This window comes from Streptomyces sp. NPDC107500, from assembly GCF_055582785.1.
On the sequence record NZ_JBVJPF010000002.1, the window covers coordinates 1,081,965 to 1,138,871 of the forward strand.

At 72.4% G+C, this 56,907-nt stretch carries 50 protein-coding genes (1 of these 50 cut by a window edge); 21 read left to right on the plus strand and 29 right to left on the minus strand.

Going from position 1 to position 56,907, the window contains the following annotated elements:
• Window positions 1-141: 141 nt before the first annotated feature.
• From ACZ67M_RS10875 to ACZ67M_RS10910, 8 genes are all read right to left on the minus strand, one after another.
• On the minus strand, window positions 142-936 hold the full coding sequence (locus ACZ67M_RS10875; protein ID WP_361365571.1) for a DUF3159 domain-containing protein: 795 nt from the start codon (window positions 934-936) through the stop codon (window positions 142-144).
• 3 nt (window positions 937-939) lie between these two features.
• Entirely contained in the window at window positions 940-1,338 is a 399-nt protein-coding gene (locus tag ACZ67M_RS10880) for an OB-fold nucleic acid binding domain-containing protein (RefSeq protein ID WP_114529494.1), read from the minus strand.
• Window positions 1,339-1,399: 61 nt separating this feature from the next.
• A complete protein-coding gene (locus ACZ67M_RS10885; RefSeq protein ID WP_469850571.1) occupies window positions 1,400-2,083 on the minus strand; it encodes a response regulator in 684 nt (227 codons plus the stop codon).
• On the minus strand, window positions 2,080-4,626 hold the full coding sequence (locus ACZ67M_RS10890; protein WP_469850573.1) for an ATP-binding protein: 2,547 nt from the start codon (window positions 4,624-4,626) through the stop codon (window positions 2,080-2,082). Before ACZ67M_RS10890 ends, ACZ67M_RS10885 begins: the two co-directional genes overlap by 4 nt.
• A 120-nt stretch (window positions 4,627-4,746) precedes the next feature.
• Window positions 4,747-5,442: an ABC transporter ATP-binding protein gene (locus tag ACZ67M_RS10895; RefSeq protein WP_385798850.1), complete on the minus strand. Its 696-nt coding sequence runs from the start codon at window positions 5,440-5,442 to the stop codon at window positions 4,747-4,749.
• A gap of 171 nt (window positions 5,443-5,613) precedes the next feature.
• Window positions 5,614-6,366: a DUF3710 domain-containing protein gene (locus tag ACZ67M_RS10900; protein WP_361365582.1), complete on the minus strand. Its 753-nt coding sequence runs from the start codon at window positions 6,364-6,366 to the stop codon at window positions 5,614-5,616.
• Window position 6,367: 1 nt separating this feature from the next.
• The gene (dut, locus tag ACZ67M_RS10905) at window positions 6,368-6,919 is read right to left on the minus strand and encodes a dUTP diphosphatase (RefSeq protein WP_361365585.1); all 552 of its coding nucleotides are present in this window, start codon (window positions 6,917-6,919) and stop codon (window positions 6,368-6,370) included.
• Window positions 6,916-7,500, minus strand: a complete 585-nt coding sequence (locus tag ACZ67M_RS10910; RefSeq protein ID WP_064730235.1) for a PaaI family thioesterase — start codon at window positions 7,498-7,500, stop codon at window positions 6,916-6,918. The genes dut and ACZ67M_RS10910 overlap by 4 nt, the downstream gene beginning before the upstream one ends.
• A 57-nt stretch (window positions 7,501-7,557) precedes the next feature.
• Here ACZ67M_RS10910 and ACZ67M_RS10915 point away from each other — a divergent pair, with 57 nt between their 5' ends.
• Window positions 7,558-8,019 carry a DUF3093 domain-containing protein gene (locus ACZ67M_RS10915; protein ID WP_469850575.1) on the plus strand — a complete coding sequence of 154 codons (462 nt, stop codon included), beginning with the start codon at window positions 7,558-7,560 and terminating at the stop codon, window positions 8,017-8,019.
• Window positions 8,020-8,050: 31 nt separating this feature from the next.
• Here the strand turns inward: ACZ67M_RS10915 and ACZ67M_RS10920 are convergent, their stop codons facing one another.
• The 4 genes from ACZ67M_RS10920 to ACZ67M_RS10935 form a co-directional block, all read right to left on the minus strand.
• Complete coding sequence (locus ACZ67M_RS10920; RefSeq protein WP_467320376.1) at window positions 8,051-8,974, minus strand: hypothetical protein; 924 nt, start codon at window positions 8,972-8,974, stop codon at window positions 8,051-8,053.
• 13 nt (window positions 8,975-8,987) lie between these two features.
• A complete protein-coding gene (locus ACZ67M_RS10925; RefSeq protein ID WP_003993510.1) occupies window positions 8,988-9,284 on the minus strand; it encodes a DUF4193 domain-containing protein in 297 nt (98 codons plus the stop codon).
• Window positions 9,285-9,689: 405 nt separating this feature from the next.
• A complete protein-coding gene (locus ACZ67M_RS10930) occupies window positions 9,690-10,934 on the minus strand; it encodes an ATP-binding protein (RefSeq protein WP_161330202.1) in 1,245 nt (414 codons plus the stop codon).
• 6 nt (window positions 10,935-10,940) lie between these two features.
• Entirely contained in the window at window positions 10,941-11,594 is a 654-nt protein-coding gene (locus ACZ67M_RS10935) for a response regulator transcription factor (RefSeq protein WP_003993508.1), read from the minus strand.
• A gap of 415 nt (window positions 11,595-12,009) precedes the next feature.
• Between ACZ67M_RS10935 and ACZ67M_RS10940 the strand changes: the two genes are divergently transcribed.
• Complete coding sequence (locus ACZ67M_RS10940; protein WP_361365591.1) at window positions 12,010-12,183, plus strand: hypothetical protein; 174 nt, start codon at window positions 12,010-12,012, stop codon at window positions 12,181-12,183.
• Window positions 12,184-12,658: 475 nt separating this feature from the next.
• Here ACZ67M_RS10940 and ACZ67M_RS10945 read toward each other — a convergent pair whose 3' ends face one another.
• Together ACZ67M_RS10945 and ACZ67M_RS10950 are read right to left on the minus strand one after the other, a co-directional pair.
• The gene (locus ACZ67M_RS10945) at window positions 12,659-13,477 is read right to left on the minus strand and encodes an inositol monophosphatase family protein (RefSeq protein ID WP_361365594.1); all 819 of its coding nucleotides are present in this window, start codon (window positions 13,475-13,477) and stop codon (window positions 12,659-12,661) included.
• An 8-nt stretch (window positions 13,478-13,485) separates the two neighbouring features.
• Window positions 13,486-14,613, minus strand: a complete 1,128-nt coding sequence (locus ACZ67M_RS10950; RefSeq protein ID WP_453441446.1) for a ferrochelatase — start codon at window positions 14,611-14,613, stop codon at window positions 13,486-13,488.
• A 164-nt stretch (window positions 14,614-14,777) separates the two neighbouring features.
• On the opposite strand from ACZ67M_RS10950, the gene ACZ67M_RS10955 reads away from it, so the two are divergent.
• Together ACZ67M_RS10955 and ACZ67M_RS10960 are read left to right on the plus strand one after the other, a co-directional pair.
• Entirely contained in the window at window positions 14,778-16,034 is a 1,257-nt protein-coding gene (locus tag ACZ67M_RS10955) for an MFS transporter (protein ID WP_385798858.1), read from the plus strand.
• On the plus strand, window positions 15,976-17,313 hold the full coding sequence (locus ACZ67M_RS10960) for a D-arabinono-1,4-lactone oxidase (RefSeq protein ID WP_469850579.1): 1,338 nt from the start codon (window positions 15,976-15,978) through the stop codon (window positions 17,311-17,313). Before ACZ67M_RS10955 ends, ACZ67M_RS10960 begins: the two co-directional genes overlap by 59 nt.
• Here ACZ67M_RS10960 and ACZ67M_RS10965 read toward each other — a convergent pair.
• The gene (locus ACZ67M_RS10965; RefSeq protein WP_469850581.1) at window positions 17,237-18,091 is read right to left on the minus strand and encodes a hypothetical protein; all 855 of its coding nucleotides are present in this window, start codon (window positions 18,089-18,091) and stop codon (window positions 17,237-17,239) included. The two genes, ACZ67M_RS10960 and ACZ67M_RS10965, sit on opposite strands and share 77 nt — an antisense overlap.
• 472 nt (window positions 18,092-18,563) lie before the next feature.
• Between ACZ67M_RS10965 and sepH the strand changes: the two genes are divergently transcribed.
• On the plus strand, window positions 18,564-19,625 hold the full coding sequence (sepH, locus tag ACZ67M_RS10970; protein ID WP_469850583.1) for a septation protein SepH: 1,062 nt from the start codon (window positions 18,564-18,566) through the stop codon (window positions 19,623-19,625).
• A gap of 200 nt (window positions 19,626-19,825) precedes the next feature.
• Here the strand turns inward: sepH and ACZ67M_RS10975 are convergent, their stop codons facing one another.
• Window positions 19,826-20,677 (minus strand): sulfurtransferase, encoded by an 852-nt coding sequence (locus tag ACZ67M_RS10975; protein WP_469850584.1) that lies wholly within the window; start codon window positions 20,675-20,677, stop codon window positions 19,826-19,828.
• A gap of 237 nt (window positions 20,678-20,914) precedes the next feature.
• On the opposite strand from ACZ67M_RS10975, the gene ACZ67M_RS10980 reads away from it, so the two are divergent.
• Complete coding sequence (locus tag ACZ67M_RS10980; protein WP_469850585.1) at window positions 20,915-21,718, plus strand: VOC family protein; 804 nt, start codon at window positions 20,915-20,917, stop codon at window positions 21,716-21,718.
• Between the two features lie 51 nt (window positions 21,719-21,769).
• Here the strand turns inward: ACZ67M_RS10980 and ACZ67M_RS10985 are convergent, their stop codons facing one another.
• A complete protein-coding gene (locus tag ACZ67M_RS10985; protein ID WP_469850586.1) occupies window positions 21,770-23,392 on the minus strand; it encodes a long-chain-fatty-acid--CoA ligase in 1,623 nt (540 codons plus the stop codon).
• A gap of 177 nt (window positions 23,393-23,569) precedes the next feature.
• Here ACZ67M_RS10985 and hemA point away from each other — a divergent pair, with 177 nt between their 5' ends.
• A complete protein-coding gene (gene hemA / locus ACZ67M_RS10990; protein WP_361365617.1) occupies window positions 23,570-24,778 on the plus strand; it encodes a 5-aminolevulinate synthase in 1,209 nt (402 codons plus the stop codon).
• 24 nt (window positions 24,779-24,802) lie between these two features.
• Here hemA and ACZ67M_RS10995 read toward each other — a convergent pair whose 3' ends face one another.
• Window positions 24,803-26,608 carry an ATP-binding cassette domain-containing protein gene (locus tag ACZ67M_RS10995; protein ID WP_469850588.1) on the minus strand — a complete coding sequence of 602 codons (1,806 nt, stop codon included), beginning with the start codon at window positions 26,606-26,608 and terminating at the stop codon, window positions 24,803-24,805.
• A gap of 11 nt (window positions 26,609-26,619) precedes the next feature.
• Window positions 26,620-28,347 (minus strand): ABC transporter ATP-binding protein, encoded by a 1,728-nt coding sequence (locus ACZ67M_RS11000; protein ID WP_469850590.1) that lies wholly within the window; start codon window positions 28,345-28,347, stop codon window positions 26,620-26,622.
• A 353-nt stretch (window positions 28,348-28,700) separates the two neighbouring features.
• Between ACZ67M_RS11000 and ACZ67M_RS11005 the strand changes: the two genes are divergently transcribed.
• From ACZ67M_RS11005 to ACZ67M_RS11035, 7 genes are read left to right on the plus strand one after another with little or no spacing between them, the layout of a single operon-like run.
• Window positions 28,701-29,723, plus strand: coding sequence for an NAD-dependent epimerase/dehydratase family protein (locus ACZ67M_RS11005; protein WP_469850591.1), 1,023 nt, complete (start codon window positions 28,701-28,703; stop codon window positions 29,721-29,723).
• A 4-nt stretch (window positions 29,724-29,727) separates the two neighbouring features.
• Window positions 29,728-31,677, plus strand: a complete 1,950-nt coding sequence (gene asnB / locus ACZ67M_RS11010; protein ID WP_469850592.1) for an asparagine synthase (glutamine-hydrolyzing) — start codon at window positions 29,728-29,730, stop codon at window positions 31,675-31,677.
• Window positions 31,667-32,878 carry a glycosyltransferase family protein gene (locus ACZ67M_RS11015; protein ID WP_469850594.1) on the plus strand — a complete coding sequence of 404 codons (1,212 nt, stop codon included), beginning with the start codon at window positions 31,667-31,669 and terminating at the stop codon, window positions 32,876-32,878. Before asnB ends, ACZ67M_RS11015 begins: the two co-directional genes overlap by 11 nt.
• The gene (locus tag ACZ67M_RS11020) at window positions 32,875-34,383 is read left to right on the plus strand and encodes an asparagine synthetase B family protein (protein ID WP_469850595.1); all 1,509 of its coding nucleotides are present in this window, start codon (window positions 32,875-32,877) and stop codon (window positions 34,381-34,383) included. Before ACZ67M_RS11015 ends, ACZ67M_RS11020 begins: the two co-directional genes overlap by 4 nt.
• Window positions 34,384-34,430: 47 nt before the next feature.
• Window positions 34,431-35,948, plus strand: a complete 1,518-nt coding sequence (locus ACZ67M_RS11025) for a B12-binding domain-containing radical SAM protein (protein ID WP_382806746.1) — start codon at window positions 34,431-34,433, stop codon at window positions 35,946-35,948.
• On the plus strand, window positions 35,938-37,203 hold the full coding sequence (locus tag ACZ67M_RS11030; RefSeq protein WP_392012621.1) for a hypothetical protein: 1,266 nt from the start codon (window positions 35,938-35,940) through the stop codon (window positions 37,201-37,203). The genes ACZ67M_RS11025 and ACZ67M_RS11030 overlap by 11 nt, the downstream gene beginning before the upstream one ends.
• The gene (locus ACZ67M_RS11035) at window positions 37,203-38,795 is read left to right on the plus strand and encodes a carbamoyltransferase C-terminal domain-containing protein (protein ID WP_469850598.1); all 1,593 of its coding nucleotides are present in this window, start codon (window positions 37,203-37,205) and stop codon (window positions 38,793-38,795) included. Before ACZ67M_RS11030 ends, ACZ67M_RS11035 begins: the two co-directional genes overlap by 1 nt.
• A gap of 15 nt (window positions 38,796-38,810) precedes the next feature.
• Here ACZ67M_RS11035 and ACZ67M_RS11040 read toward each other — a convergent pair whose 3' ends face one another.
• From ACZ67M_RS11040 to ACZ67M_RS11060, 5 genes are all read right to left on the minus strand, one after another.
• Window positions 38,811-39,629 carry a Moenomycin biosynthesis protein MoeN5 gene (locus ACZ67M_RS11040; RefSeq protein ID WP_469850599.1) on the minus strand — a complete coding sequence of 273 codons (819 nt, stop codon included), beginning with the start codon at window positions 39,627-39,629 and terminating at the stop codon, window positions 38,811-38,813.
• Entirely contained in the window at window positions 39,626-40,432 is an 807-nt protein-coding gene (locus ACZ67M_RS11045) for a geranylgeranylglyceryl/heptaprenylglyceryl phosphate synthase (RefSeq protein WP_392101272.1), read from the minus strand. Before ACZ67M_RS11045 ends, ACZ67M_RS11040 begins: the two co-directional genes overlap by 4 nt.
• A 43-nt stretch (window positions 40,433-40,475) precedes the next feature.
• The gene (locus tag ACZ67M_RS11050) at window positions 40,476-41,555 is read right to left on the minus strand and encodes a hypothetical protein (RefSeq protein ID WP_469850600.1); all 1,080 of its coding nucleotides are present in this window, start codon (window positions 41,553-41,555) and stop codon (window positions 40,476-40,478) included.
• A 197-nt stretch (window positions 41,556-41,752) separates the two neighbouring features.
• Window positions 41,753-42,433, minus strand: coding sequence for a hypothetical protein (locus ACZ67M_RS11055; protein ID WP_469850602.1), 681 nt, complete (start codon window positions 42,431-42,433; stop codon window positions 41,753-41,755).
• Window positions 42,430-43,104 carry an ABC transporter ATP-binding protein gene (locus ACZ67M_RS11060; RefSeq protein WP_392012635.1) on the minus strand — a complete coding sequence of 225 codons (675 nt, stop codon included), beginning with the start codon at window positions 43,102-43,104 and terminating at the stop codon, window positions 42,430-42,432. Before ACZ67M_RS11060 ends, ACZ67M_RS11055 begins: the two co-directional genes overlap by 4 nt.
• Between ACZ67M_RS11060 and ACZ67M_RS11065 the strand changes: the two genes are divergently transcribed.
• From ACZ67M_RS11065 to ACZ67M_RS11080, 4 genes are all read left to right on the plus strand, one after another.
• Window positions 43,103-43,273, plus strand: a complete 171-nt coding sequence (locus ACZ67M_RS11065) for a hypothetical protein (RefSeq protein WP_392101275.1) — start codon at window positions 43,103-43,105, stop codon at window positions 43,271-43,273. The genes ACZ67M_RS11060 and ACZ67M_RS11065 overlap by 2 nt on opposite strands.
• A gap of 307 nt (window positions 43,274-43,580) precedes the next feature.
• Window positions 43,581-44,735, plus strand: coding sequence for a glycosyltransferase family 2 protein (locus ACZ67M_RS11070; protein ID WP_469850604.1), 1,155 nt, complete (start codon window positions 43,581-43,583; stop codon window positions 44,733-44,735).
• Window positions 44,736-44,818: 83 nt separating this feature from the next.
• A complete protein-coding gene (locus ACZ67M_RS11075; protein WP_385798896.1) occupies window positions 44,819-45,640 on the plus strand; it encodes a glycosyltransferase family 2 protein in 822 nt (273 codons plus the stop codon).
• Window positions 45,637-47,094 carry a glycosyltransferase family 2 protein gene (locus ACZ67M_RS11080; RefSeq protein WP_469850605.1) on the plus strand — a complete coding sequence of 486 codons (1,458 nt, stop codon included), beginning with the start codon at window positions 45,637-45,639 and terminating at the stop codon, window positions 47,092-47,094. Before ACZ67M_RS11075 ends, ACZ67M_RS11080 begins: the two co-directional genes overlap by 4 nt.
• An 18-nt stretch (window positions 47,095-47,112) precedes the next feature.
• Here the strand turns inward: ACZ67M_RS11080 and ACZ67M_RS11085 are convergent, their stop codons facing one another.
• From ACZ67M_RS11085 to ACZ67M_RS11100, 4 genes are all read right to left on the minus strand, one after another.
• Entirely contained in the window at window positions 47,113-47,763 is a 651-nt protein-coding gene (locus ACZ67M_RS11085) for a thymidine kinase (RefSeq protein ID WP_361365672.1), read from the minus strand.
• 48 nt (window positions 47,764-47,811) lie between these two features.
• Complete coding sequence (locus ACZ67M_RS11090) at window positions 47,812-49,005, minus strand: alkaline phosphatase family protein (protein ID WP_467320388.1); 1,194 nt, start codon at window positions 49,003-49,005, stop codon at window positions 47,812-47,814.
• On the minus strand, window positions 49,005-49,601 hold the full coding sequence (locus tag ACZ67M_RS11095) for a DUF5998 family protein (protein WP_361365677.1): 597 nt from the start codon (window positions 49,599-49,601) through the stop codon (window positions 49,005-49,007). Before ACZ67M_RS11095 ends, ACZ67M_RS11090 begins: the two co-directional genes overlap by 1 nt.
• 61 nt (window positions 49,602-49,662) lie before the next feature.
• Window positions 49,663-52,509: a bifunctional acetate--CoA ligase family protein/GNAT family N-acetyltransferase gene (locus ACZ67M_RS11100; RefSeq protein ID WP_469850606.1), complete on the minus strand. Its 2,847-nt coding sequence runs from the start codon at window positions 52,507-52,509 to the stop codon at window positions 49,663-49,665.
• A 210-nt stretch (window positions 52,510-52,719) separates the two neighbouring features.
• On the opposite strand from ACZ67M_RS11100, the gene ACZ67M_RS11105 reads away from it, so the two are divergent.
• The 3 genes from ACZ67M_RS11105 to ACZ67M_RS11115 all read left to right on the plus strand — a co-directional run bounded on the left by ACZ67M_RS11105 (window position 52,720) and on the right by ACZ67M_RS11115 (window position 56,058).
• On the plus strand, window positions 52,720-53,001 hold the full coding sequence (locus ACZ67M_RS11105; RefSeq protein ID WP_122618470.1) for an HPr family phosphocarrier protein: 282 nt from the start codon (window positions 52,720-52,722) through the stop codon (window positions 52,999-53,001).
• Window positions 53,002-53,470: 469 nt separating this feature from the next.
• Complete coding sequence (locus ACZ67M_RS11110) at window positions 53,471-54,868, plus strand: MFS transporter (protein ID WP_469850607.1); 1,398 nt, start codon at window positions 53,471-53,473, stop codon at window positions 54,866-54,868.
• Window positions 54,865-56,058, plus strand: coding sequence for an FAD-dependent monooxygenase (locus ACZ67M_RS11115; RefSeq protein WP_469850609.1), 1,194 nt, complete (start codon window positions 54,865-54,867; stop codon window positions 56,056-56,058). The genes ACZ67M_RS11110 and ACZ67M_RS11115 overlap by 4 nt, the downstream gene beginning before the upstream one ends.
• Before the next feature lie 177 nt (window positions 56,059-56,235).
• On the opposite strand, the gene ACZ67M_RS11120 is transcribed toward ACZ67M_RS11115, so the two are convergent.
• Window positions 56,236-56,907 carry the 3' portion of a GntR family transcriptional regulator gene (locus tag ACZ67M_RS11120; RefSeq protein ID WP_307015492.1) on the minus strand. Its footprint extends 24 nt past the window's final position, so only the last 672 of its 696 coding nucleotides appear in the window; its start codon lies off the right edge, out of view; its stop codon occupies window positions 56,236-56,238.

Below are 56,907 nucleotides of genomic sequence, written 5' to 3' on the forward strand. Positions count from 1 at the left end.
GAGTGTTTGGGAACGCCTGTGGTGGGTCGGAAGCGGGAGAGGGTTCGCGGGAGGTGGAGGGTGGGAAGAGGGGGGGGGGCCGCGGAGTTCCCGGGCCCCCCCCACCGTCGTACCGCCGCAGGTGTGGACGGCGCCGGCAAGTCAGCTCTTGCGGTGTCTGCCGCCGTGCGTGTCGGCGGGGTCGCCGTCGGCGTCCGCGGGCTGCCACACGGCGGCCTTCTCGCGCTCCGCCCGCTCCTTCTCGGCCTTCTCCGCCTCCTCGGCGGCCTCCATCTCGGCGAAGACGTCGATCGGGGCCGGCGCCTTGGCCAGGAAGACCCAGGTCAGCCAGACGGCGAGCAGGAAGGGCGGGATCTTCAGGGTGACCAGGACCCAGCCGAGCTGCTCGGTGTCCGCCCACCAGTACAGCGGGAAGAGGATCGCGGATTTGGCCAGCAGGATGAGGCCCCAGGCGTAGCTGGCCTTGGTGTAGGCCTTCTTGCGGCCCGGGTTGCGGGTGCGCCAGGAGAGGTTCTCCTTGAAGACCGGGCCGAGGATCAGGCCGATCAGCGGCACTCCGGCCAGCGAGGTGACGATGTACGCCGTGGCCAGGCCGAGGGTGTAGAGCATGCCCGGCAGATAGAAGTTCTTGGCGTTGTCGGTCATCATCGCGAAGACCACACCGAAGGCGACGCCGAAGACGCCGCTGAAGGCGTGCTTCACGGTGTCCTTCATCACCAGCCGCACCACGACCAGGATCAGCGACACGGCAAGCGCCGCGATCGCCGACATGTGCAGGTCGTTGTTGAGCGTGAAGATGGTGACGAAGAGGAGGCCCGGCAGCACCGTCTCGACCATGCCCCGCACGCCGCCGAACGCCTCGAACAGCGCGGCCTCGGTCACCGCCCGGGAGTCGTCCGCCTCTTTCTCTTCGGTCGGCTTGTCGAGCGACGTCACCGGCTACTCCCGTCCGAGGGGTCTCAGTTCGTATTTCGGGTTGAAGAGCACCCGGCGGCCCCGGCTCATCGAGATCCGGCCCGATGCGATGAGCTTGCGCCCCGGCTCTATGCCCACGATGGAGCGTCTGCCCAGCCACACCACGTCCAGGGCCGCGGAACCGTCGAACAGCTCGGCCTCCAGGGCCGGAACGCCCGCACGCGGTCGCAGGGTGACCGTGCGCAAGGTACCAGTAACCGACACGACCTGCCGGTCCTGACAGTCTCCGATGCGGGTGCAGCCGGCGGTGTCGGCGTCCTCGCGCAGTTCCTCCGACTCCAGGTCCTCCTGCGAGGAGGAGAGCCGGTCGAACATGCGCCGGAACCGGCCCACCGGCTTGTCGGAACGCGGAGCAGCACTCATATGTGAAGCGTACCGGGGCCCGCCGACAGGCACGCACCCTCCGGGGAAGGGATGGCGAGGCTCACTTCTCGAAGCGGTACCCCATGCCGGGCTCGGTGATGAAGTGCCGCGGGTGCGCGGGGTCCGCCTCCAGTTTGCGGCGCAGCTGGGCCATGTAGACGCGCAGGTAGTTGGTCTCCGTCCCGTACGACGGCCCCCACACCTCCTGGAGCAGCTGTTTCTGGCTGACCAGGCGCCCCGTGTTGCGCACCAGCACCTCCAGCAGGTGCCACTCGGTGGGCGTCAGGCGTACGTCCCTCCCGTCCCGGTGGACCTTCTTCGCGGCCAGGTCGACGGTGAACCGCTCGGTCTCCACGATCACGCCGTCCCCGTCGCCGGGGACCGGTTCGGCGCGGCGTACGGCCGCCCGCAGCCGGGCCAGCAGCTCGTCCATGCCGAACGGCTTGGTGACGTAGTCGTCGGCGCCCGCGTCCAGCGCCTCGACCTTCTCGTCGGAGGAGTGCCGGGCGGACAGCACCAGGATCGGTACCCGGGTCCAGCCGCGCAGGCCCTTGATCACCTCGACGCCGTCCATGTCGGGCAGGCCCAGGTCGAGGACGACCACGTCGGGGTGGCGGGCGGCGGCCAGCTGGAGGGCGCCCGCCCCGTCGTGGGCGGCGTCGACCTCGTAGTGGCGCGCCTTGAGGTTGATGACGAGGGCCCGCACGATCTGCGGTTCGTCGTCGATCACGAGCACCCGGGTCATCGGGCGGCCTGCCTTTCTGCCGGCGTGGTGCGCGGGGGCGCCGCGGGGGCGCCCGCCGCGCGGAGGGTGAGAACCATGGTGAGACCGCCGCCGGGGGTGTCCTCCGCGTTCAGGGTGCCGCCCATCGACTCGGCGAAGCCCCTGGCCACGGCGAGCCCCAGCCCGACCCCGGCGCCGCGCGGGGCGTCGCCGTAGCGCTGGAAGGGCTCGAAGATGCGTTCCTTGGCCTCGTCCGGCACCCCGGGCCCCCGGTCGACTATCCGTACCTCGACGCGGTCCCCGAGGGCGCTGGCGGCGACCAGGACGCCCCGGCCGTCCGGGCTGTACTTGACGGCGTTCTCCACCAGGTTGGCCAGCGCCCGCTCCAGGAGCCCGGCGTCCACGGCCACCATGGGCAGCGTCTCCGGGATGTCCAGCTCCGCGCTCCCCTCGGGCACCCCGCCGAGCGCCATCGGCGCGACCTCGTCCACGTCGATCTCACGGATCAGCGGGGTCACCGTCCCGGTCTGGAGGCGGGACATGTCGAGCAGGTTGCCGACGAGGTGGTCGAGGCGGTCGGCGCCCGCCTCGATGCCCTCCAGCAGCTCCGCCTGATCCTCCTCGGACCAGGCGACGTCGTCGGACCTGAGGCTGGTGACCGCGGCCTTGATCCCGGCCAGCGGGGTGCGCAGGTCGTGGCTGACGGCGGCCAGCAGCGCGGTGCGGATGCGGTTTCCCTCGGCCAGCGCCCTGGACCGGTCGGCCTCCTCGCGCAGCCGACGCCGGTCCAGGACGACGGCGGCCTGGGAGGCGAAGGCGGCCAGCACGCGGCGGTCCTCGGCGGGCAGCACGCGGCCGGTCAGCGCGAGCGCCATGTGGTCCCCGACCGGCATGTCCACGTCCGCGTCCTCCGGGCGCTCCACCGGGGGCCCCGACCCGGCACGCCCGGCGCAGGTCCAGGGCGCCACTTCGCTCTCCCGTTCCAGCAGCGCGGCCGACTCCATGCCGAAGGTCTCGCGCACCCGCTCCAGGAGCGTCTCCAGGCTGGTCTCGCCGCGCAGGACGTCGCCGGCCAGGAAGGAGAGGATCTCGGACTCGGCGCGCAGCCGGGCGGCCTGGTGGGTGCGGCGGGCCGCGAGGTCGACGACCGAGGCGACGGAGAGGGCGACGCCGACGAATATGGCGAGCGCAAGGATGTTCCTGGGGTCGGCGATCGTGATCCGGTTGACGGGCGGTGTGAAGAACCAGTTCAGCAGCACCGAGCCGACCGCGGCCGAGGCCAGCGCCGGGTACAGCCCGCCGAGCAGCGCGGCGGCCACCGTCAGCGCGAGGTAGAGCAGCACGTCGTTGGCGAGCCCCAGGTTGACGGCGTTGAGCAGCAGGGTCAGCAGCACCGGGCCGGCCAGGCCCACGAACCAGCCCCAGACGCTCCGGGAGCGCCCCAGGCGCGCGCCCCTGGCCACCGGCAGTCCACGGCCCTTGGCGACCTCCTCGTGGGTCACGATGTGGACGTCCAGGTCGGGGCCGGACTCGCGGGCGACCGTGGCGCCGACGCCGGGGCCGAAGACGTACTGCCACGTCTTGCGGCGCGAGGAGCCGAGGACGATCTGGGTGGCGTTGACGCCGCGCGCGAAGTCGAGGAGGGCGGCGGGTATGTCGTCGCCCAGGACGTGGTGGAAGGTGCCGCCGACGTCCTCGACGAGGGTGCGCTGGAGCGCCAGCTCCTTCGGGGACGCCGAGGTCAGCCCGTCGCTGCGGGCTATGTACACGGCCAGCACCTCGCCGCCGGCGCCCTTCTCCGCGAGGCGGGCGGCCCGGCGTATCAGCGTGCGGCCCTCGGGGCCGCCGGTCAGGCCGACCACGATGCGCTCGCGCGAACCCCAGATCTTCGAGACGCGGTGCTCGCTGCGGTACTGCTGGAGGTACTCGTCGGCCCGGTCGGCCACCCAGAGCAGGGCCAGTTCCCGCAGGGCGGTGAGGTTGCCGGGGCGGAAGTAGTTGGACAGGGCCGCGTCGACCTTGTCGGGCTGGTAGATGTTGCCGTGCGCCATGCGCCTGCGCAGCGCCTGGGGCGACATGTCGACCAGCTCGGTCTGGTCCGCGCGCCGCACCACCTCGTCCGGCACGGTCTCCCGCTGCCGTACGCCGGTGATCGACTCCACGACGTCGCCGAGTGACTCCAGGTGCTGGATGTTGACGGTCGAGACCACGTCGATCCCGGCGGCCAGCAGTTCCTCGACGTCCTGCCAGCGCTTGGCGTTGCGCACGCCGGGGACGTTGGTGTGCGCGAGTTCGTCCACCAGGGCGACCTGCGGCTTCCGGGCCAGTACGGCGTCCAGGTCCAGCTCCGTGAAGGTCCCGCCGCGGTACTCCAGCTCCCGGCGCGGCACCTGCTCCAGGCCGCGCAGCATCACCTCGGTGCGGGCCCTGCCGTGGTGCTCGACGAAGGCGACCACGCAGTCCGTGCCCCGCTCGACGCGGCGGTGTGCCTCGGCGAGCATCGCGTACGTCTTTCCGACGCCCGGGGCCGCCCCCAGGTAGATCCGAAGCTTGCCGCGTCCCATGGCCTCATTGTCTTCCGGTCACCGCTGATTGCGCAGCGTCGACCTTACGACCCGCAAACGTGACATAACGGGACGGGGTGCGGTTGCGGGCCGTCTTTGACGGAACCCTGACGCCCGGCGTCACTGCTCGACGATCTCACCGTCCCGCAGTTCGAGGACCCGGTCGGCGAGGTCGAGGAGGGTGGCGTCGTGGGTGGCGACCAGGGCGGTGACCCCTTCGCTGCGTACGACGGCCCGCAGCAGCTCCATCACGGCGTGCCCGGTCTCGGCGTCCAGCTGGCCGGTGGGCTCGTCGGCGATCAGCAGGGCGGGGTTGTTGGCGAGGGCGCGGGCGATGGCGACCCGCTGCTGCTGCCCGCCGGACAGTTCGCCGGGCCGCTGGGCCGCGTGGTCGGCGAGGCCCACGAGGGCGAGCAGGAGGGCGACGCGCTCCTCGCGCTCCCGGGCCGCGGCCCGGCGCAGCCGCATCGGGACGCCCACGTTCTCGGCGGCCGTGAGGATCGGGATGAGCCCGAAGGACTGGAAGACGAAGCCGACACGGTCCCGGCGCAGGGCGAGCAGCCCGTCCTCGTCCAGGTCCGCCAGGTCACGGCCGTCGACCTCGACCCGTCCGGCGTCCGGTGCGTCGAGTCCGCCGACGATGTTGAGCAGCGTGGTCTTCCCCGACCCCGACCGCCCCTTGAGGGCGACCAGCTCGCCGCGCGGCACCTCGAAGGAGACGCCGCGCAGGGCGTGCACGACGGCGGTCCCCCGGGTGTACGACTTGCGTACGTCCTCGACCCGCACCATGGTCTCGGTGACCACCACCTGGCTCATGAGCCCCTCCCCCGCCGGACGACCGGGCGCCAGTATCGCCAGCGGAGGCCGCCGGATTCAACGGCCCGGCACCACGGCCCCGCCGGGCGGGCGGGCAGCACGAAGGGCCGCGTCCCCCTGGGGAAGCGGCCCTGGTGGCGCGCGTACGGAGAAACCGCACGAAGTTTTTACCTAACGGACCTCGGTGATCTCCGGTCCGCGCTGGAGCTGGCCCATGCCTCCGGAGAAGCGGGAGCCCTCGTCCTGCTGGACACCCTCGGGGACCATCTGCGCGTCGTTCGGCAGCGTGAGGACGATCGGGTCGCGGGGGGCCATGGGGCCGTCGCCACGGACCACGACCGTGTCCCGGAAGATCTGCTCCAGCAGACCCGCGGCCTGCGGCTGCACCGCGCCCTGGCCCGAGATCACGCCCCGCAGGAACCAGCGGGGGCCGTCCACGCCGACGAACCGCACGACCTGGAAGCCGCCCGTGCCGTCCGGCAGCTGCACCGGCACCTGGGCCCGCAGCTCCCAGCCCAGCGGACCCTCGACCTCGTCGATGATGCCGCCCTGCTGGGTGATGCCGGCGCCGATCTCCTCGCGCACCTCGCCCCAGATGCCCTCGCGCTTGGGCGCGGCGAATCCCTGGAGCTGGATGGCGCTGTCGCGCAGCACGACGGTCGCGGCGACGATCGCGTCTCCGGCGACCTCCACCCGCAGTTCCATGCCCTCCACCCCGGGGATGAACATGCCGCCCAGGTCCACACGCCCCTCGGCGGGGTCGCGGACCTCGGTGCTGTCCCAGGGACCGTCGGGCCGGGGCTCGGGGTCGAGCCGCACGCGTTCGCGCTCTTCGTCCGCCTCGGTGCCGACGCTGTCGACGACCTGCTCGGTCTCGCCGGCCGCGTCCTCGGCGGCATCCCTCTTCTTGCGACGTCCGAACACGTCACTGTCCTTCCCGGTCGGATACGACCGAAGCGTATCGATTCCCACCCGTCGGGCCGCCCTCGGCGACCTGACCGCTTGTGCCGCTTGCACGGTCCGTCCCGGCGTGGCCGCCGGTGGACCCGAAGCCCCCCTCGGCCCGCGCCGAGCCGGGAAGCTCCGCGACCTGCCGGAAGCGGACCTTCTCGACCTGCTGGACGACCAGTTGGGCAATCCGGTCGAAGCGCTCGAACCGCACCGTCTCGCGCGGGTCGAGATTCACCACGATCACCTTGATCTCCCCACGGTACCCGGCATCAATCGTCCCCGGGGCATTCACGAGGGCGACACCGCAGCGCGCGGCCAGTCCGGAACGTGGGTGCACGAACCCCGCGTACCCCTCCGGGAGCGACACAGACACGCCGGTGGGCAGTACGGCGCGCTCACCGGGGGCCAGCGCGCAGTCGACGGTGGTGCGCAGGTCGGCGCCCGCGTCACCGGGCTGCGCGTACGCCGGAAGCGGTACGTCGGGGTCGACGCGGCGGATCAGCACCTCGAGTTCGGCGCGGGTCACGGGTTCACCTCGAAGGCACGGGTGCGGCGGATCTGGTCGGGGTCGTCCATGGCCGCGCGGATCTCCTCCTCGCGGCCGTGGTTCACGAAGTGGTCGACCTTGACCTCGATGAACAGGGCGTCGGCACGGACGGCCACGGGCCCGTCCGGCCCGCCGATCCGGCCGGTGGCGGTGGAGTAGATCTTCCGGCCGGCCACCGCGGTCACCTCGGCCTCCAGGTACAGCGTGGTGTCCACGGGCACCGGCCGCCGGAAGTCGGTCTCCAGCCGTCCGGTCACCGCGATCGTCCGCAGCAGCCAGTTCAGCGAGCCCAGGGTCTCGTCCAGGGCGGTGGCCAGCACGCCGCCGTGCGCCAGACCGGGCGCGCCCTGGTGGGCGGGCCGGACCAGGAACTCGGCGGTGATCGACACGCCCTCGCCGGCCCGCGCCTGGAGGTGCAGTCCGTGGGGCTGGTCGCCGCCGCAGCCGAAGCACTGGCCGTAGTGGGCGCCGAGCAGCTCGCCGGGGGCGGGCGCGTCGGGGTGCCGTACGGGTTTCACGGCGTCGGCGGGAGGCTGAAGACCTGGGGAAGTACCACTCACAGGCGCAGACCTTACCCGCGCGTCGGCCGAACACCGCCACCGTGCCAAGCTTGTTGCATGCAGCCCTCCCCCGCCCCGTACGAAGAACGCCTCACCGCGCCCCGCTCCTGGTGGCTGGTCTCCTTCCTGGTGGGGCTCGCGTTCGCGCTGATCCTGCTGCCGTTCGGCACGCTGCCGATGCTGGGCGGCCTCGCCGGCGGCACCGCGGTGGCGGCGGTGGCGGCCAGCTCGTACGGCGCGGTCCGTATCCGTGTCGTGGGCGACTCGTTGATCGCGGGCGAGGCGCGGGTGCCGGTCTCGGCGCTGGGCGAGGCGGAGGTCCTCGATCCGGAGGAGGCCCGCGCCTGGCGCACGCACAAGGCCGACACCCGGGCGTTCCTGCTGCTGCGCGCCTACATCCCGAGGGCCGTGCGGGTGGTGGTCACGGACCCGCAGGACCCGACTCCGTACCTGTACCTGTCGACGCGCGAGCCGGAGCGGCTGATCGAGGCCCTCACGGCGGCGAAGGCGGCCGCGTAGCCGGACCGCACGCGCGCGGGGGCGCGCGTGGTCAGTGGTCCGGCCGGCCGACGGGTCCGCTGCCCAGCTCGCCCATCTCAAGGGCGTCCTCGGGCCGTTCCAGGGCCGGGAGGTCGCCGAGGGCGCTCCAGGGGACCTGGCGCTTGCGCAGGTCGTTGCGGATCTTGTCGGCGAGCTTTCTGGTGTCACGGCGGTTCATGACGGCTCCCACGGCCGCTCCCACCATGAAGGGCATCAGGTTCGGCAGGTTGCGCACCATCCGCTTCATGATCTGCTGGCGCAGCTGGCGCTTCATGTGGCTGTTCATCGCCGCGCCGAGGGTCGACGGCTTGGCCACGTCGACGCCGCGTTCGTCCGACCAGGAGTTCAGGTACGCGGTGCTGCGCTGCCCGAGGCCACCGGGCGGGCGTACGCCGTAGACCTCGTGGAGTTCGGCGATCATCTTGAGCTCGATCGCCGCCACGCCGGTGACCTCGGCGGCCAGTTCGGTGGGCATCGCGGGCGGTACGGGCATCATCGCCGCCGCGCCGATCCCCGCTCCCACGGTCGCAGTGCCCTTGGCGGCGCCGGCCACGAGGCGGTCGGCGAGCTCTTCGGGGCCGAGGCCCGGGAACTGTCTGCGCAGCGTCGCCAGGTCCCGTACGGGCACGCGCGGGGCCAGATCGATGATCCGGTCGGCGAGGTGCCCCAGGGCGGCTCTGGCGCGGGTGCCGCCGTTGCGGACGCTCTGTCCGGCCTTTTCCCGGAACGCCGCTGCCCGGCGCCGGGCAGCGGGCGCCGGGGTGTTCGTGGTCGCCGGGAGGTCACTCCGGCCGTCCACTGCTTCGAGCGAGGCCGTACCGGTGCCGGTCGTGCCTCGCTCGTCGTCACGCGCGCTGTGCGGACCGTCGGACGGTCCTTGGTCCGCTCCCCGCTGGGGGAAGCGGCGCTTCCAGGGAGGGGTCGAGCCAGTCACGGCCGACCCCGCCTCAGTCGCAGTCGCGGCAGATGGGCTGGCCGTTCTTCTCCCGGGCCAGCTGGCTGCGGTGGTGCACCAGGAAGCAGCTCATGCAGGTGAACTCGTCCTGCTGCTTCGGCAGTACACGGACCGCCAGTTCCTCGTTCGAGAGGTCGGCGCCGGGAAGTTCGAGGCCTTCCGCGGCCTCGAACTCGTCGACGTCGACGGCCGAGGCGGACTTGTCGTTCCGCCTCGCCTTCAGCTCTTCGAGGCTGTCCGAGTCGACGTCGTCGTCGGTCTTGCGTGGAGTGTCGTAATCGGTTGCCATGGTCGCTCTCCCCCTCTGGGTGTCTGCGGTGTCTCCAGCGCACGTAACGCGTGAGAGGCCGGACTTGTGCCCGACCTGAGGCGGAGATTTTGCCTCACATCAAGGTCTGTTACTCAATCGACACCCAACCGGACCCCTCATGAGTGATCGGCTTGGATGGCGATGGGGACCGTACACGGTCCCAATACCGCACTTCAAAGGCGTCTCACCGTGTACTTCCCGTGATCAAGACCCCTGAAAACCGGGATTTTCCCGGCTTTCCGACAGGGTGCATGATCACGGAGAGTAGATGGCGCGAAAGCCGCTGCTGTGATCGATCACACAGGCGACTCCAGGGCCGCTGGCCTGGAAATTCCGCTCAAAGCGAACATCCTCGGTTCTCGGTGAGATGTCGGGGTCATGATCTCAGACGGGCAGCGTGACGCGCATGACGAGCCCCCCGCCCTCGCGCGGCTGCGCGTAGATGTGCCCGCCGTGCGCCCGGGCCACGGACCGCGCGATGGAGAGCCCGAGCCCCACACCCTTGTCGCTGCCCGTCCGCTCGGTGCGCAGCCGCCGGAACGGCTCGAAGAGGTTGTCCACCTCGTACGCCGGTACGACCGGACCCGTGTTGGTGACCACCAGGACCGCCTGGCCGCCCTCCACGGCGGTGGAGACCTCGACCCAGCCCTCTTCCGGCACGTTGTAGCGCACGGCGTTCTGGACGAGGTTCAGGGCGATCCGCTCCAGCAGGACGCCGTTGCCCTGGACCACCGCGGCCTCGCGGGCGCCGCGGACCTCCACGCCCTTGCTCTCCGCCTCGGCGTGCACCTGGTCGATGGCCTGGCCGGCCACCTCGGCGAGGTCCACCGGTTTGCGCTCGACGATCTGGTTGTCGCTGCGGGCGAGGAGCAGCAGGCCCTCGACGAGCTGCTCGCTGCGTTCGTTGGTCGCCAGCAGCGTCTTGCCGAGCTGCTGGAGCTCCACCGGCGCGTTCGGATCGGACAGGTGCACCTCCAGGAGCGTGCGGTTGATCGCCAGGGGCGTGCGCAGCTCGTGGGAGGCGTTGCCGACGAAGCGCTGCTGGGCGGTGAACGCCCGTTGCAGCCGTTCCAGCATGTCGTCGAAGGTGTCGGCCAGTTCCTTCAGCTCGTCGTCCGGTCCGTCCAGCTCGATCCGGCGGGAGAGGTCGGAGCCGGCCACCGCGCGGGCGGTGCGGGTGATCCGGCCCAGGGGCGACAGGACGCGCCCGGCCATGGCGTAGCCGAAGGCGAAGGCGATCACGGCGAGGCCGAGCAGCGCCAGCAGCGAACGGCTGAGCAGGTTGTCCAGGGCGACCTTGCGCTGGTGGTCTATGCAGTCGCTGATCGCGGCGTTGAACGCGGACAGCGACAGGTTGCCGTTGTCCACGACCGGACAGTCGCTGCTGGAGACCCTGAGGTCGGTGAAGTCGACGATCTTGTACAGCGGTTCGTTGCCGGTGCGCACCGCCTGGGCGGCGAGCAGATAGATGATCGACAGCAGCAGGATGCCGGCGATCAGGAACATGCCGCCGTACAGCAGCGTGAGCCTTATGCGGATGGTGGGGCGCAGCCACGGCAGGGGGGTGGCCGAGCGCGGGTCCCACGTGGGCTTGGGTGGCGCCCCGGGGGGCGCGGGTGTCGTCGCCACGGCCGGTCAGATCCGGTAGCCGGAGCCGGGGACGGTGACGATGACGGGCGGCTCGCCCAGCTTGCGGCGCAGGGTCATGACGGTCACGCGTACGACGTTGGTGAACGGGTCGGTGTTCTCGTCCCAGGCCTTCTCCAGGAGCTGCTCCGCGGAGACCACGGCGCCCTCGCTGCGCATGAGCACCTCCAGCACGGCGAACTCCTTGGGGGCGAGCTGGACCTCCTTGCCGTCGCGGAAGACCTCGCGGCGGTTCGGGTCGAGCTTGATCCCGGCGCGCTCCAGGACGGGCGGCAGGGGCACGCTGGTGCGACGGCCCAGGGCGCGCACCCGGGCGATCAGCTCGCTGAAGGCGAAGGGCTTGGGGAGGTAGTCGTCGGCGCCGATCTCCAGGCCCTCGACGCGGTCGCTGACGTCGCCGGAGGCCGTGAGCATCAGCACGCGTGTGGGCATGCCGAGTTCGACGATCTTGCGGCACACGTCGTCGCCGTGGACGAGCGGGAGGTCGCGGTCGAGGACGACCACGTCGTAGTCGTTGACGCCGATGCGCTCCAGGGCGGCCGCACCGTCGTACACGACGTCGACGGCCATGGCCTCCCGGCGCAGTCCGGTGGCCACCGCATCGGCGAGCAGTTGCTCGTCCTCGACGACGAGTACGCGCACGTCGCTTGTCCTTCCTGTGTCCACCCGCGTAGCGCCGGTCGGCGCACGAGGGCAGGGGCCTGGTGGGTGTGTTGCCTCCATCCTGCCCTTTTCGGCCATAAGTCGGCTGTAAGGCGGGAGACGGGGCGGCGACGGGGAAAGTCCCGCGGGCGGGAATGAAGGATTTTCTCGCGTGGTTGAGGTTTCCGCGAAGAGGAGCGGGGGGAGGACGGCTTTACACCCCGCGATCACGCTCTGCCTGTACCGCGTTACCGCGCGGTACGCCGCGGTCCGCTTCCGCAGAGCGGGCGTGGGTGTCCGGCACCGTCGCCGCCCAGCAGGGCAGCGCTGGGCACTCCACCGGAGACGTGATCGCCCCTTCCGATCGGCACACCCCCGTGCCAACGACCCACGACCCAGGACGAGGGGGCGCAGCATGGACGCTTTCACCGCAGGACTTCTGCAGCGCATACAGACGACCGAGTCCGACCTGTCCCGGGCCCGAGACGAGGGCGACGAGTTCCTTGTCGACGTGGAGCTGGGAGAGCTCGACGACCTGCGCCGCCTCGCCGCCGAGCACGGCGTGGAGGTAACGGCGACCAACGCCTGACCGACCCAGGGAATGACGAGGCCCCGGCGATCCAGCGCCGGGGCTTCGTCGTGTCCGGGTGCGGTGCCGGGCCCGGGGGCGCTGCCGGGCGGGGAGACGGCGGGGCCGGCGCGCGGACTCGGGCCGAGGTTCGGGACGACGGGCACCCGGGGGCAGGCCGCGCGGTGGCCCCGCCGGCCTTGCCAAGCGGCCCCCGGCTTCGGCGAGGACCTGGGCAAGGCAGCCGCCCGCCAGGGCCCGCTCGGCGGGCCTGGCGGATCAACACGCCCTCCCGGCCCCGTGGCCGGGTGCTGGAACGCTTGGACGGGCGTCCGTCGTCGCGGGCGTCTTCGCTCGCCTCAGCGGGGTCTCACGGCGCCCTGCCCCCGGAGGGCGCCCTCACAGCACGCGGGAGCCATGAGCCCGGCCCGGTCATGCCTCGCCGCGCCACGCGGCCCGGGGGCCGACCGCCGCCCCCTGATCCTCCGCCGGAGGCCTACGCCCCGAAGTCCGCCAGCAGCCGCTGGAGGGGTTCGAAGACGGCCGGGGTGGCCGCGATGGTCAGAGTGCCGGAGGGGCGCTCACCCGGCCGTCCACCGGTCACCGCGCCCGCCTCACGGGCGATCAGGTCGCCCGCCGCGAGGTCCCAGGGATGCAGCCCGCGTTCGTAGTAGCCGTCGAGGCGTCCCGCGGCCACGTCGCACAGGTCGATCGCGGCCGAGCCACCGCGCCGGATGTCCCGCACCAGCGGGATGAGCCGCCGCGCGATCTCGGCCTGCTCCGCGCGGACGTCGGCGACGTAGTTGAAGCCGGTGGAGACCAGCGCCTGGTCCAGCGGGGCCGCGGACCGGCAGGCGAGCGCGCGTTCGCCCTCCCAGGCTCCGGTCGCCCAGGCTCCGCCGCCCAGCACCGCGTGGTAGGCCTCGCCGCGCATCGGGGCGACGACCGCCGCCGCCACCCGCTCGCCGTCCTGCTCGGCGGCGATGGAGACCGCCCAGGTGGGCAGCCCGTACAGGTAGTTGACCGTGCCGTCGAGCGGGTCGATGACCCAGCGGACGCCGCTGGTGCCCTCGGCGGCGGCGCCCTCCTCGCCGAGGAAGCCGTCCTCGGGGCGGCGCTCGGCGATCAGGCCGGTGATCAGCTTCTCCGCCGCGATGTCCATCTCGGTGACCACGTCGATCGGGCTGGACTTGGTCGCGGCGACCGCGAGGTCGGCCGGCCGTCCGTCGCGCAGCAGCGCGCCCGCGCGGTGGGCGGCCTCCCGGGCGATCGTCAGCAGCTCGGCGTGGAGCGGGTCGGTCGTCAGGTCGGTCACGGGCTTCCTCACGCGTAGGGGCTGTCGGCACCCGCGGCGGCGGGCCGGGGGGCACGGGCGGGGCAGCAGCCGACCGGGCACAGGTTGTGGCTCGCGCCGAGCGCGCCGAGGGCGCACGGCGCGACGTCCTGGCCGCGCTCGCCGGCGGCCCGCTCCAGGACGAGGTCGCGGACCGCGGCGGCGAACCGCGGGTCGGCACCGACGGTCGCCGAGCGGCGCACCGGCAGCCCCAGCTCCCCGGCCTTGGCGGTGGCCTCGGTGTCGAGGTCGTACAGGACCTCCATGTGGTCGGAGACGAACCCGATGGGGGCCATCACCACCGCCGGGGCACCGGCCGCGTGGCGCTCCTCCAGGTGGTCGCAGATGTCCGGCTCCAGCCACGGGATGTGCGGGGCGCCGGAGCGCGACTGGTAGACGAGCTGCCAGGGGTGGTCGACGCCGGTGCGGTCGCGGACGGCGTCGGCGATCACCTGGGCGACGTCGAGGTGCTGGCGGACGTAGGCCCCGCCGTCGCCGTGCGCCTCGACCGGACCGGAGGTGTCCGCGGCGGAGGTGGGGATCGAGTGGGTCGAGAAGGCGATGTGCGCGCCGTCACGGACCTCCTCGGGCAGCTCGGCGAGGGACCGGACCACCCCGTCGGCCATGGGCTCCACGAACCCCGGGTGGTTGAAGTAGTGCCGGAGCTTGTCGACCCGGGGCGGCTCCAGCCCCTCGGACTCCAGGGCGGCCAGCGCGTCCGCGAGGTTCTCCCGGTACTGGCGGCAGCCCGAGTACGAGGCGTAGGCGCTGGTCGCGAGGACCAGGACCCGGCGGCGGCCGTCGCGGACCATGTCGCGCAGGGTGTCCGTCAGGTACGGCGCCCAGTTGCGATTGCCCCAGTAGACCGGCAGGTCCAGGCCGTGCTCGGCGAAGTCCTTGCGGAGGGCGTCGAGCAGGGCGCGGTTCTGGTCGTTGATCGGGCTGACCCCGCCGAAGAGGAAGTAGTGCTGCCCGACCTCCTTGAGGCGTTCCTTCGGGATGCCCCGCCCGCGCGTCACGTTCTCCAGGAAGGGGACCACGTCGTCCGGGCCCTCCGGGCCGCCGAACGAGAGCAGGAGCAGGGCGTCGTACGGACTGACATCGAGCGCGTCTGGCATGTCTCGATCCTGCCACCAGGCACTGACAGCGAGGAAACGGCGGGGTACCCACCGTGCGTTTCACCAGGTCCACGGGGGTGTTTCCGGGCGTTTCGGCGAGTAATCTGTATCGACTGTGTTCGCACCTTACTGAGCGCGTTACCGAGCCTTTTCCGGAGACCCCGTTGGCCAGCCCCTACCGCGCCCTGTTCGCCGCCCCCGGCAGCAAGGGCTTCTCCACCGCGGGCTTCCTCGGCCGCATGCCGCTGTCGATGATGGGCATCGGCGTGGTGACCATGATCTCGCAGCTCACCGGGCGGTACGGCCTGGCCGGGGCGCTGTCGGCCACCATCGCGCTCGCCGCCGCCGTGGCCGGACCGCAGGTCTCCCGTCTGGTGGACCGCTACGGGCAGCGGCGGGTGCTGCGCCCGGCGACCCTGGTGTCGCTGACCGCGGCGGCGGTGCTGCTGCCGGCCGCGCACTACGGGTGGCCGGACTGGGTGCTGTTCGTGGCCTGCGTCGGCATCGGCTGCGTGCCGAGCCTCGGCGCGATGGTCCGGGCCCGCTGGGCGGCCATCTACCGGGGCACTCCGCAGCTGCACACCGCGTACTCCTTCGAGTCCGTGGTGGACGAGATCTGCTTCATCTTCGGGCCGATCATCTCCATCGGCCTGTCCACGGCGTGGTTCCCGGAGGCCGGGCCGCTGCTCGCCGCCTGCTTCCTGGCGACCGGCGTCTTCTGGCTCACCGCGCAGCGGGCCACCGAGCCGGTACCGCACCCGCGCGAGCACAAGGGCGGCGGCACCGCGCTGCGCTCACGCGGACTCCAGGTCCTGGTCGGCACGTTCGCGGCCACGGGGACGATCTTCGGGGCCATCGACGTCGTCACCGTGGCGTTCGCCGAGGAGGAGGGTCACAAGGCAGCCGCCAGCCTCGTCCTCGCCCTGTACGCGGCGGGGTCGTGCACGGCGGCCATGATCTTCGGGCTGCTGCGCTTCGCCGGTCCGCCAGAGCGTCGCTGGCTGCTGGGCGTGTGTGCGATGGCCGTGAGTATGATCCCCCTGCTACTGGTCGGAAACCTGCTGTTTCTGGCCGCGGCGCTGTTCGTTGCGGGTCTGTCCATCGCTCCGACGATGATCACGACGATGTCCCTCATCGAAGAGCACGTACCACGCGCGCAGCTCACTGAGGGCATGACCTGGGTGAGCACCGGACTCGCGGTCGGGGTCGCGCTCGGCTCCTCCGGCGGCGGCTGGGTGATCGACGCCTCCGGGGCGCGTGCGGGGTACTGGGTTCCGGCGGTGGCCGGGGCCGTCGCGGTCGCGGTCGGTTTCCTCGGGTACCGCCGGCTCAAGCGGCCGGATCCGCGTCGGGGAGGCACCGTTGAGCAGCACACGCACGGCGAGCGGCAGGGCGAACGGCCGGAACGGCACATGGCGTAACTGGGGCGGCAACGTCTCCGCGCGCCCCGCGCGCGAGGTCACTCCCGCCTCCGTCGAGGAGCTGGCCGACGCGGTCCGCGCGGCGGCCGGGGAGGGGCTGCGGGTCAAGGCGGTCGGCACCGGGCACTCCTTCACCTCCATAGCGGCGACGGACGGCCTGTTGATCCGCCCTCAACTGTTGACGGGCATCCGCGACATCGACCGTGACGCCATGACGGTCACCGTGGAGGCGGGCACCCCGCTCAAGCGGCTCAACCTGGCCCTCGCGCGTGAGGGGCTGTCGCTGACCAACATGGGCGACATCGTGGAGCAGACCGTCTCCGGGGCCACCAGTACCGGCACCCACGGCACGGGCCGCGAGTCGGCCTCGATCGCCGCCCAGATCCGGGGGCTGGAAATCGTCACCGCGGACGGCTCGGTGCTGACCTGTTCCGAGCGGCAGAACCCCGAGGTGTTCGCCGCCGCCCGGATCGGCCTGGGCGCGCTGGGCGTCGTCACCGCCATCACCTTCGCCGTGGAGCCGCTCTTCCTGCTCACCGCGCGTGAGGAACCGATGCCCCTCGAGCGGGTCCTCGCCGACTTCGACGAACTGTGGACCGAGAACGAGCACTTCGAGTTCTACTGGTTCCCGCACACCGGCAACACCAACACCAAGCGCAACAACCGCAGCGCCGGACCGGAGCAGCCCGTCGGCCGGCTCCAGGGCTGGTTCGAGGACGAGTTCCTGTCCAACGGCGCCTTCCAGGCCGCCAACTGGATCGGCCGCGCCGCCCCCGGCACCATCCCGGCGATCGCCCGGTTCTCCAGCAAGGCGCTCTCCGCGCGGACGTACACGGACACCCCGCACAAGGTCTTCACCTCGCCTCGCCGGGTGCGGTTCGTGGAGATGGAGTACGCCGTGCCGCGCGAGGCGGTCGTCGAGACGCTGCGCGAACTCAAGGCGATGGTCGACCGGTCACGGCTCAGGATCAGCTTCCCGGTCGAGGTGCGCACGGCCCCGGCCGACGACATCACGCTGTCCACCGCCTCGGGCCGCGACAGCGCGTACGTCGCCGTGCACATGTTCCGGGGAACGCCCTACCAGGCGTACTTCACCGCCGCCGAGCGCATTTTCACGGCGCACGAGGGGCGGCCGCACTGGGGCAAGGTGCACACCCGGGACGCCGAGTACCTTTCGCGGGTCTACCCGCGCTTCGGCGAGTTCACTGCGCTGCGGGACCGCCTTGACCCTGACCGTCTGTTCCTGAACGACTACTTGCGCCGGGTTCTGGGGCCGTAGCCGAGTCGTCGGGGGCGGGGCTCCCGGAGTCGCCGGAGCCCTCGTCCCCGGTGGCGTCCGGGGTGGGCGTCGGGCTGGTCGCCGTACCGCCGTCCTGCCCGGCGTCGCCGCCCGAGGAGGTGTCGCCGCCGGTTCCGCTCGGGGTTCCGGACGGCGTGGCGGCCGGGGTGTCGTTCCCCGACCCGTCGCCCCCGGACTTCCCGGAACCGCCCGGGTCGCCCTTGCCGTTCTCGGCGTTCCCCGAATCGCCGGAATCGCCCGAATCATCGGAGTTTCCCGAATCCGAAGCCGACTTGTTGTGACCGGAGAGGGCGTTGCCGACCGTCGTGCGGTGGCCTCCGCTCAGGTTCTCGCCGGAGGCGACCTCGTACGTGGTGATCCCGGCCATGGCGACACCGAAGACGAGGGCCGCCGCGAGCACCGGGCGCTTCCAGCCCGTGGTCCGCGCGCGGTAGACGGTGCCCTTGGAGAACTCGCCCGGAACCGGCGCCGCTCCGCGACCCGCCCCCTGGGCGACTGCGGCCGTACGCTTCACCCGGAGCTGCTCCCCGGTGCGCTTGAAGAAGTGCTGGAGGACCGAGCCCCCGCACGTGGCGACCACACTGATCACACCGGCACCCAGGATCGTGCCGTAGACGCCGAACGAAGAGGCGAGCTTGGCGGCCACCACCGCGGCCAGCGCGCTGCCCGCGACCTGGGCGACACTCAGGTCGATCCGCCTGGCCTCCCCCTCCGTACGCACGTCCGCCTCCCCGGCGCCATCGGACTTTTCACGCATCCTCTGACCTTGCCTGCCTTTCCCCTACGGGACCGATCAACTGCACGAGAAAGGGACGTGCGGCCGAAACCATTAGTTCCGTTTCTGGTGATTGCGTGAAGTACGCCACGTCCAAGATCGCGCAATTCGCGGCGGGGGCGGCCAAGCACCCCCTCTTGCCAGAAGTTGGGCGGCGTGCCAATCCACGCACGTGGCCCGAATGGAGTACTGTTGCGAGCCCTGGGTCCGGTCTCCCGACAGGGGGTTCGGAGCCTTGAAGGACCGCCGGGAGGGGGCTAGTTGCACAGGGTGATGGAGTTGGTCACTTAGCGTTGCGAACAGGTAACCGTGCCATAACGGCGATCCAGGGCCCGCGCCCGACACGCCGGGCAACTCGGCAAGGTTGTGGCAGGCTGCACCCGGGCAGGCCACACTCGACAGAGCGGAAGCAGCGACGCACGTGACGTCGGCAGGCACCACCCGGGAGGTCCCCATGCCCGAACTGCGTGTCGTGGCCGTCTCGAATGACGGCACACGGCTGGTGCTGAAGGCTGCGGACAGCACGGAGTACACGCTTCCGATCGACGAACGACTCCGGGTCGCCGTGCGCGGCGACCGTCCCCGCCTCGGCCAGATCGAGATCGAGGTGGAGAGTCATCTCCGCCCCCGTGACATCCAGGCGCGTATACGTGCCGGCGCGACCGCGGAAGAGGTCGCCCAGATGGCCGGCATCCCCGTCGACCGCGTACGGCGCTTCGAGGGTCCCGTGCTGGCCGAGCGCGCCTTCATGGCGGAGCGGGCCCGCAAGACCCCCGTCCGCCGCCCCGGCGAGAACTCCGGGCCGCCCCTCGGCGAGGCGGTCCAGGAGCGGCTGCTGCTGCGCGGCGCCGACAAGGACACCGTCCAGTGGGACTCCTGGCGCCGCGACGACGGCACCTGGGAAGTGCTCCTGGTCTACGTGGTCGCCGGCGAACCGCACTCGGCGAGCTGGACGTACGACCCGCCCCGGCGGCTCGTCCAGGCCGTCGACTCGGAGGCGCGCGCGCTGATCGGCGAGTCCGACGACCTCGCCGCGGCCGAGCCCAGCTTCCCGTTCGTGCCCCGCATCGCCAGGCTGCCGCGCGACCGGCCGCTGGACCGCTCCCTCGACCGGGAGCAGCGGGAGCGGCCGAGCCTGCCCCCGGTGCCGTCCGAGCCCGCCGAGGAGACCGCGGCCACCGCCTCCGCCGAACGCGAACGGGACTCGCTCACCAGCCTCCTGGAGGCCGTACCGAGCTTCCGCGGCGACCTGGTGGTGCCCGAGCGCGCTCCGGAACCGGTGGTGGAGGAGCCGGCCGAGGAGCCCGAGGTGGAGGAGCCCCCGGCGCCCGCGGCGTCGGCCGGTTCCGCCTACGCGGACGTGCTGATGCCGCGCTCGGTGGCCAGTCACCGCGACCGGCTCACCGGCTCCACCGACCGCCAGGCGGAGGCCGACGGCGTCCGCCCGGGCCGCCGCGCGGCGGTGCCGAGCTGGGACGAGATCGTCTTCGGCACCCGCCGCAAGAAGCAGGAGTAGGGCCTGGGCACCGCACCCTTGCCTCCGGGACCGGGGCCGTACCCACGTGGGTGCGGCCCCGGTGCCGTGCGCGGGACCCTTGTGCCGTTCGGTCGGGGGCCCACCGATCACCCGTCGGGTGCGCCCCGGCCGCCCCGCCGGCGTCCACCCACGCTCCGAGACCCGGCGACCAGGCCCGCCCTGTGCGCGCCTTCGCGCCCCTACTGCGGATCCGGTCCGACCGCGACCGGCCGGGACGGGTCCGAGGACCACTCCGACCACGAACCCACGTACAGCGCCGCCGGGATGCCCGCGACCGCCAGGGCGAGCACCTCGTGGGCGCCCGACACGCCCGAGCCGCAGTAGACGCCGACCTCGTCGCCCTCCGTGGCGCCGAGTGTCTTGAAACGCGCCCGGAGTTCCCCGGCGGGCAGGAAGCGGCCGTCCGCCGTCACGTTGTCCGTCGTCGGCGCGGACACGGCACCCGGGATGTGGCCGCCGACGGGATCGATGGGCTCGACCTCGCCCCGGTAACGCTCCCCCGCGCGGGCGTCGAACAGCACCCCGAAGCGGGCCAGCGCGGCGGCCCCGTCCGCGTCCAGCAGCCCCGACGCGCCCGGCGACGGGGCGAAGTCGCCCTCTTCGGGGACCGGGACGTCCGTCGACAGCGGCGACTCCCAGGCCGGCAACCCGCCGTCGAGAACCCGCACGTTCGGGTGACCCGTCCAGTGCAGGAGCCACCACGCGCGGGCCGCCGCCCACCCCTGCCCGCCGTCGTAGGCGACGACCGGCCGGCCCCGCGACACGCCCGCCCGGCGCATCGCCGCGCCGAACTCGGCCACGTCCGGCAGGGGATGCCGGCCGCGTCCGCCGGGCGCTGAGGCGAGTTCGCGGTCCAGGTCGACGTAGACGGCGCCGGGAAGATGCCCGGCCGCGTACTCGGCCCGGCCGTCGAAGGGCGGGGCGCCCGCCGCCCCGGCCGTGCTCAACTGCCAGCGGACGTCGAGCAGGACGGGCGGGTTGGCGCCCGCCAGCTCCTTCATGAGTTCGGATGCGGAGATGATGGCGTTCATGGCCCCATCCTGGCGTACCGAGTGGCCGAGGCGTCGATGTCGGGCTACTCTGCCCGCCGGACAGTACCGATCACGAGGCGTGCGGGTTCGGGCACATGCTGTACCACCCGGGCAGCCGGGCCGCCCCACGAGCGCACCCGAGGCGCACGGCGCCGGGACCGGTGCCGGCATCGGCGCGGGGTCCGTCGGAGCGAAAGCGGACGCACGGCCCGCGCAAGGGCCGAGAAGAGAGTGACGATGACGGACGCACGGGGGTCGGTCGGCCGGAACGGTGAGACGAACGCCCGGCGCACACCCGGCGCACCCTGCTGGGTGAGTCTGATGGTGCACGGGCCGGCCGCGACCCACGACTTCTACGCGGGCCTGTTCGGCTGGGAGTTCCGTCCCGGACCCCAGCAACTGGGCCCCTACGCGCGGGCCCTGCTCGACGGGTACGAGGTGGCGGGAATCGGCCAACTGCCGCCCGACCGCCAGCTCCCCATCGCCTGGACGCCCTACTTCGCCTCCGACGACGTGAACCGCACGGCGGAGACGGTGCGCCTGTGCGGTGGCACGGTCGGCGTCGGCCCGCTGGACGCGGGCGAGGCCGGCCGGCTGGCCATCGCCTCGGACCCTTCGGGCGCCGTCTTCGGCGTCTGGCAGGCGGCGGAACACCTCGGCACCGCCGTCACGGGCGTGCCCGGCACACCGACGTGGAACGAACTGCTCACGTTCGAGACGGCGAACGTCGCCAAGTTCTACGAGACGGTGTTCGGCTTCGAATTGGAGCCGTCGGTCTCGGCCGGCTTCGACCACGTGACCCTGCGCCTCGCCGGCCGCCCGGTCGCCGGCATCCGCGGTCTGGGCAACACGCTCCCCCGGGAACGGGGGCCGCACTGGCTGACGTACTTCGAGGTGGCCGACGCGGACGCGGCCCTGGAACGGCTCGTCGGCCTCGGCGGGCACGTGGTCGAGCCGGTCCAGGACTCGCCCCGGGGCCGGACGGCCGTGGTCGCGGATCCGGAGGGGGCACGGTTCTCGCTGCTCCAGGCGGAGCGGTGACGTCCCGGTCCTCGGGCCGCACGACAGGGCCGACAACCGCGCGGCGCACGGTCAGGGTGCCTCGTCCGTCCGCACACCGTCGGCGGATCCCCTCTCCGCTCGTGCACCGGTTCCTTCGCCGGTCCTCTTCCTCAGCAGGGCGGCCAGTTCCCGCTTGAGGACCTTGCCGCTCGGCCCCAAGGGGAGAGCGCCGACGAACTCCACGCGGCGCGGGTACTTGTAGGCGGCCATGCGCTCACGGGCCCAGGCGATCACGTCCCGTGCCAGCGACGCGTCCGGCGCGGTGTCCGGGCGGGGGACGATCACCGCGCAGACCTCCTGGCCGTAGCGGGCGTCCGGAAGGCCGATCACCGCGGCCCGGGCGATGCACGGGTGGCGGGACAGCGCCTCTTCGACCTCGCGCGGGTACACGTTGTAGCCGCCCCGCACGATCATGTCCTTCTTGCGGTCGACGATGGTCAGACAGCCCTCGCCGTCCTTCGTGCCGAGGTCGCCCGAGCGGAACCAGCCGTCCACGAACACGGCCTCGGTGGCCTCGGGGTCGTCCAGATAGCCGGCCATCACGTTGTGGCCACGGATCACGATCTCGCCGATCTCTCCCGGCGGGAGCAGCACGACGCGGTCCTCGATGTCCGCCCGGGCTATCTCCGCCTCCACGCCCCTGATCGGCCGGCCGACGGTGCCGGGCCGCCGGGGCCACGCCTTCTGGTTGTAGGCGACGCACGGGGAGGTCTCGGTCAGTCCGTAACCCTCGTAGACGGGGCAGCCGAAGGTCGTCTCGAAGTCCTCCAGCACCCGGACCGGGAGCGCCGAACCGCCGGAGTACGCACGGGCGAGCGGCGGGCGGCGGGCGTCCCGGGCCGCGGCCTCGAGGAGCGTGATGTACATGGTCGGCACGCCCATGAGGACCGTGCAGCGTTCGCGCACCATCAGGTCGAGCGCCGCCTCGGGGGTGAAGCGGGGCATCAGGACGAGGGTCGCGCCGGCCCGGAAGCACGTCCCCATGCCGCAGACCTGGCCGAAGGTGTGGAACAGGGGGAGGCAGCCGAGGAGGACGTCGTCGGGACGCATGTCGAAGGGCGAGAGCATCGTCGTGTCGATGTTCGCCAACAGGTTGAGGTGGCTGATCATGGCGCCTTTGGCACGGCCCGTGGTGCCCGAGGTGTACAGGATCAGCGCGATGTCGTCCGGCGCACGGGGCACCGGTGCCTCGATCGGCGCGGCCTGTGCCACGAGCCGGTCGAGCGCCGGTCCGCCCGAGGCGCCGGCCTCCGGACCGACCGTCAGCAGCGGCACTTCGGCGCGCTTCGCCGCCGGCTCACCCTCACCGAGGAGCGACCCGGAGCACAGCACCGCACGTGCCCCCGAGTGCCGGAGTACGTACGCGATCTCCTCCGCCTTCAGGAGCGCGTTCACCGGTACGACGGTCGCGCCGAGCGCGAGGACGCCGAAGTACGCCGCGGGAAACGCGGGCGTGTTGGGGAGCAGCAGCGCGACCCGGTCGCCGGGGGCGACGCCCCGCTCGCGCAGCGCCGCCGCGTACCGTCGCGCCGCCAGCCACAGGTCGCCGTAGGAGACGCGCTCGGGACCGGCCACCACCGCCGTGCTTCCCGGGGTGCGCCGCGCGGTGTCCGCGAGCACGTCCGCTGCCGAGAGCGTGGCACCGCCGGTCATCGGACCGGCCCGCCTATTCCGGCACGAGCGGAAAAGGAACGGTGAAACCGCGAGAAGGAGATTTCACATTCGGTCATCGATACTCCGCTTTCACGCGAAGGCGCACTGTGCAGGGACCTCGGCGCATCCTACGATGAGGCCCGTCGAAGGGAAAGCGACAGAGAGCGAGCACAAGACATGTCGGAGTACCTGGACTTCTTCGCACGCCTTGCGCAGGAAACATCCGAGCGTAAACGGGAGTTTCTGGAGCTCGGCCGCATTGCGGGCCGCTTCCCCGCGGCCGACACGGCTCAGCATGGCGAAATATCGATCTGGTGCAGCAACGACTATTTGGGTATGGGGCAACACCCGGACGTGCTGGCGGCGATGAAGCGCGCCGTCGACGAATGCGGGGGCGGGTCCGGCGGTTCCCGCAATATAGGCGGGACGAACCACTATCACGTCGCCCTGGAGGCGGAACTCGCCGCGCTGCACGGAAAGGAGGACGCGGTGCTGTTCACCTCCGGTTATTCCGCGAACGAGGGCGCTCTCTCCGTGCTCGCCGGACACATCGACGACTGCGCCGTGTTCTCCGACCAGTTGAACCACGCGTCCATCATCGACGGCCTGCGGCACAGCGGGGCCGAGAAGTTCATCTACCGGCACAATGACTGCGCGCATCTGGAGGAACTGCTGTCCGGGGTGGATCCGCAGCGGCCGAAACTCGTCGTGACGGAGTCCGTGCATTCGATGCGCGGCGACATCGCGCCGCTCGCGGAGATCGCCGACATCGCCAAGCGGTACGGCGCGGAGACGTTCATCGACGAGGTTCACGCGGTGGGCATGTACGGTCCCGAGGGCGCCGGCATCGCGGCGCGGGAGGGACTCGCGCCCGCGTTCACCGTGATGATGGGGACGCTGGCCAAGGGCTTCGGGATGACCGGCGGTTATGTCACCGGGCCCACCGTTCTCATGGACGCGGTGCGGGCCTTCGCCCGGTCGTTCATCTTCACCACGGCCCTGCCGCCCGCCGTGGCGGCCGGCGCCCTGGCCGCCGTACGGCATCTGCGCGGTTCCGAGCTGGAACGCGAGCGGCTGGCCGCCAACGCCGGCCTCCTGCACGGCCTGTTGCGGGAGCGGGGCATTCCCTTCCTGTCCGACCAGACCCACATCGTCTCGGTGCTGGTCGGTGAGGACCGCCTCTGCAAGCGGATGTCGGCGCTGCTGCTGGAGCGGCACGGCGCCTACGTGCAGGCGATCAACGCGCCGAGCGTGCCGACCGGCGAGGAGATCCTGCGGGTCGCCCCCTCGGCCGTCCACGAGGCCGCCGAGATCCGCGGGTTCGTCGAGGCGCTCGACGGGATCTGGTCCGAGCTGGGCGCGCCGCGGGGTGAGCGGCTGTCCTGATCGAGGAGCCGCCCGGTCCCCGCGTCACGGCAGGGCTCCGTCGGAAGGGCCCGGCCTCGGCTCCGGGTCCTGATCGGCCCAGATCCGGCGCATCTCGGCGGAGGCGTCGAGCACTTCGGGCAGTGTCCCGACCGCGTCCACGCGCCCGTCCTTCAGCACCACCACCCGGTCCGCCGCGCGCAGCAGCGTGGGCCGGTGCGACACCGCGAGGACGGTTGCCGTGCCGTCCAGCAGCCGGTCCCACAGGACCTGTTCGGTGGCCGGATCCAGGGCACTGGACACGTCGTCGAACACGAGGAGTTCGGGGCGCCGGGCCAGCATCCGGGCGATGGCCGTCCGCTGGAGCTGGCCACCGGAGAGCCTGAGGCCCCGCGGACCCACGACGGTGTCGGCGCCGTCCTTCATGACCGCGACGTCGGGGGCCAGGACCGCGGTGCGAGCGGCGGCCTCGAAGATCCTCCGCCCGCCCTCACCGTCGCCGTCCTCCTCGCCGAGCCCCAGCAGGACGTTCTCCCGCAGCGACCCGCTGAACAGTCGCGGCTCCTGGGGCGTGTAGCCGCAGCGCGGCGGCACCAGGAAGGCCGCGGGGTCGGCGACCGGCTCCCCGTTCCACGCGATGGTGCCCCGTTCGTGCGGCAACAGCCCCAGGACGGCCCGGAGCAGCGTCGACTTGCCCGAACCGACGCCTCCGGTGACCACGGTGACGGACCGGCGTACGACCGTGAGGGAGACATCCTCGATGCCGCGCTCCGAGCCGGGGTGCCGTGCGGTCAGCCCGTGGACGGTCATCTCCCGCAGCGCGGGGCCCGGGTCGGGCGAGGGCGTGGGCGCGGGCCCGGTGTCGGGCGCCGGCTCCGCGGATGGTGTCAGAGGCCGTCTCCCGAGGAAGGCCGTGATCCGGCCGAGAGCCACCGAGACGCGCTGCAGCCGCACCGAGAGGATGCCGATCGAGGCCAGCGCCTCGGCGAGGATCTGCAGGTAGAAGGCGAACAGCGCCAGATCCCCGACGCTGAACGCCCCGCTGTGTGCCTGCCCCGCCGTGAGCAGCAGGACCACGCCGATCCCGAGCGGGGCCGCGTTGCCGATCACGGTCCGCTGCACCCCGGCGAAGAGTTCCTCGCGCACCGCCAGGCGGGCCCTGGCGGCGTTCAACTCGACGACATGGGCTGCCACATGGTCCTCGGCGGCTGCCGCCTGCACCGCCTTCACCGCCCCGAACGCCTCCCGCAGGGCGCCGGCGACCTCGGCGGACGCGGTCCGGGTGGCGTTGCGCAGGCGCAGGAACCGGCCGTGGACCGCGGCCGTGACCACCGTGATGAGGACCAGCAGGGCCAGCAGGGCGATCGTGACCACCGCGTCGATCCGCACCATCACGGTGACCGAGGCGACGACGAACAGCCAGTGCGCGAGGTTGGTCGGCGCCCAGGCCACGAAGAAGCCCGTCTCCTCGACGTCCTCCCCGGCCACCCGCAGGGCCTCTCCCGGCGTCGTCCGGGACATGGCGCCCCGGCCGCGCAGGGCGGTGCCCAGCAGGTCCCGTCGCAGCCGCGCCGTCGTGCCGTACTGGACCCGTGGCTCCAGCCGGTTGATCATCACGCCGAACTGCAGACAGAGCCGGGCCACCTCGATCGCGGCCACCCAGGCGATGAGCAGCCAGACCCCGCCGCCGGCCCCGATCTCGTCGAACAGCCGCTGGAACAGCAGCCCCACCGCCAGGGTTCCGGCCCGCAGCAGCACCCACAACCCCGTCAGCGCCCAGTAGGCACCGGCGGAGCCGCGCAGCACGGCCCCGAGCCGCCCGAGCGTGCCCTGTGCGTCGATGTCGGTCACCTTGTGTCCCGTCAGCCGACGCGCAGCAGTTCGTGGAAGCGCGAGGTCGGGTCGGCCGCCAGCACCGTCTGCTTCCCGTGCTCGACCACCGTCCCCGCGTCGAGGACGAGGATGCGGTCGACGTTGCGCAGCGTGTGCGGCCGGTGCTGGACCACGACGGCGGTCCGTCCCGCCAGCAGCCGGTCCATCGCGGGCATGAGCAGCCGCTCGGTGTGCGGGTCGAGGCGGGCCGTCGGTTCGTCCATCAGGATCACGGCCGGGTCCCGCAGGAAGACCCGTGCCAGGGCGAGGAGTTGTTCCTCGCCCGCCGACATCCCGCGCGCTCCGCCGCCCAGCACGGTGTCCAGTCCGTCGGGCAGCTCCCGCCACCAGTCGCCGAGTCCGGCCTCGTCCAGTGCGCCCCGCACCCGGTCGTCGTCGACGAGGCGGTCGAAGAAGGTGAGGTTGTCCCGGAGGGTGGCGTGGAAGACCTGGACCTCCTGGGTGACCAGGGCGACGCGGCCGCGCAGCGCCCTGGTGTCGAGACCGGCGACGTCCTGGCCGCCGACGGTGACACTGCCGCTCGTGGCGTGGTGCAGCCCGAACAGCAGCCGTACGACGGTCGACTTGCCGCTTCCGGTCCGGCCGACGATGCCGAGCCGCTCCCCGGGGCGCAGCCGGAAGGACACGTCCCGCAGCACGGGCTCGCCCGGGTCGTACGAGAAGGACACGTGGTCCAGCCCTGTGCCCAGCGGCCCGGTGGGCAGGCGCAGGGTACCGGTGCGGACGACGTCGTCGTCCTGGTCGAGCAGTTCCTTCAGGCGCCGCACGCTGACCGCGGCCTCCTCCAGGTCGTGGAATCGGGTGGTCAGGGCGAGCAGCGGACGGCGCAGCAGCATGGCGTACGACAGACAGGCGAAGGCGGTCCCGATGGAGAGCTGTCCGCGGTCGTGCAGCCATACGCTGACCGCCAGGGCGAGGACCACGCTGGCGGTGGACAGGCCCTGGACGGTGGCGGGCCAGCGGGCCGAGACCCGCGCCGCGCGGCGGGCCCGCCCGTACAGGTCGGCCTGCCGTGAATCCAGCGTGCGCATGGTGTGGCCGAAGGCACCGTTGGTCCTCAGGTCCTCGACGCCGGCCAGCCGTTCCTCCAGGAAGCCCAGGAGGTCGGCGGACGAGGCCTGCCGGGCGGCGACGAAGGGCATGGCCCGGCCCACGAGCCGGCGCAACAGCAGCAGCGTGCCCGCGGCGAACGGCGCGAAGACCAGGGCCAGGCGCCAGTCGAGCTGGAAAAGGGCGCCGATGATCCCGACGACCAGCAGCATCTGGGCGAGGACCTCCAGGACCAGCGCGGACATCACCGCGGCGAGCCGGGTCACGTCGCCGTCGACGCGGTCGACGAGTTCGCCGGGCGGATGGCGCTGGTAGAAGCGGGAGGGGCGGCGCAGACAGTGGGCCACCAGGTCGGCGCGGAGCCGGTTGGTGGTGCGCCAGGCGAGCCGGGCGGCCACGGCGTCGCAGCCGATGGTCACCACCAGCAGTCCGAGGGCCGCCGCCAGATACCAGACGGCGACCGCGAGCAGCAGGTCCGAAGGGCTTCGGAAGAGCGTGTGGTCGATGAACCTGCGCATCATCTGCGGTGCCACGAGCTGGAGCCCGATGCCGAGCGGGACCAGCACCGAAAGAAGGAGGACGGAGGGGCGTTCGCCGCGCAGATAGCGGAAGAGTACGGACAGTTGCCGCAACGGACTGCCTGCCAACGCGTCCCTCCCCCCAAGGCGGCGGAAGGCCTCAGCATAAAGTCCTTGCCGGCGGTTGGGAATGACGCGTGGAGTCCGTGCGGGAGTCCGGAAATGACACGTCCGTATGCGGAATATGGCCCGCCGCTTGTTCCGGAGCGCGGGGACCGGTAAGCCGTTGCTGCGGATTCCTCGCACTGTTAGACTCCACGGGTCCTCTGGGCAATTCGCCCTGCGCGCCATCGTCGTGCGCCAGCACTTCTCGGCCACATTCTCCGCACCCGCGCTTCGCATGGGTCCGGCGCCCGAGGGCAGCACCAGCACATAGCACCGCCTTGAACGACCGGATACCAACGGACCAAGGGGGATTCGCAATGTCGGGTGACACGCACGACGGTGTCGATAACACAAGAAAAGTCGTGGTCACCGGTGCCGCGGGTTTCATCGGTTCCCATCTCGTCGAGGCGTTGCGACGCGAGGGCGCGAACGTGACGGGCATTGATCGTAAATCGAGTTGGACCACGGGTGAAATCGCGCCATCCGCGGATACGGGATCTCTCCACGCGATCCGCGCCGATCTCGTATCCGCCGATCTTTCGAGCTGTCTCGAAAATGCCGAAACGGTCTTCCACTTAGCCGCGCTGCCTGGTGTGCGTCCGTCCTGGACACAATTCCCCGAGTATCTCCACTGCAACGTCCTGGCCACCCAGCGCCTCATGGACGCGTGTGTGCGCGCCGGGGTCCCCCAGGTGGTCATGGCCTCGTCCTCCAGCGTCTACGGCGGCGCGGAGGGCACGATGCACGAGAACGACCTCCCCCGTCCGTTGTCCCCGTACGGGGTCACCAAGCTCGCCGCGGAACGGCTCGCCCTCGCCTTCGCCGCGCGCCGCGACACCGCCCTGTCGGTGAACGCCCTCAGGTTCTTCACGGTCTACGGCCCCGGCCAGCGCCCGGACATGTTCATCGGCCGGGTCATCCGCGCCACCCTGGAGAACAAGCCGATCGAGGTCTACGGCGACGGCACCCAGCTCCGTGACTTCGTCCACGTGTCGGACGTCGTGCGCGCGCTGATGCTCGCGGCGGCGCCCCGGGGGCGGGGCACCGGCGTCCTGAACATAGGAACCGGTCAAGCCGTGTCGATGAACGAGGTCCTGGCCCTGACCGGCGAGCTGACCGGACGGACCCCGGACGCCAGGTACGGCCCCGCACGCATCGGTGACGTCCGGGCCACCACGGCCGACATCGAGTGCGCCAAGCGCCGCCTCGGCTTCACCGCGCGGGAGGATCTGCGCGCCGGGCTGGCCACGCAGATCGAGTGGACCAGGCGATCGCTCGCCCGGGCGGCGTCGCCCAGAACCGCCTCGCCGGCCGGTATGGCGCCCACCCGCCGGTCGTAGCCGTATGTGCGGCTTCGTGGGGTTCAGCGACCCCGGCGGTCCGGAGTCCGGACGTGCCACGGCCGAACGGATGCTGGCGGCGGTGGCGCACCGCGGCCCCGACGGCAGCAGCCGGTGCCACCACCACGGCGTGACCTTCGCGCACTGCGCCCTGACCTTCGTCGGCCCCGGCCGGCAGCCGTTCGTCTCGTCGAGCGGTGCCGTCGCGCTCGTGCTCAACGGGGAGATCTACAACCACCGGGAGCTGCGCCGCGAACTGCGCGCCGCGGGAGCCCGGCTGCGCACCGAGAGCGACACCGAGGTACTGGTGGAACTGTACGAGCGGCACGGCATGAAGGTGCTGGACCGGGTGCGCGGCATGTACGCCTTCGTCCTGCACGACGCGCGTACGCGGACGACCGTCCTGGCCCGCGACCCGATGGGCAAGAAGCCGCTCTACTACACCCGCGTGCCCGCCGGGATCGCCTTCGCCTCCGAACTCACCGCGCTGCTGCGCCATCCCGACGCCCCGCGCACCCCCGACGTACGCGCTCTGGCCGGGTATCTGACCCTCCAGGCCTTCTGCGCACCCGGGTCCGCCGTGACGGGTGTGCACAAGGTCCGTCCCGGCAACTGGCTGGAGTACGCCGAAGGGCGACTGCGCGAAGTGGAGTTCTGGCGGCCCCGGCTGGAGACGTCCGGGCGGGGTCCGGGCCGGAGAGAGGCGGCCGCGCGGTTCGAGGAGCTGTTCCGCACGGCGGTCGCCCGACGGGTGACGAGCACGGAACGCCGGCTCGGGGTGCTGCTGAGCGGGGGCCTGGACTCCAGCGCGGTGGCCGCCGTGGCCCAGCAGCTCTCGTCGCGGCGGCCGGTGCTGACGTTCAGCGCGGGCTTCGAGCAGTCCGACTTCGACGAGAGCGCGCACGCCGCCGCGGTGGCCCGGCACATCGGCGCCGAACACCACGTGGTCCGCATCGGCGGCCGCGACCTCGCCGAGGTGGTGGAGTCGGAGTACGCCCGGGCCGACGAACCCCTCGCGGACCCCTCCCTGCTGCCCACCCGCATCGTCTGCCGGACGGCACGGCAGCACGTGCGCGGGGTGCTCACCGGGGACGGCGCCGACGAACTCCTGCTCGGCTACCGCTACTTCCAGGCCGAGCGGGCGATCGAGATCCTGCTGCGGCTGATGCCGGCGCCCCGGCTGGAGGCCCTGCTGCGCACCCTCGTGCGCCGGCTGCCCGCGCGGTCCGGCAATCTGCCCGCCGCCGCGGCGCTGAGCCTGCTGGCGCGCGGACTGCGGGCGGCTCCGGAGCACCGCTTCTACCTGTCCACGGCCCCCTTCGGCCCGGCCGAGCTTCCCGGCCTGCTGCGGCCGGACGCCCGTGCGGCGCTGACCGATCACGACCCCTTCACCGAGGTCTCCCGGCTCCTCGACGGCCCGTCGGGGCTGACCGGCGTCCAGCGCAGCCAGCTCGGTGTCGTCGCCCACTTCCTGCGCGACGTGATCCTCACCAAGGCCGACCGCGGCGGCATGCGCAGCGCCCTCGAACTGCGCTCCCCCTTCCTCGACCTGGACCTCGTCGAGTACGGCAACACGCTGCCCACGGCGCTCAAGCTGCGCCGCTTCACCGGCAAGTTCCTGTTGCGCCGGATCGCGGCCGACTGGCTGCCGGGGGACATCGTGCGGCGGACCAAGCTGGGCTTCCGCGCCCCGCTGGCCGCCCTGCTGCGCGAGGAACTGCGCCCGCTGCTGCTGGACACGCTCTCCGCGTCCGCACTGAACCGCGGCGGGCTGTTCGACGCGAGTGCGGTGCGGAGGCTGGCCGACGACCATGTCAGCGGCCGGCGTGACACGTCCCGCAAGCTGTGGGCGCTGCTGACGTACCAGCTCTGGTACCAGGCGCTTCCCGCGCACGCGCCCGCCACCGCCCCAGCCTGCCTCGACCTCACCGAGGAGCCCCACCATGCGCCGTGACCGTCCGCACATCCAGGTGCTGTCACCGAGGACCTGGGGGGAGTTCGGCAACTACCTCGCCGCCACCCGGTTCTCCCGGGTACTGCGCGGGTCCGTCGACGCGGACGTGACGCTGCTGGAGGCCGAGCCGATCCTGCCCTGGCTGGGCGAGGCGGGGGCCGAGATCCGCACGATCTCCCTGGAGAGCCCCGACGCGACGGTGCGCACCGAACGGTACATGGGCCTGATGACGCGCCTTCAGGAACGTTTCCCCGCCGGCTTCGAGGTGAGCCCCACCCCCGTTCAGCAGGCCGCTCTCGCCCCGCTCACCGAGCACCTGCGCACCACCGCCCCGGACGTGGTGGTCGGCACGAAGGGGTTCGTGGCGCGGCTGTGCGTGGCGGCCGTAGGACTGGCGGGGGTCCGCACCCGGGTGGTCAGCCATGTCACCAACCCCGGGCTGCTCCAGCTGCCGCTGCACCGCAGCCCGCACCCCGATCTGACCCTGGTGGGCTTCGCGTGGGCCAAGGACCGTCTCCTGGCGAGCACGGGCGGGGATCCCGACCGGGTGCGGGTGGTGGGGCCGCTCGTCGCCCAGCACGACCTGCGGGACTTCATGACCAGCGAATCCGCCGCTCCGACGGCCGGGCCCTGGGGCGGGGCCCAGGACTCCGGCCGGCCCCGTCTGATCATCTTCTGCAACCGCGGCGGTGACGTCTATCTGGAACTGCTGCGGCACATCGCCGCCCGCCACCCGGACACGGACCTGGTGTTCGTCGGCTACGACGACCCCGGCCTCGCCCGTCGCGCCGCGGCGGATGCCGAGCGGCTCGCGCACTGGCGGTTCCACAGCCGGCTCACGCAGGCCGAGTACTTCGAGTACATCGACCGCGCGTCCAGGTCGCCGTACGGCCTGCTCGTCTCGAAGGCGGGCCCCAACACCACCCTGGAGGCCGCCTACTTCGGGATCCCCGTACTGATGCTGGAGTCGGGGCTGCCCATGGAGCAGTGGGTGCCTGGGCTCATCCACGACCAGGGTCTCGGCCGGGCCTGTGCCGAGCCCGAGGACCTGTTCCGGACCGTCGACGACTGGCTGGCACGGCCGTCGACGATCGAGGAGCACAAGAAGACCACCATCGGCTTCGCCGAGTCCGTGCTCGACCAGGATGCGGTGGCCCGCCGGATCGGGGACGCCCTGCGGCCCCTGCTGGACGCCCGGTGAAGCCCCGTATCCGGCTCGTCGCGGGCCCGGGCGGGGTCCGGGCCGAGGGCGAGGGGCAGGCACGGCTCGGACACGCCCTCGGCGGGGATCCACTGGCCGGGGGGCCACCGCCCGAGGGAGTCTTCGCCGCCTGGAACTGGGACGGCGAACGCCTCCTGGTCCGCACCGACCGGTACGGCATGCACCCCCTGTACTACCGCTCGGACGCCAACTCGCTGACGCTCTCCCCCGATCCGCTCGCCCTGCTCAGCCCCGGTGAGCACGCCGCCCTCGACCATGACGCGCTGGCCGTCTTCGTCCGGCTGGGCTTCTTCCTCGCCGAGGACACCCCCTTCGCGGCGATCCGGGCGCTGCCCCCCGCCGCCACCCTGACCTGGACCCGCGACGGACCGCGCCTCGACGCTCCCGCCCTTCCCGTGCCCGGCCCCGCCGACCTCACCCGGGGCGAGGCGGTGGACGGCTTCATCGACCTGTTCCGCGCCTCCGTGGCCCGCCGGCTGCCCGACCGGCCGTATGTCCTGCCGCTGAGCGGCGGCCGGGACTCGCGCCACATCCTGCTGGAGCTGTGCCGCCAGGGCGCCCCGCCGCGGCTGTGCGTCAGCGGCGCGAAGTTCCCGCCCGATCCGGGCGCCGACGCGGGTGTCGCCGCCCGCCTCGCAGGGCGCCTGGGACTGCCGCACCGCACCGTCGGCCGGCCGCGCTCGCAGTTCCACGCGGAGCGCGCCGCGGGCCCGGCACAGGGCATGGGCACGCTGGACGGCGCCTGGGCCCTGCCCCTGCTCAGCTTCCTGCGCCGCCGGAGCGGACTGTGGTACGACGGGCTCGGGGGTGGCGAGCTGGCCCAGAACCCCAGCATCGAACTGATCCGGAAGAACCCCTACGACGCGACGGACCTGCCGGGGCTGGCGGACCGGCTGCTGACCGCCGGCCGCACCGGCGGGCACGTCGAGCATCTCCTCGGCCCCCGTACCCGTGGCCTGTGGAGCCGGGAGAGGGCCCGCGCCCGGCTCGTGCGGGAACTGGCCCGGCACGCCGACGCGCCCCTCCCGCTCGGCTCGTTCTTCTTCTGGAACCGGACGCGTCGCTCCATCGCCCTCGCCCCCTTCACTCTCGGCGGCGGACAGGCGCTGATCCACACCCCGTACCTCGACCACGCCCTCGTCGACCACCTCGCCTCCGTGCCGGGACGGTTCCTGGTCGACGGCACCTTCCACGACCAGGCGCTGCACAAGGCGTTCCCCGAGCACGCGGGCCTGGGATTCGCCGCGGCCGTTCCGCAGCGCCACGGGCTCGTCCTGGTCGGGCACCGGCTGGCGTACCTCACCCGGCTGCTCGGCCACACCCTGCACTCCGGACGGGGCTGGTGGCACAGCCGCGACCGCGTCCTGCAACGTCTGCTGGCGGCGGGCCGCGGCCCGGGGGCGCCGCAGCGCGTCAGCCGGCTCCAGCCGCTGGCCCTGTACCTGCTCCAGCTGGAGTCCCTAGCTGCCGGAAGAACCCTCTGAGTCCCCAGGACACCACTGCCCGCACGACCCCAGAAGGAGGGGACCTCATGCGGAAGACACTGCCCGTCATAAGTACCGGTACGGCGGCCGGGGCCGCGTCGGGCGGTTGCTCGACCGCCGTCGCCGAGAAACCGGGCCGCCCCGGCCTGCCGCGCTGGCGCAGGCGGAAACTGCGCATCGCGCTGGTCCGCCACCACGACCTGTGCCTCAACACCCGCCAGATCACCCAGATCCAGCGGCGGGCCGGCGTGCTGCCCCACCTCGGTCTCGGCTACATCCACACCGCGCTGAAGTCCGCCGGCTTCCACGAGGTCATCCAGGTCGACACCCCGGCCCTCGGTCTGGACAGCGAGGGCCTGCGCGAACTCCTCGCCGACTTCGAGCCGGACCTGGTCGGCGTCAGCACCACAACTCCCGGACTGCCCGGTGCCGTCGAAGCCTGCCAGGCGGCGAAGAGCACCGGCGCCAAGGTCATCCTCGGCGGGCCGCACACCGAGGTCTATGCGCACGAGAACCTCTTCCACGACTGCATCGACTACGTCGGTGTCGGCGAGGGCATCACGATCATGCCGGAGCTGGCCGAGGCCCTGGAGCAGGGTGAGAAGCCGGAGGGCATCCGTGGTCTGGTCTCCCGCGAGCACGACGGTGGGGCCGCGCCGATGGTGAACCTGGAGGAGGTCGGCTGGCCCTCCCGCGACGGGCTGCCGATGAACAGCTACTACTCGATCATGGCTCCCCGGCCGTTCGCGACGATGATCTCCAGCCGCGGCTGCCCGTTCAAGTGCAGCTTCTGCTTCAAGCAGGCCGTCGACAAGAAGTCGATGTACCGCTCCCCCGAGGACGTCGTCGGCGAGATGACGGAGCTGAAGAAGCGGTTCGGGGTGAAGGAGATCATGTTCTACGACGACGTGTTCACGCTGCACCGCGGCCGGGTCCGGGAGATCTGCGCGCTCATCGGCGAACAGGGCCTGAAGGTGCGCTGGGAGGCACCGACCCGCGTCGACCTGGTGCCGGAACCACTGCTGAAGGCGATGGCCGGGGCGGGCTGCGTGCGGCTGCGGTTCGGCATCGAGCACGGCGCGCCGGAGATCCTCGAGCGCATGCGCAAGGAGAGCAACATCGAGAAGATCGAACGGGCCGTCACCTCGGCGCACGAGGCGGGCATCAAGGGCTTCGGCTACTTCATCGTCGGCTGGCTGAACGAGACCCGGGAGCAGTTCCGCGCCACGGTCGACCTCGCCTGCCGGATCCCGCTGGACTACGCGAGCTTCTACACCGCGACCCCGCTGCCGGGCACCCCGCTGCACACCGAGTCGGTGGCCGCCGGGCGGATACCCTCCGACTACTGGGACCGGTTCGTGCGGGGGGAGTTCGACGCGCGGATCGGCTATCTGGTGCCCGACGCCCAGCGCCGCGCGCAGGCCGCCTACCGTGCGTTCTTCCTGCGCCGCTCCATGGCCAAGCCGCTGCTGACCCACATGGCGACGACCGGTCAGTGGCGCAACACCGTGGACGGTCTGCGCAGCCTGGCCCGGTCGACCTCCAACACCGACCGTGACTTCTGAGACCTCCCGCCCGGCCGCGTCCCTGCGGCCGGGCCCCGCCGTCCGCCTCAACGAGCCGCTGCCGGACCGCGGCCGGCGTCGGCTCGGCGAGCCCTTCGTCACCCACCACGTCCGCCGCACCATGGCGCGGGGACTCCGTCCACAGCCCTCCTGGACCGTGCCGGTGCGCTACGTCCTGCCCGACGGTCCGGCGGGGGAGGCGGTCGAGCTCTCCGACGCCCGGAGCGCCGCCGCCGCTCTGCGCCCCGGTTCACCGGCCCTCGCCCTGATCGCTCCGACCTATGTCGCCCGTGGCACCCTCGCCGGGCAGCAGGAGCGGTTCGACGCCCTGCTGGACCGGATCGGCGAGCTGGCCGAGGAGCGTCCGGAGGCCCCCGTCGTGCTGTTGGTGGGCATGCAGTGGGCGTCGGCGCGGGAGGCGGGCGAATCCGTGGCGCGGCTGCGGGCGCTGCTGGGAAGGGCCCGCGCCCGGCTGCCGGACGTACCGGTGTGCGGCCTCTCGCTGCCGGGCCCGGGCAAGCCGCGTACGCTCAACGCCGCCATCGAGATCGCCGAGTCGCTCGGCTGCCTCGGCGTCGGCTGGGTCGACGACGACGTGCACCTCGATGCCGGCTGCCTGTCGCGCCTGGCGCGGGACTTCCTGGCGGCCGGCTGCCGGGGCGCGGTGGGCGCCACGAAGATCCCGCACACCAGGGAGTTCGCCACCTCGCACCTGCTGGCCCGCGCCAAGGCGATCGCGGCACCCGCGACCAACTACCCGCACGGCTGCTGCATCCTGGTGGCGACCGACGTCCTGGCCGGCGGCATGCCCGGCCGCTACGTGTCGGACGACGGCTACGTCTGCTTCCGGCTCCTCGACCCCGCCCTGCCCGATCCGCTGGCCCGGCTGCGTCTCGTACCGGACGCCCGCTGCCACTACTACGTCGCCGGTCCCGCGGGCGAGACCCGCCGCAGGATCCGCCGGATCCTCCTCAACCATCTCGTCGACCTCGCCGACTGGCCCCTGCCGGTGGTCCGCCACTACTTCCGCCACATCCTCTTCGCCGGCCTCTGGCCGCTGACCGCCTTCGACGCGAGTGGCGGGCGGCGCCGCGGACTCCAGAAGGCGCTGATCAAGTGGCTCTACTTCGCGTGGTTCGCCGGGGTGGGGACGGAGCTGTACCTGCGCGGGCTCACCGGCCGGCCGCTGCGTGCCGTCGAGTGGGCGCCCTACTCGGCCGTTCCGACCCTCACACCCCCTGCCCAGGAGCGCTGATGAAGGTACTGTCTCTCCACTCCGCCGGCCACGACACCGGAGTCGGCTACTTCGAGGACGGACGGCTGGTCTTCGCCATCGAGACCGAGCGCCTCACCCGCGTCAAGCACGACCACCGCTCCGACATCGCGCTGGAGCACGTGCTCGCCCAGGAGTGCGTGGACGCGGACGGGATCGACCTGGTGGCGGTCAGCACGCCGGTCCGCAGCGCCCTGCTGCGGATCCCGGACCTGGACCACGCGATGGAACGGATCGGCGCCGGGGCACCGCACCACCGCACCACCTGCGACCTGCTGGGCCGGACCGTGGACTGCGTGGTCGTCACCCACGAGGTGTCGCACGCCGCGCTCGCCGCCCACTACGCGGACCACGAGGACGGCACCCTCGTCCTCGTCAACGAGGGCCGCGGACAGCTCACCCGCAGCTCCCTGTTCCGGGTCGAGGACAACCGCCTGGAGTGGATCGCCAAGGACCCGCTCCCCTGGTACGGCAACGGCTTCGGGTGGACCGCGATCGGCCACCTGCTGGGCTTCGGCAAGAGCCCAAGCGTTGCCGGGAAGGTGATGGCCCTAGGCGGCTACGGACAGCCCGACGCCCGGATACGCGAGCAGCTGATGGCGGTGGACCCCCGGGTCATGCACGACCTGGAGCTGGCCGAGCGGGTGCGTGCCGAGCTTGCCGGGCGCCCCGAGTTCAACCCCGAGTTCGAGACGGCGGCCCATGTCGTCGCCACCTTCCAGGAGCTGTTCACCGAAGCGGTTCGCGCCGTTCTCGACCGGCACGTCACCCGCACCGGCGGGGGCGTCGGCCCGATCGCACTCGGTGGCGGCTGCGCGCTGAACATCGTGGCCAACTCGTCGCTGCGCGAGGCCTTCGGCCGGCAGATCGCCGTCCCGCCGGCCTGCGGCGACGCGGGCCATCTTGCGGGCGCCGGCGTCTACGCCCTCACCTACGTCCTCGGCAGGCGGCCCGAACCGCTGAGCGTGTACGCCAACGGCACGGGCGAGGCCCGCACCGATGTCCTGGCCGCCCTGGACACCGCGGGCCTCAAGGCCGTTCCCTACGACGGCCCGGTGGTCGCCCGCATGCTCGCGGACGGAGGTGTCGTGGCCCTCACCGAGGGCGCCGCCGAGCTCGGGCCGCGCGCGCTGGGGCACCGCTCGCTGCTGGGCAGCCCGGCCGTCTCCGGGATGCGCAAGCGGATGAGCGAGAAGCTCAAGCAGCGGGAGTGGTACCGCCCGCTGGGCGCGGTGATGCGCGACGAGCGCTTCGCCGAGCTGTATCCGGGCGGACGGCCCTCCCCGTACATGCTCTTCGAGTACCAGTTGCCGGAGGGCACCGCCCCGCAGGCCCGGCACGTCAACGGGACCTGCCGGATCCAGACCCTGGGCGCCGACCAGCCGCTGCTGCACTCCCTGCTCGCCTCCTTCGAGGCGGAGACGGGTGTTCCGGCCCTGATCAACACCTCGCTCAACGGCCCCGGCCGGGCCATCGCGCACACCGCCCGGCACGTGCTGGACGACTTCGCGGACAGCGACGTCGACCTGTTCGTCTTCGACGACCTGATGGCCTACCGGGGCGAGCCCCGGTAGGCCATCGGTCGTCGGTCAGCGCTCCAGGTGCCGCGGCAGCAGCCGGTCCAGTACGTCGTCGGTGTACACGTCGACGACGGGGACCAGCCCCGAGGAGGCCGGCTGCTCCCGTGCCGCGCCGAGCGCCTGGGCGCGCAGCCGCTCCAGCAGCGCCTCGACGTCCCGTGCGGGTACGGCCCCGGTGCGCATCAGGTGGCCGAGGTTTCCCTCCCGCTCGCCGTTGCGGTCGTAGTCGGTCAGGTCGTCGGCGATGGTGATGATCGTGCCGAACGCCTCGGCGAACCGGCGCGCGGGAGCCACGGCGGGCTCCTCGCGGCCGCAGAGCGCCGCGAGGGAGCCGTAGCAGCCCAGGAAGGTGGCGCCGTAGGTGCTGGCGTTGGCGCACCACTCGTCGAGGGTCCGCGCCCGATGGCTCTTGGTGCGGATCTGCCCGGTGCAGACTTCGGTGAAATCGCGTTCGACGAGGTCGGTCACGGAGCGGGCGTCCTCGGCCAGCGCGCACATCTGCTTCAGCGCGGTCAGGTGCAGGTGGAGGCAGAGACAGGCGAGTTCGATGCGGTTGAGGCCGGTGTCGTCGTCCATGAGGTCGTCGAGCAGCTTCATGGCCACGATGTCCATGGCCAGGGCGCGGGCCACTTCGGCGCGCCGCTCCGGGTCGGTGATCCACTCGGTGAGGAAGTGCGGCACCCGCAGGTAGAGGCGCAACGCCGCGGTGTGCGCCACGAGATCGGGTGAGCCGCCGCCTTGGGCGACGAACGCGGTGACGTGATCGCGGTTGGCGGACTCGGTGACCAGCATCGAGGCGGTGTAGTCCGCGGGCAGTGCCGCGGTCACGGGCGGGTCGCCGTCATCTCGGCCAGCGTCGAACGCCAGTCGCCCTGTTCCAGTGCGCCGGCGAAGCCCACGTAGTCGGCGCCCGCCTCCAGGTACGCCGCGACGTGCTCCCGCCGCCGGACGTTGCCGCTCACGAACAGAATCTGGTCGGGGTCGAGCCGGCGGCGGAAGTGGCGGACCACGTCGGGGGGAACCTGTGCGTAGCGGGAGTACAGGTAGACCATGTGGAAGCCGAAGCTGCGGGTGACCGCGATGTACCGGTCCATCTGCTCGGTGGTCGTGGTGGCCACGGGCACGGTCCTGAGCAGATCGCCGGTCTTGTGGTCCTCGCCGAAGGTGAGGGCGACGGTGAGCAGGAGTTCCGGCCAGGCGTCGGCCCGGCCGGGCAGGTTCACCAGGGTCTCCAGGTAGCTCTTCCACACGTAGTAGTCGTCGCGGGAACCGAGCAGCGCGGGCAGCATGACGGCGTCGGCGCCCCGGGCCAGGGGGAAGCCGGAGCCCCTGCGCGGCGGAAAGTGCAACAGCACCGGCAGCGGGCTGACCTCCTTGATCGCGGCCACGTAAGGGTCCATGTGGGACTCGAAGGACTCGTAGTCGGTACTGGCGAGGATGAGGGCGGGACAGCCGAGATCGCTGAGGACCTTCGCCTTCTCCACGGCCTCGTCGAGCGGCACCTTGAACGGGTCGATGATGTGGACCGGCCCCCGCGGGTGGCTCCGGAGCCGGGTGAGGACGGCTCCCGGGTCCAGCAGGTTCGGTGCCGGAACTTCCGTGCGCTGGACCAACTGCGGTGAGGTGTTCACCAGCGTTCCCCCTGGTTGTCCGGTCGTGGCGCGTCGTGCGCCGTCATACGAGGTCCGCGCGGCGCTGCTCGGCCGCTGCCGCAGTGCCCGACCTGGCCAGTGCGGCGACGACGGACGCGGTGGTGTAGAGCGCTTTCGTGTCCAGGACGACGGAGCCCAACGCGGCCTTTCCGCGCCGCCCCCGTTCCCAGTCCTCGCGTGCGTCGGGATCGAACTCCATGGGGCCGGGCACCCGGCACCACGCGGACGGCCGCCAACTGCCGTCCCGCTCCTGGGAGTCGACCAGACAGGAGACGGCCCGGCGGACGGCGTCGGCGTGCCGGCCGTCCGGCAGGTCGGCCGCCACGACGGCCCTCAGGGCGAAGGCGGTGGCGAAGGCGGAGCCGTCCCGCTCCCACTCGGTGCGCACGGCACCGTCGGCGCCGATCCTGGCGGTTGCCCAGTCGGCGGCCGCCCGCGCCTCGGGGAGGTCCGTTCCGGCGCGGTCGGCGGTCAGCGCCTCCGCCGCCAGTGCCGTGGAGTACTCGCGGTCCGGCCACCAGTACGCCGGCCACGCCCCGTCGGCCCGCTGGATCTCCCGGAGCCTGCCCAACAGCCTGTCGCGTACGGGGAGTCGGCGCAGTCCGGCCGCGGCCGTGGTCACGCACGCGTGACTCGCGTACCAGGCGTCCCAGCGGGGGGCGACCCGGTCCAGGAAGGGCCCGGCGATGTGGGGCAGATAGCTGGAGATGCCGCCGTCCGGTTGCAGGTGGCCCGCCACGAACCGGTAGCCCTCGTCGGCACGGGGGTCATGTTCGACGCCCAGCGCCTCGGCCAGGCGGAGCGCCCAGGAGGTGATGTCGGCGTCACCGGGGACCTGGGGGCAGTAGCCCCAGCCGTCGGAGGGGCCGCGGGCCTTTCTCAGCGCTTCCCAGGCGGACATCGCCGCCGCGCGCCCCGGGCCCTCGGGCAATTCCGCGAGCGAGGCTCCGACATACGCGGTGACCCAGAACTGGCCCGGGCCGCGCACCTCGTAGTCGTTCCACCAGCCGTCCGCGTCGCGGGCGGTGAGGAGGAATTCCGTCGCCTTCGAGAGGGCTTGTCCGGCGGATTCATCGAATGGTAATCGCTGCGCACCGTTCACGAACTCTCCTTTCTGGGGAGAGACGACGAGCCGGGACACCACACCGGCACGCGAACGGCGCGTCGGCAGGACGATTCCTCAACCCTACACGCGTTCGTATCGGCGAGACAGAGTCACTTTTCTCTCGACGGGTGGATCACGCGTCGGGGGGCCGAGATCAATCCGGCCCCCCGACGTACCGCGGAATCGCGGTGGATTCACACGAATTGCATGTGGGCACGCCGTCGCAATCGCACCGACATCACGCCGCCGCTCGCCAGGACCAGCAGCCCGGTCACCACGAGGGCATGCGTCACGCCCGAGGTGAGGGAACCGCTTCCGGCACCGTCGACGGCGTAGGTGATGATCTCGCGGGTGGACCAGAAGGGCAGCGCCTTGGCAGCGTCGTTGGCCGGGTCGATCACCATCTGGGCGCCGATGACGGAGATGAGCAGCAGCGTGCCCTCCAGGTCCCGGGGCACGGCGAGGCCGAGCAGCAGCCCGAGCGGGACGGCCACCAGGGTGGTCAGCGCCAGTTCCAGTGCGACCGCCCGCGGGGCGGCCACCTCCTGGTCCACGACCACGACCACGGCGTACAGCGCGGAGATCAGCAGCCCGGCGGTGAGCAGGGCGAGCATGCGGCCCAGGTACAGGTGCCGGGGCCGGAAGCCGGACAGGGTCAGGCGGGGCTCGATCTCGCGGCCGCCGACGGCCGAGAAGAGGGCGGCGGTGCTCACCGCGAAGCCGACGCCCAGGCTCGCGAACCGGATGGCCTGGCCCGCCTGGTCGTGCCGGCCGAGGTAGAAGACCAGCGGCACGAGCAGGAGCAGGCTCAGCACACCGCGACGGCGCAGCAGTTCGCGCAGTGTCATCTCGGCCATGCGCAGGGTGCGGATCATCGGCCGGCCCCCTGTGTGCGGGGGCTGAGGTCGAGCACGTGGTCGACCCGGTCGAGCTCGTTCAGCATGTGGGTCACGACGACGACCGCCTTGCCCTCTTCGCGCCAGCCCCAGACGTTCTGCCAGAAGTCCACGTAGGAGCCCCGGTCGAAGCCCTGGTAGGGCTCGTCGAGGAGCAGGACGTCAGGGTCGCCGAGGGCGGAGAGGACCACGTTCAGCTTCTGCCGGGTGCCGCCCGAGAGGTCCTTGGCCAGGGTGCGGCGCGCGACGGACCAGTCCAGCGCGGAGGCGAGTTCGCGGCCCCGGCGGTCGGCTTCGCGGCCCCCCATGCCACGGCCGGTGCCGAACAGGGTGAAGTGCTCGCGCGGCGTCAGGAAGCCCATGACGCCGGCGTTCTGCGGGCAGTAGCCGAGGCGTCCGGTGACGGACACCCGGCCCGCGTCCGGCGCGAGCAGCCCGGCACAGATCTTGAGCATGCTGGACTTGCCGGCCCCGTTGCTGCCCACGATCGCCGCGACCTCACCGGCGCGCACGACGAGATCGACCCCGTCCAGGACGCGGCGGCGGCCGTAGCTCTTCACGATCCCGTGCGCGTTCAGCCGGACGTCCTGCCCGGACGGCGGCCCGGACACCCCGCCCACCTGCTGTTCCGCGTGTGCGGAAAACCTCATGTGCGACACCTTCCTTCCGCCGCCCGCGACGAATGGCGTGGAAAACCGTGCCGATAGCCTGCCACAGACGGGCGAGCGCGCCGAACACACCACCTCCGCGCGCGGCGGGCGGATGAATCCGGCCGACCGTATCCGGTCGCCCTCGGAAGCCACCCGGGGAGAACTGTGAACGGCAGCAACGGAATTCGGCCAGGCCACCCACCGAATCACACGCCGCTGCCCGGGGCATTCACCGAACCAGTGCAAACGGAACCCTGACGTTTCAGCCATTCCTGGAAACGGGGCGGCCCGTCTCTGGAAACAGGCTGCCGGTCTTGTGATCACTTCCGAGCGCCGGTTAGAGTGCGGCCCGCCCAAATCAGCGTGCTTCCACGCATTGCGCGGCAGGTTGATCAACGGCGAATTCCCTTCGTCCACGAATTTCCGACGGAGGGCCGGAACGGGTGGTGCACGGGTCGGCCGACGAAGGGACGCGGATGCGCGGGGGCACCGACGGCGAACGCATGTGGTGGCAACGCGCGGTGGCCCGCGGCTTCGACCCCCTGCCGCCGCCCGCCGCCCCGGTGACGCTGGTCAGGTCGGGAGAAGTCCGGGGGGACCCGGCGGACCAGGAGACCGGTCTGCCCTCCGGAGGTCTCGGGGTGCTGCTTCCGACCTATGTGGCGCGCTGCGGCCCGACGGCGCACGAGACCGCGCTCCGTCACCTCCTCGACGCCCTCGCCGACGTCCGCGCCGCCCGTCCCGGCCTGCCCCTGACTCTCTGGCTGGGCATGCAGTACGGCCCCGGCGAGCGGGCGGAGGCACTCGACCGGCTGCGCGGGCTCACCCAGGCCGCCTCCTCCGTGCCCGTCGTCGGATTCGCGCTGCCGGGCCGGGGAAAGCTCCGGACCGTCAACACGGCGCTGCGGCTCTCCCGCCCGCTGGGGCATGTCGGCTGGCTGTGGACCGACGACGACGTGGAGTTCGCCCCAGGCTGCCTGGCCCGGCTCGTCGACCGCTTCCACGAACGCGGCCGCACCGGCGCGGTCGGCGCGCACCTCGTCGCCCTGCCCCGTCCGTCGGCCGCCTCGCGGACGATGGCCCGCGTCTCGGGCGTCACCGTGCCGCCGGGCGCCTGTCCGGCGGCGGCCTGCATGCTCGTCGCCGCCGACGTCATCGCCGACGGCATTCCGGCGCGCCGGCTGGCCGACGACGGCCACGTGCTCTTCGAACTGCTCGATCCCCACGCGGCCGACCCGCTGCACGACCTGGAGGTCCTGCCCGACGCCCAGGGCAGCTTCTACCGGGTCGCCCGGGCCCACGACACCCTGAACCGGCTGCGCCGCTCGCTCTACAGCCATGTGACCTGCACGGCCGACTACCCGTGGCCGACCGCGCGGACCTACCTCTCGGGCACGCTGTTCCACGGACTGTGGCCGCTCGCCGCCTGGGACGGCAGCGGCGGGCCGGTCCGGGGACTGAAGCGCTGGACCGTCAAGGCCGTGCACCTCACCTGGTTCTGCGCGGTCGCCGCGGGTCTCGCCGCACGCGGCGCGGCCGGCCGGCCGCTGCGGCACGTGCCGTGGGGCGACGACGGCGACTTCCGCAGCCCGGCCGCCGAGGGGCGGCCGGCGATGCGCACCGGACGCTGACAGGACGGCGGCCGTCCGGCACGACGGCCGTCCGGACCGACATCGGGCGCCGCCCGCCGCGGCGGCCACGGAAGGGAGACGCCGTGCGGACACCGGCACACGGCACGGGAGCGGCGGTCACCGTCGTCCTGCCGCACTACGACTGCGCGGACTACCTGGGCACCGCGGCCGCCTCGGTCCTCGCCCAGGACCGGACCGACCTGCGGCTGATCGTGGTCGACGACTGCTCCCCCGACGACGACTGGACGGCCGCGCTGCGTCCGCTGGCCGGAGATCCGCGCCTGACCGTGCTGCGCACCTCCGAGAACGTCGGGCATCTGCGCATCAAGAACAAGGTCCTGGAGCGCGTGGACACCACGTACGTCGCCTTCCAGGACGCGGACGACATCAGCCTGCCGGGACGGCTGCGTCATCAACTGGCCCTGCTGGAGCGGGACAAGGCCGACCTCGTGGGCTGTGCCTACGAGGTCATCGACGCCGCGGGGCGGGGCACCGGCCGCCGCCGGATGCCACGCAACGGCAACCTGTGGATGCGACTGGGTCGTTCGACGGTGGTCCTGCATCCGTCGTCGGTGGTGCGCCGCGAGGTGCTGCAGCGGCTCGGAGGCTTCGACGGCACGGTCCGGCTGGGCGCCGACACCGACTTCCATCTCAGGGCGGCCCGGTTGTACCGGCTGCGCAGTGTGCGCCGAGTTCTCTACCGGTACCGGATCTGGCCGCAGTCGCTGACCCAGGCGCCCGAGACGGGCTTCGGTTCCGCCGCGCGGCTCTCCTACACCCGGGCCATGAACACCCGTGAGCGTCAACGCCGCGAGGCGAGGACCCGTGAGGAGCTGCTGCCTCTGCTGGTCGCACCGCCCAACGACATCGACTTCCGCCTGGAACCGGTAGCGGTGGGCGGATGACGGAGGTGGCACCGCGCCCGCCCGCATTCGGTGTCGTCGTCGCGGCTCCCGACGGCGACTGGGAGCCCGCGGTGCGCAGTCTGCGGAACCAGTCCCTGCCTGCCGCCTCGATCACCGTGGTCGCGCCGACCGGCCCGCCGCCGGCCCCGGACCTGCGCCACGCGCCCTGCACCCCCGGGACGGCCGCCGAAGCCTGCGTCGGGGCCGCGCGCGCCGCACCGGTCCCCTACGTGGCGTTCCTGCACGGCCGCGACGAAGCACTCCCCGGCTGGCTGGCCGACCTGGCCCGGGCCGCCCACGGCGGTGCCGGTCTGGTCCAGTGCGGCACCCTCCGGCTGCGGACGGACGACCTGGTCGACGGCATCACCCTGACCCCCGCCCTCGACGGCGCCGCCTACGCCGTGCGACGTGCTCTGCTGGGCGCGGAAGGCCGTACGGCCGCGCGAGTCACCGTGCCGCGGCTGCTGGTGCGGCGCCGGGCCGACGACACGGCCGCCACCGGGAGCGCCGCCCGGGCCGCGGGAACCTCAGTCCTGCGGGACAACCACCTCACCTCCTCGGTCGGCCGGTCCCCTGCGGCAGCGGCCGGACGCGGGCGGGTGCCGGATTTCGTCTCGGTCGTGATCCCCGTCCGCGACGGGGCACTGACGCTCCCGGCCCAGCTGCGTGCCCTCGCCGCCCAGACGTACGCCGGCGACTGGGAGGTGCTGGTCGTCGACAACGGCTCCGCCGACGCGACCCGCGAGGTCGCCGAGAAGCACCGCTGCGGTCTTCCCGGCCTGCGCGTCGTCCGGGCCACCGAGCGGGCCGGGGAGAGCTATGCCCGCAACCTCGGGGTCGCCGCCGCTCGCGGTGACTTCATCGCCTTCTGCGACGCCGACGACGTCGCGGACCCCGGCTGGCTCGCCGCGCTGGCCGAGGCGGCGCCGGAGGCCGACGTCGTCGGCGGCGGCCTCGACAGCAGTGTGCTCAGCCCCGACTACGCCGACGAGCAGCCGATGCCGATGACCGAGCAGACGGACTTCCTGCCCTTCGCACGCGGCGCGAACTGCGCCGCCTGGAAGGAGGTGCTGGTGACGATCGGCGGCTGGGACGAGCGCTACCGGGGCGGCGGCGAGGACATGGACCTGTCCTGGCGTGCCCATCTGTGCGGTTACCGGGTCGGTTACGCCCCCGAGGCCCGCATGCACTACCGGCTGCGCGCCGAACTCTCCTCCCTGGCTCGGCAGAAGTGGAACTACGGCCGCTCCGGCGCGCGCCTGTACGCCGCCTACCGCCACGCCGGCTTCGAGCGCCGTGACAGCCGGACGGTGCTGATGAACTGGTCCTGGCTGGTGCTGCACGCCCCCGACCTGGCCCGCTCCGCGAACCTGCGCCGCCGCTGGATCCGCTACGGCGCCCGTCTCTCCGGCTTCCTGGCCGGCAGCGCGGAACAGGGGGTCAGGTATCTCTGACGGCGCCGGGGCAGACGGTCAGCCCGAGGTGACCGGCAGCACGTCGGGCGACAGCGCCGCCGCGCGGGCCGTCGCGGCGGTCGTACGGCGTCGGTGGTGGCGTCGGCACAGCACCTCGTAGCCGATCTCGTCGGGGGACTGGGCGACGTCGCCGACGACCACCTGGGCACCCTCGACGACCATGACGCCGCCCACGGTGCGGGCGTTGTGCGTGGCGCGGGCTCCGCACCAGCACAGGGCCTCGACCTGGAGCACCTCGACCCGGTCGGCGAGTTCGACCAGGCGCTGGGAGCCGGGGAAGAGCTTGGAGCGGAAGTCGGTGGTGATGCCGAAGGCGTACACGTCGATGTCGAGATCGTCGACGACCCGCGCGAGCTGGTCGATCTGGTCCGGAGCGAGGAACTGCGCCTCGTCCGCGATCACGTAGTCCACGCGTCCGCCCCGCGAGAGGTGGTCGACGACGTGGGCGTACAGGTCCTGTCCGTCCTTGACCTCCGCCGCGTCGGTGACCAGGCCGAGGCGCGAGGAGAGCTTGCCCTCGCCCGCGCGGTCGTCGCGGGTGAATATCATCCCGGCGAGTCCGCGCGCCGAGCGGTTGTGCTCGATCTGGAGAGCCAGTGTCGACTTCCCGCAGTCCATAGTTCCGGAGAAGAACACCAGCTCTGGCATGAGGGGTTGAGCACCTTTCGGCAACGGGGTCGGGTGTGCGGCAGGGCGTCAGGAGCGTACTTCGAGCAGGGGGACGAGCTGCTCGGCAGGGGTCATCGAACCGTGGTTGCCGACCATCGCCGACTCCTTCGGCTCGCGCTCGGAGGCGATGAGCAGGACGTCGTCCCGCGCGGCGGCGACCACGTCGCCGATGCGGTCGTACACCCGGTCGTCGATCCGGGGGCCGAACCAGCCCGCCTCGATCGCCTCGTCCCGGGACGCCACCCAGAACTGCTCGCCCAGCACCTCGCGCCAGCAGGTCAGCACGTCGCCCCGGGCACCCGGGACCGCGTACACGTGCCGGGCGCGGCCCTCGCCGCCGAGGAGGGCGACGCCCGCCTTCAGCTCCCAGTCCTCGTCGAAGTCGATGCGGTGGTCCTCGTCGAAGGGCACGTCGACCATGCCGTGGTCGGCGGTGACGTAGAGGGCGCTGCGCGGCGGCAGCTGCTCGGCGAGGCGCTGGACGAGCCGGTCGACGTGGCCGAGCTGGCCGCGCCAGGCGTCGGAGTCGACGCCGAAGCGGTGGCCGGCGCCGTCGACCTCGGAGTAGTACGTGTACACGAGGGCGCGGTCGGCTCCGGCCAGCTGCGCGGCGGCGCTGTCCATCCGGTCCTCGCCGGACAGCTGTCCCACGAAGGTGCCGCCGCTGAGCGCGACCTTGGTCAGCGGGGTGTTCGCGAACGTCGGCGAGGACACCTGCGCCGCGTGCACGCCCGCCTGCTCGGCGAGCTGGAAGACGGTGGGGTACGGCTGCCAGACGGACGGCGCGGTCCACGGCTGCCAGCGCAGCTGGTTCATCAGCGCGCCGGTGGCCGGGTCGCGCACGGTGTATCCGGGCAGGCCGTGGGCGCCCGGCGGCAGACCGGTGCCGACGGAGGCGAGGGAGGTCGCCGTGGTCGCCGGGTAGCCGGCGGTGATCGGACGCCCGGTGCCGCCGCGCGAGGTGCCGAGGAGCGAGCACAGGAAGGGGGCTTCGTCCGGGTGGGCCCGCAGTTGCTCCCAGCCGAGGCCGTCGATCAGGAACACGCAGTTCCGGTCGGCCGGGGTCAGTTCGGTGATGCCCGGGGTCATGCCGGGGACGCCGAGTCCGGCGGCCAGGGTGGGCAGGAGGTCGGCGAGGGAGCCCTTGCCGTACTCGGGTACGGGGGCGGAGTCGACGGGGAGCGGTTCCGGGTCGGTGTCCCAGGGGGCGGGCTGCACCATCAGCGGCTGGTCTCCGCGGTCGCTTCGGAGAGGGCCTGCGCGAAGGTGAGCGCCTGGCGCACCGTCTCGGGGCCGTCCCCCGCCTCGCTGACGCGCAGGCTGAGGTCGTCGGCCGTCGAACTGCCCGTGTAGCCGTGGTCGGCCTCGCAGTTGGGGTCGCCGCAGGCGGCCGGCTCCAGGTCGAGTCTGGAGACGGCGCCCCAGCCGATGGTGAGCACGATCTCGCGGGGCAGGGTGCCCGGCTTGTACTGCTCCGGGTTGGCGACGACGCGGCTGACGACGATGGACGAGATCCGGCCGAGCTTGACGGACTCCGTGGACGTCGTGGCGTACGGCGTCGGGGAGGTGTCGTCGGCGGCCTGCTCGTCGGTGTGGCTGACGATGAAGCGGTTGCCGGTGAGCACGAGCACGGTCACGTGCCGGCGCACCTCGTTCTGGTCGAACGTCGTCTCCTGGTGGACCAGGTACGACCGCACGGGCTCGCCGCCCACGGCGGCCTCCACCGCCTCGGCCACGAGGGCCGGGTAGTAGCCGCTGCGCTCGATCGCCGCTCGCAGCCCCTGGGTCGTCGTACTGGTCTTGGCCATGCCCTCCATCCTAAGGGGGCCCACTGACTGTGCGGCACGCTCCCGCGGGACACGGTCCGGCCGTGCGCGGTCAGTACGCGGGGAGGGTCCGGGGGCCGAGGTCGTCCCTGGCGGGAGGGGGCGCCAGCCGGACGGAGGCGCCGAGGACGCTCAGGCCGTGCGGGGCCACCACCACCGGTTCCAGGGTGACCGCGACGACCTCCGGGTGGTCGTCGACCAGCCGCGAGACCCGCAGCAGCAGCTCCTCCAGGGCCGGGGCGTCCACCGGAGCCGAGCCGCGCCAGCCGAAGAGGAGGGGGGCGGTGCGGACCGAGCGGATGAGCGAGGTGGCGTCGCGGTCGGTGACCGGAATCAGCCGGTGCGCCGTGTCGCCGAGCAGCTGTGTGGCCGCGCCGGCGAGTCCGAAGGAGAGCACCGCGCCCGCCGCCGGGTCGATGACGGCCCGTACGACGGTGTCGACGCCGCGCGGTGCCATCCCCTGCACCACCGGGCGCAGCTCCGCGGGCTTGCCGAACAGCTCGGTCAACTCGGCGTACGCCCGCCGCAGTTGTTCCTCGTCCGCGAGGTCCAGGCGTACGCCGCCCAGGTCGGCGCGGTGGCGCAGGTGGGGAGCGGTGGCCTTGAGGGCGACGGGGTAGCCGATGGCCCGCGCGGCGGACGCGGCCTCGTCGGGGTCGGGGGCGGGCAGCGCGCGGTGGACGTCGATGCCGTACCTGCCGAGCAGCTCGCAGGTCTCCGCCGCGCCGAGGGTGAGCCCCTGCCCGCGCGCGAGGTACCCGGCGATCTGTTCGGCGGCGCCCTTCTCGTCGATGTCGTCGTACTCCGGCACCTTCCCGGGGTCCCCGGCGTCGCGCCGCCACTGGGCGTAGGCGACGGCCTCGGCGAGAGCGCGGACCGCGCGTTCGGCGGCGGGGTAGGCGGGGATGAGCCGGGTGCCGTCGCCGGGGGCCGGGGCCTCCCGGGGCCCGGGGCGCTCCGCGGCCGTGGCCGCTCCGGGCTCGGCGGGCGTCGGCCGCCAGGGCTCCGCGGGTGGCGGCGCCTGCGGCGCGGTGCTGGCCGCGGCCGAGAGGGCCTCCGCCAGGCCGCCCAGTTCCACGTGGACCACCAGGACCGGCTTGGCGGGCACCGCGGCCGCCGCCGACCGCAGGGCCTCCGCCAGCGCGGCGTCCCCGGCCGGTCCCTCCCCCACCGTCGGGATGGCGGTCACCACCACCGCGTCGCAGGTGTCGTCGGCGAGCGCCCGGGAGAGCGCCGCGTGGAAGTCGTCGGGCGAGGCCGCCGTCGTCAGGTCCAGCGGAGGGTGCGGTCGCAGCCCTTCGGAGAGGCACGCGTCGTAGGTCAGGAGGCCCAGTGACTCGGAGTTCCCCAGGATGGCGACCTTGGGTCCGGCGGGCAGCGGCTGGCGGGCGAGCAGCAGTCCCGCGTCCACCAGGTCGGTGATCGTGTCGACCCGGATCACCCCGGCCTGGCGGAGCAGCGCGGAGACCGTGGCGTGCGGCAGCCGGGTCGCCCGTACGGCGTGACCCTGCGGGGCCACGCCGCCGTGTCGTGCGCCCTGCACCACGACCAGCGGCTTGGCGGCCGCGGTCCGGCGCGCCAGGCGGGTGAACTTGCGCGGGTTGCCGATGGACTCCAGGTACATCAGCGCGACGTCCGTCCGCGGGTCGTCGTACCAGTACTGGAGGACGTCGTTTCCGGAGACGTCGGCCCGGTTGCCGGAGGAGACGAAGGTCGACACGCCCGTGACACCGGTGACTCCCCCGCCGCGCCGGTGCAGCCGGGACAGGAGGGCGATGCCGATGGCGCCGGACTGGGCGAAGAGGCCGATCCGTCCGGGGCGCGGCATCTCGGGGGCGAGGGAGGCGTTGAGCCGGACCTCCGGTGAGGTGTTGATGATCCCGAAGGCGTTGGGGCCGATGATCCGCATGCCGTAGCTGCGCGCCTGCCGTACGAGGGCCCGCTGGCGTTCGCGTCCTTCGGCGTCGCGGTCGGCGTAGCCGGCGGAGACCACCACCAGTCCCTGCACCCCGTGCTCGCCGCAGTCGTCGACGACCTCGGGGACCTGCTCGGCGGGGACGGTGACCACGGCGAGGTCGACGGGGCCGTCGACGGCGCGCACGGAACGGTGCGCGGGCACGCCGTCGAGGTCCGTGAGGTCGTCGGCGAAGGACCTGTTCACGGCGTAGAGCCGGCCGGTGTAGCCCGCGTCGCGGATGTTGCCGAGGATGCTGCGGCCGACACCGCCCGGTGTCCGGCCGGTGCCGATGACGGCCACCGAACCCGGCTGGAGCAGGCGCTGGACGGAGCGGGCCTCCGCGCGGTGCTCGCGCGCGTACTGCACGGCGAGGGAGCGGTCGGTGGGTTCGAGATCGAACTCCAGGCGGACCACGCCGTCCTCGAAGCTGCGCTTCTGGGTGTACCCGGCGTCCATGAACACCTTGATCATCTTGGTGTTGGCGGGCAGCACCTCGGCCGCGAACCGGCGGATCCCGCGCTCCCGGGCGACGGCGGCTATGTGCTCCAGGAGCGCGGAGGCGACGCCTCGGCCCTGGTGGGCGTCCTGGACGAGGAAGGCGACCTCGGCCTCCTCGGCCGGCGCTGAAGCAGGTGTTCCGGTGGGGCCGATCCGGTCGTAGCGTACGGTGGCGATGAACTCGCCGCCGATGGTGGCCGCGAGTCCCACCCGGTCCACAAAGTCGTGGTGGGTGAAGCGGTGGACGTCCTTGGCGGACAGGCGAGGGTACGGCGCGAAGAAGCGGTAGTACTTCGACTCGTCGGAAACCTGCTCGTAGAAGCTGACCAGGCGCTCGGCGTCATCAACGGTGATGGGGCGGACGCGCGCGGTGCCGCCGTCGCGCAGCACCACGTCGGCTTCCCAGTGGGCGGGGTACTCGTGCCGGTCCGACGAGGTCTGCATGGGCCCCAGAGTACGGCTCGCGTACGACAACGGCGCGGGGCAGTCTGTGGGGTACACGAGGACGGCACCAGCTCGGACCGAGGCCGCGGTCCGATCACCACGCGGGACGGCACGGGGCCGTCCCGGCACGCTTCACGATGTGGGAAACTGGTCTAGACAACACTGGTCTAGACAACCTCAACCCTCTGAACACCTGAAGGGCAGCATCACATGGCTGAGCGCCGCGTCAACGTCGGCTGGGCCGAGGGTCTCCACGCCCGCCCCGCCTCCATCTTCGTCCGAGCCGCCACGGCCACAGGCGTCCCGGTGACGATCGCCAAGGCCGACGGGTCCCCCGTCAACGCGGCCTCCATGCTGGCCGTCCTCGGCCTCGGCGCGCAGGGCGGCGAGGAGATCGTCCTCGCCTCCGACGCCGAGGGCGCGGACATCGCCCTGGACCGGCTGGCGAAGCTGGTCGCCGAGGGGCTCGAGGAGCTTCCCGAGACCGTCTGACGGACGGCACCCGCGCGACGACGGCCCGCACTGCCCGCTTGGGGTGGTGCGGGCCGTCGTCGTGGTCGAGCAACATGATCCTCGATCCGCGGGAGATCCAGGACCTGCCGCGGGACAGGGGGCCGTCCCGCATCGAGTCGTCGCCCACCTGACCGGCCTCGTCCTCCCGGCACCCCCTACCGCGGTATCACCCCCACATTGGCTCCCGGGTATGACGCCCGGCGCATAGCCGTCCACTCACTGTGATCCCCGTCGCCAGGCACCACCGCACCCGCGTTGGCGCCCGGCTTCACGCGGCTCGTGAAGGCATGGGGGGCCAGTGGTGATCAGTTCGCCCCGCTCCACGCGCGGTACGAGCTGCGTCCGATCGAGGGCGGGGAGCACGCCGGCGTGATCAGCGCCGCCGGCTCAGCACGTCCTCGACCGCTCCCTCGACGGCCCTCACCCGGCCATGACGGAAAGGACGTCCATGACCACGACCCTGGCTCCCCCGGTGCCCATCGGGAAGGCCGCTGTCGGGGCCCTCGGCATGCTGGCGCTGTCCACCGGTGCCCTGGAGTCGGTGGTGGCACCGACGATCCCGCTCCTGGAACGCGAACTGGACATGAGCCAGTCCGAGGGGGCGCTGCTCAGCATCGTCCTCCTCATCACCGGTGCGCTCATCACCCCGCTGGCGGGCAAGCTCGGCGACCGCTACGGCGGGAAGCGGATCCTGATCCGGCTGATGGCGGTGGTCTCGGTCGGCGGCACGGTGTCGGCCCTGGCCCCGAACCTGCCCGTGCTGCTGGTCGGCCAGGTGTTGCAGGGCGCGATGATCGGCGCGCTGCCCCTGTCGTTCATCGTGGTCCGCGAACACCTCCCCGCCGGGGAGTCCAAGGTGGCCATCGGGGTGGTCAGCGGACTCTTCGTCGGCGGATCGATGGTCGGCATGCTGTCGGCCGGTCCGGTGGCGGAACAGCTCTCCCGGCACTGGATGTTCGCGCTGCCCACGGTCGCGGTCATCGGCGCCACGCTGCTCGTGAACCGGCTGATGCCGACCGATCCGCCGGGCCGGTCGGACGACTCCGGGATCGACTGGCCCGGCCTGCTGCTGCTGAGCGGGATGCTGACCACCCTCATGCTCGTCCTCGCGCTGGCGCCCGAGGCCGGCTCGCAGCCACTCGCGCTCGTCGCCCTCGTGCTGGTTCTGGCCGCGTTCGCCGCCGGATGGGTGCGGGTCGAACGGCGCGCGGCGGCGCCGATGATCGACCTGCGCATGCTGGCACGGCCCGCGATATGGAAGGCGTGCGTACTCACGTTCGTCATATGCCTCGGTGCCACGATGGCGGTCTATCTGATTCCGCAACTGTTCGACGAGCGCGGCGACGGGTACGGATTCAGGGCCGACGCCACCGAGATCGGCTTCTACCTGCTGCCCGGCGCCGTCGCCGCGACGCTGGCCGGACCGCTCGGCGGGATCGGAGAGCGGCGTTTCGGCTCGCGTGCCGTGGTCAACACCGGCGTCGTCATGATGACCGTCGGCCTGCTCGCCGTGGCGGCCGTGCACACCGAGGTGTGGCATCTCGTCGTCGGCAAGATGCTGATCGCGCTGGCCAACGGCCTGTGCGTCACGGCGATGATGACCAGCACCGCCACCGCCGTCGACCGGGGCGACACCGGCATCGCGACCAGTCTGATCCTGGTGAGCCGCGTGGTCGGCTCCGCCGTCGGCGGGCAGCTGGGCGGCGCGCTCCTCACCGCCGGAACCCCCTCCGGATCGAAGGTCGCGGCCGAATCGGCCTACGTCACCGGATTCGTCATGGCCGGCGTCGTCGTGTCGCTGGCCCTGTTCGTCACCCGCACCATGAGCAAGGGAGTCAAGGCATGACCCGCACCGCACCGAGGCCCAAGGCCCTGGTCTCCGGGGCCAGCATCGCCGGTCCCGCCCTGGCCTTCTGGCTCAACCGCCACGGGTTCGAGGTCACCGTGGTGGAGAAGGCCGGCACGCTCCGCGGCGGCGGCTACCCCATCGACGTACGCGGCACCGCACTCGACGTCGTGGAGAGGATGGGGATCCTGCCGCGGTTGCGGGACGCGCACATCGACCTGCGCCGGCTCACCTTCCGGGACGGGGACGGCGGCGAGGTGGCCTCGCTCCACCCGCACGCCGTCACCGGCGGTGTCGCGGGGCGGGACCTGGAGATACGCCGCGGGGATCTGACGGACGCGCTGTACGGAGCGGTCCGGGACGACGTGGAGTTCCTCTTCGACGACTCCGTCGACACCCTCGACCAGTCCGGGCACGGGGTCGACGTCACCTTCCGCGGTGGCGGCAGCCGTACCTTCGACCTGGTGTTCGGCGCGGACGGCATGCACTCGCGTACCCGGGAGATGCTCTTCGGTCCCGAGGAGCGGTTCCACCGGTACCTCGGCTACTGCTTCGCCGTGTTCACCATGCGCAACACCCTCGGCCTCTCCCACGAGACCGTCATGTGGAACACCCCGGGCAGGGCCGCCGCCCTCTACGCCGTGGGGGACGACGACGAAGTGCACGCCTTCCTGAACTTCGCCCGGCCGGAGCCGCCCTTCGACGCCTTCGGCAGCCCGGACGCCCAACGGGACCTGCTCGCCGAGGTCTTCGCCGACGCCGGCTGGGAGGTCCCCGGCATCCTGACCGCCCTCCGCGACGCGGACGACGTGTTCTTCGACGCGGTCGGACAGATCCGCATGCCCCGCTGGTCCAGCGGCCGGGTCGCGCTCCTGGGCGACGCCGCCCACGCGCCCTCGTTCCTCACCGGGCAGGGCACCAGCCTCGCCCTCGTCGGCGCCTACATGCTGGCCGGTTCCCTGGCCGACCGGGCCCACGCCGCGGGCTTCGCCGCATACGAACGCGGCACCCGTGACTTCGTGACCCTGAACCAGAACCTGGTCGGCCAGGGCGGCGCCACCCTCTTCCCGACCACCGCCCGGGCCCTGGAGCAGCGCAACGACCGGCTGCGCGGCCTCAGCGCCATGCCCGCACCGGAGCCCCGCCCGGCCCATTCGGCCCTCACGCTGCCCGTCTTCGGCGGCCGCTGACTCCGCTCGGTTCTCACGGCACCGTTGCCCGAGCGGAAGGGCCCCGGTCACCCCGGTCACCGCACCGGGCGCATTTTTCCGCAACGTTCCACCGCCCGTATTTCCGCCCGCCGGCAGAAATACGGGCAGGTGGAAAATACCCCCCGAATTTCCTGCTCTTTGTATACGGGACCCGTGTTAATGCCGCAGGCTCGCCGTGTTTACGGGACGTTGCGAGTTCCTCACACGCTCCGTCCTGCCGCCGCCGGAGGCGAATCGCAGGCGGTGTCCCGGCGCCGACCGCTCGGCGTGCAGCGCCATGAGCGCCCGCGCGCGGTCGCCGTCGCCCCGGGCCACCGCGTCGAGGATCGCGCCGTGCTCGGCCCAGTACTCCACCGGCCCGGCCGGCGCCTCCACGTCGTACATCCAGGCGATCTTGTGGCGCAGCTGGGTCAGCAGCGCCGTCAGGGAGGGGCTGCCGGCGGCCTGGGCGAGGGTCTCGTGGAACCAGCCGCCCAGGGAGCGCAGATCCTCGCCGCTGCCCTGCCTGGCGCGTTCCTGCCCCAGGCGGACCAGGCCGCGCAACACCTTGAGGTGGGCGTCGGTCCGGCGGCGGGCGGCCCGGGCGGCACCGAGGGGCTCCAGGAGCGTACGGGTCTCCAGCAGGTCGGCGGCCTCCTGTTCGGTCGGTTCCGCGACGCACGCGCCCGCGTGCCGCCGGGTCACCACGAAGCCCTCGGCCTCCAGCGTGCGCAGGGCCTCGCGGACGGGGACGCGGGAGACGCCGTAGCGGCGGGCGAGCAGTTCCTCGGTGAGCCGGCCCCCGCGCACGTGGACGCCGGCGACGATGTCGTCCCGGATCGCCGTGCA

Excerpts from the sequence above, each read along its gene's own strand:
- ACZ67M_RS11100 (WP_469850606.1), bottom strand. The coding sequence starts at position 52,509 with ATGCAGACCTCGTCGGACCGGCACGAGTACCCCGCCCACTGGGAAGCC.
- ACZ67M_RS11085 (WP_361365672.1), bottom strand. The coding sequence starts at position 47,763 with ATGCCAGAGCTGGTGTTCTTCTCCGGAACTATGGACTGCGGGAAGTCG.
- ACZ67M_RS10895 (WP_385798850.1), bottom strand. The coding sequence starts at position 5,442 with ATGAGCCAGGTGGTGGTCACCGAGACCATGGTGCGGGTCGAGGACGTA.
- ACZ67M_RS11115 (WP_469850609.1), top strand. The coding sequence starts at position 54,865 with ATGACCCGCACCGCACCGAGGCCCAAGGCCCTGGTCTCCGGGGCCAGC.
- ACZ67M_RS10965 (WP_469850581.1), bottom strand. The coding sequence starts at position 18,091 with ATGCGTGAAAAGTCCGATGGCGCCGGGGAGGCGGACGTGCGTACGGAG.
- ACZ67M_RS11090 (WP_467320388.1), bottom strand. The coding sequence starts at position 49,005 with ATGGTGCAGCCCGCCCCCTGGGACACCGACCCGGAACCGCTCCCCGTC.
- ACZ67M_RS11035 (WP_469850598.1), top strand. The coding sequence starts at position 37,203 with ATGAAGGTACTGTCTCTCCACTCCGCCGGCCACGACACCGGAGTCGGC.
- ACZ67M_RS10890 (WP_469850573.1), bottom strand. The coding sequence starts at position 4,626 with ATGGGACGCGGCAAGCTTCGGATCTACCTGGGGGCGGCCCCGGGCGTC.
- sepH (WP_469850583.1), top strand. The coding sequence starts at position 18,564 with ATGCCCGAACTGCGTGTCGTGGCCGTCTCGAATGACGGCACACGGCTG.
- ACZ67M_RS11080 (WP_469850605.1), top strand. The coding sequence starts at position 45,637 with ATGACGGAGGTGGCACCGCGCCCGCCCGCATTCGGTGTCGTCGTCGCG.
- ACZ67M_RS11025 (WP_382806746.1), top strand. The coding sequence starts at position 34,431 with ATGCGGAAGACACTGCCCGTCATAAGTACCGGTACGGCGGCCGGGGCC.
- asnB (WP_469850592.1), top strand. The coding sequence starts at position 29,728 with ATGTGCGGCTTCGTGGGGTTCAGCGACCCCGGCGGTCCGGAGTCCGGA.
- ACZ67M_RS11060 (WP_392012635.1), bottom strand. The coding sequence starts at position 43,104 with ATGAGGTTTTCCGCACACGCGGAACAGCAGGTGGGCGGGGTGTCCGGG.
- ACZ67M_RS10925 (WP_003993510.1), bottom strand. The coding sequence starts at position 9,284 with ATGGCAACCGATTACGACACTCCACGCAAGACCGACGACGACGTCGAC.
- ACZ67M_RS11095 (WP_361365677.1), bottom strand. The coding sequence starts at position 49,601 with ATGGAGGGCATGGCCAAGACCAGTACGACGACCCAGGGGCTGCGAGCG.
- ACZ67M_RS10980 (WP_469850585.1), top strand. The coding sequence starts at position 20,915 with ATGACGGACGCACGGGGGTCGGTCGGCCGGAACGGTGAGACGAACGCC.
- ACZ67M_RS10940 (WP_361365591.1), top strand. The coding sequence starts at position 12,010 with ATGGACGCTTTCACCGCAGGACTTCTGCAGCGCATACAGACGACCGAG.
- ACZ67M_RS10880 (WP_114529494.1), bottom strand. The coding sequence starts at position 1,338 with ATGAGTGCTGCTCCGCGTTCCGACAAGCCGGTGGGCCGGTTCCGGCGC.
- ACZ67M_RS11065 (WP_392101275.1), top strand. The coding sequence starts at position 43,103 with ATGTGCGACACCTTCCTTCCGCCGCCCGCGACGAATGGCGTGGAAAAC.
- ACZ67M_RS11110 (WP_469850607.1), top strand. The coding sequence starts at position 53,471 with ATGACCACGACCCTGGCTCCCCCGGTGCCCATCGGGAAGGCCGCTGTC.
- hemA (WP_361365617.1), top strand. The coding sequence starts at position 23,570 with ATGTCGGAGTACCTGGACTTCTTCGCACGCCTTGCGCAGGAAACATCC.
- ACZ67M_RS10985 (WP_469850586.1), bottom strand. The coding sequence starts at position 23,392 with ATGACCGGCGGTGCCACGCTCTCGGCAGCGGACGTGCTCGCGGACACC.
- ACZ67M_RS11055 (WP_469850602.1), bottom strand. The coding sequence starts at position 42,433 with ATGATCCGCACCCTGCGCATGGCCGAGATGACACTGCGCGAACTGCTG.
- ACZ67M_RS11105 (WP_122618470.1), top strand. The coding sequence starts at position 52,720 with ATGGCTGAGCGCCGCGTCAACGTCGGCTGGGCCGAGGGTCTCCACGCC.
- ACZ67M_RS11015 (WP_469850594.1), top strand. The coding sequence starts at position 31,667 with ATGCGCCGTGACCGTCCGCACATCCAGGTGCTGTCACCGAGGACCTGG.
- ACZ67M_RS11005 (WP_469850591.1), top strand. The coding sequence starts at position 28,701 with ATGTCGGGTGACACGCACGACGGTGTCGATAACACAAGAAAAGTCGTG.
- ACZ67M_RS10950 (WP_453441446.1), bottom strand. The coding sequence starts at position 14,613 with ATGCCAGACGCGCTCGATGTCAGTCCGTACGACGCCCTGCTCCTGCTC.
- ACZ67M_RS11070 (WP_469850604.1), top strand. The coding sequence starts at position 43,581 with ATGCGCGGGGGCACCGACGGCGAACGCATGTGGTGGCAACGCGCGGTG.
- ACZ67M_RS10915 (WP_469850575.1), top strand. The coding sequence starts at position 7,558 with ATGCAGCCCTCCCCCGCCCCGTACGAAGAACGCCTCACCGCGCCCCGC.
- ACZ67M_RS10975 (WP_469850584.1), bottom strand. The coding sequence starts at position 20,677 with ATGAACGCCATCATCTCCGCATCCGAACTCATGAAGGAGCTGGCGGGC.
- ACZ67M_RS10885 (WP_469850571.1), bottom strand. The coding sequence starts at position 2,083 with ATGACCCGGGTGCTCGTGATCGACGACGAACCGCAGATCGTGCGGGCC.